The sequence below is a fragment of the Gluconacetobacter johannae genome (assembly GCF_014174305.1).
Taxonomy (GTDB): Bacteria; Pseudomonadota; Alphaproteobacteria; order Acetobacterales; family Acetobacteraceae; genus Gluconacetobacter; species Gluconacetobacter johannae.
The window spans coordinates 1-42,984 of record NZ_JABEQH010000027.1; the positions used below are offsets into that span (position 1 = coordinate 1).

Genomic DNA, 42,984 nt, shown 5'->3' on the forward strand with positions numbered 1-42,984 from the left:
CGGGCGGCGGCGGCGGCGGCGGAGGCGGCGCTTCCTCGGGCGGGGCCTTTTCCGGCGGCGTCGGGGCCGGCGGGGCCTCCTGCGGCACGGGCGCCGGCGCCGGCGCGGGCCTGGACGCCGGCTTGTCCGCCTTGTGGGGCATGCCGCCGCTGTCGGAGGTGAATTCCATCTCCACCGTCGGCGGCGGGGGCGGTTCGGGCGGGACGGGCGACGGCAGGCCCAGCAGCACCGCCAGCAGCAGCGCGACATGGGCGCAGCCGGACAGCACGACCGACCGCCGCATCAGGACAATTTCGGAACGACGCGGCTGAACCACGACGAGGATGCTCCTACCCGGCGAACGGGAGATCAGGGCGCCGCACCGGCGGGCGGCTGCTGGGCCAGCAGGGCGACATGGGTGAAGCCGCCGGCGGTGATCCGTCCCATCACCTCCATGACCCGCCCGTAATCAATGTGGGAATCCCCGCGCACGAAGATCCGGTGCGCCGAGTCGTTTTCCGCCGCCGCGCGCAACTGGTCCACCAGCTGGTCCGATGACACGGGGTTGTCGCCCAGGTACAGCGCCCCGTCCGACCGGATGGACACGGTGATGGGCTTGCTCTCCGCGTTGACGGGCGCCGCGTCGGTCTTCGGCAGGTCGACATTGACGCCGCTGGTCATCATCGGCGCGGTCACCATGAAGATGATGAGCAGCACCAGCATGACGTCCACCAGCGGGGTGACGTTGATGTCCGACATGGGACGCCGGCGGCCGCGACGGCCCCCGCCTCCACCGAGCGAAACGCCCATGGCTCAGCCCCTTTCCTCGGACTGGCGGGACAGGATGGCGGCGAATTCGGTGCCGAACCCGCCCAGCCGGTCCTCGAACAGCGCCAGGCTGTTGTTGATGACGTTATAGGCGATCACGGCCGGAATCGCGGTCACAAGGCCGATGGCGGTGGCGAACAGCGCCTCGGAAATGCCGGGGGCGACGACGGCCAGGTTGGTGTTGTGCATCGCCGCGATGGCCCCGAAGGCGTGCATGATGCCCCACACCGTGCCGAACAGGCCGATGAACGGCGCCACCGGGCCGATGGTGGCCAGGAAGATCATCCAGCGGCCCAGCCGTTCCATCTCGCGCGTGATGGTGATGGTCATGGCGCGGTCCACGCGCTCCTGCACGCCGCCGCGCGCCAGGTCGACGCCGGCGATCCGCGCCGAGCGCCGCCATTCGCCCATCGCGGCCCCGAACACCGCCGCCAGCGGATGCAGCGGCTTGGCGCCGTCCGATTCGTACAGGTCGTCCAGGCTGCCGCCCGACCAGAACCGGTCCTCGAATTCCGATGCCAGGCGGTTGACGCGCCGCAAGGTCACGATCTTGTCGAAGATGATGCCCCACACGACGATGCTGCTGAGCACCAGCCCGATCATCACCAGTTTGACGACGATCGCCGCATGAAGGAACAGACTCCAGAGCGACAAACCGCCGGCCGCAGCCGCGCCCAGATTCGCCGCGTTAACCGCTTGGTCCAAAAACGCCTCCTGCACCTTCTGCCCGCAACCGCGCGATCGCACGGGGGGCAGTCTGACACTGCACTCCAGTGCGTTCCTTATAGGCTTCCGCGGAAAAGCAGAAGCACCCCCCACCGCTGTACCACCATGACAGGACGAAGAATTTTCGTCCGTATCCCCTCAGTCCACCAGCCCGCTCAGAAGATCACGCCATAAGGGCGGAAATCGGGCAGGCCGCCCGTCGGATACGCGCACGCAGGCCAGCCGAACCTCCAGTTCGGCGCACAGGGTCCCGCCCAGCAGGAAAAGCTGCTCCAGCCGGCAACTGGCCGACCCCAGTTCGATCAGGCGCGTGGTGACCCTCACCAGGTCGTCCAGGCGCAGCGGCTGGCGGTAGCCGATGCTCGCCTGGCGCACGACGAAGGCCAGCCCATAGTCCTCCAGCAGCGCCGAGACCGGCTTGCCCAGGCCACGGATCGCCTCGGTCCGCGCGCGTTCGGCGAAGGCGAGGTAGCGGGCGTGATAGACGACGCCGCCGGTATCGGTGTCCTCGTAATAGACCCGGAAGTCGATGCCATGCCTCATGCGTCGTCCTCGCGCAGCAGGTCGCCCTGGCCGGGAAGCGCGGCCGGCGGGACCAGCCCCAGATGCCGCCATCCCCGCTCGCCCAGCATGCGGCCGCGACTGGTGCGGAGCACCAGCCCTTCCTGGATCAGATAGGGCTCGATCACGTCCTCGATGGTGTCGCGGGCCTCGGCCAGGGCGGCGGCCAGCGTCTCCACCCCCACCGGGCCGCCGTGATGATGCTCGGCGATGCGGCGCAGATAGCGCCGGTCCATCCCGTCCAGCCCCAGCGAATCGACCTCCAGCCGCGACAGGGCGGCATCGGCCATGGCCCGGTCCACCGGCCCTGCCGCCGCCCGCCCGACCGAGGCGAAGTCGCGCACCCGGCGCAGCAGGCGGCCGGCGATGCGCGGCGTGCCGCGCGACCGGCGGGCGATTTCCTCGGCCCCGTCGGCCGTCAGGTCGAATTGCAGCTTCTGCGCCCCGCGCGAGACGATCAGGCGCAGTTCCTCAGCCGTGTAGAACACCAGGCGCAGCGGAATGCCGAACCGGTCGCGCAGCGGGGTCGCCAGCAGCCCCGCCCGCGTCGTCGCCGCCACCAGGGTGAAGGGCGACAGGTCGATACGCACCGAGCGCGCGGCCGGGCCCTCGCCGATGATGAGGTCGAGCTGGAAATCCTCCATCGCCGGATACAGCACTTCCTCGATGGCGGGCTGCAGGCGATGGATCTCGTCGATGAACAGCACGTCGCGCGGCTGCAGGTTGGTCAGGATCGCCGCCAGGTCCCCCGCCCGCTGGATCACCGGGCCGGAGGTGGCGCGAAACCCCACGCCCAGTTCCCGCGCCACGATCTGCGCCAGGGTGGTCTTGCCCAGGCCCGGCGGGCCGTGCAGCAGCACATGGTCCATCGCCTCGCCGCGCTTGCGGGCGGCGGCGATGAAGATCGCCAGATTCTCGCGGCTGGCCTTCTGGCCGGTGAAATCGTCCAGCGTCTGGGGGCGCAGCGTAGCCTCGGCCGCGTCCTCGGCCCCCCGCGCGGCGTCGATCGTGCGCTGCATCTCGGTCATCGCGCCAGCTCCCGCAGGCTTTCGCGGATCACGACGTCCAGATCCGCCTTATCGTCCAGCCGGGCCACGATCCGCGCCACCACCGGATGGGCCTCGGCCCGCCGGAAGCCCAGGCCCGCCAGCGCCAGCAGCGCGTCGGCCTCGACCCCGCCGCCGGCCGCCTGCACCGGCATCGCGATCCCCGGCCCGGTGGGCATCCGCCCCGTCTTGTCACGCAGTTCGGTCAGGATGCGCTCGGCCAGCCGCGCGCCGACGCCGGGCGCGCGGGTCAGGCTGGCCTTGTCGGCCGAGGCGATCACCGCGCCCAGCTCGCCCGACGACAGGGACGACAGAATGGCCAGCGCCACCTTCGCCCCCACCCCCTGCACCGTCGTCAGCAGGCGGAACCATTCGCGTTCGGCGCTTTCGGCAAACCCGTACAGCAGGAACGCATCCTCGCGCACCACGGTCTCGATCAACACGCGCACCGTCTCGGGCGGGCGGGGCAGGACGGACAGCGTGCGCGTCGAGGCCTGGACCAGATAGCCGACGCCATTGACGTCCACGACGCAGCGATCGGCCTCCACCTGGCTGACCTGGCCCGTCAGATGCGCGATCATGCCATGCGCGTCCCGGCCATCACGCGCAGCGCACTGGCGCGGTGATGTGCGTGGCAGATCGCGACCGCCAGCGCGTCCGAGGCATCGGCGCGGCGGATCGTGGCCCCGGGCAGCAGGCGGCGCACCATCATTCCCACCTGGTCCTTGCTGGCGGCGCCGGTGCCCACCACCGCCCGCTTCACCGCCATGGCACCGTATTCGGAAACCGCGATTCCGGCCAGCGCCGGCACCAGCAGGGCGACCCCGCGCGCATAGCCCAGCTTCAACGTCGAGGACCCGTTGCGGTTGACGTAGGTTTCCTCGACCGCCGCCTCGTGCGGGCGGTGGGCCTGCACCAGCGCCAGCAGGGCGTCATGCAGCAGGCGCAGCCGCTCGGGGACCGGGCTGTCCCCGTCGGTCGCGATCACCCCATCGGCGACATGGCACAGCCGGTTGCCATCGACATCGACGATGCCCCAGCCCGTGAAGCGCAGGCCCGGATCGATGCCCAGCAACCGGACCATGCGCGCGGTCAGGCCGAAAGCCTCTCGGCCACGTCGTCGGGCAGGTCGAAATTCGCGTACACCGCCTGCACGTCGTCATTCTCCTCCAGCACGTCGACCAGCTTCAGCAGGCTGCGTCCCTTGTCCTCGTCCAGGGTGACGACGGTGCCCGGACGCCAGTCCAGCCGGGCGCTGGCGGGCTCGCCGAAGCGGGCCTCCAGCGCGTCGCGCACGGCGAAGAACGATTCGATGGGGCAGGTGACCTCGTGCGTCTCGGCCGACGATTCGACGTTCTCGGCCCCGGCCTCGATCGCGGCCTCCAGCATCTCGTCCTCGCTGGCGACGGAAGCCGGATAGGTGACGACGCCCAGCCGGGTGAACATGAAGGACACCGAATTGGTCTCGCCCAGCGACCCGCCATGCTTGGAGAACGCGGCCCGCACGTCCGACGCGGTGCGGTTGCGGTTGTCGGTCAGGGCCTCGACGATCACCGCGACGCCGGCCGGGCCGTAGCCCTCGTACCGGACTTCGACATAATCGTCGCCCCCGCCGGCGCCGGTCGCCTTCTTGATCGCGCGCTCGACCGTGTCCTTGGGCATGTTGACCTCGCGCGCCGCCGAAATCGCGGCGCGCAGGCGCGGGTTGGACGCCGGGTCCGGCAGGCCCGACCGCGCGGCGACCGTGATTTCGCGGATCACCTTGGCGAATTGCCTGGCCCGCCGGGCGTCCTGCGCGCCCTTGCGATGCATGATGTTCTTGAACTGGGAATGACCCGCCATCGTTCGTCTCTAACCTTCGTCTTCAGTCCAGCCGGGCCGTCAGACCAGCCGGCCGTGGCAATGCTTGTATTTCCTGCCCGACCCGCAGGGGCACAGGGCGTTGCGAGGCGTCTCGCCCCAGCTCGACGGATCGTCGGGCATGATCGCCGCCGCCCCGATCGGCGTCGCCATCGTCACGTCCGGCGCGGCGCCCAGGGCGGGCAGCAGGCCGGGCGCGGGTTCCGACGCCAGCCCCGGCACCCCGGGGTCGGCATGGATCTCGGCCATGCCCGCCTGCGCGGCCCCGGCAAACGGGGCGTTGGTGGGGAACGGAGAGGCAGGGAACGGATTGTCCATGACCGGCGGCGCCACCTCGACCCGCGCCATGGTCGAGGTCACGCGCAGGCGCAGGTCGTCCAGCATGGCGGTGAAAAGCTGGAAGGCCTCATGCTTGAACTCGTTCAGCGGGTCCTTCTGGCCATAGGCGCGCAGGCCGATGCCCTGGCGCAGCTGGTCCAGCGCCAGCAGATGTTCCTTCCACACCGAATCGAACGTGGTCAGCAGCACCTGCTTCTCGATATAGCGCATGATGGCGGGGCCGAAATTGGCGGCCTTGGTCGCCTGGCCCTGGGTGGCGGCCTGCTCCAGCCGGTCGGTCACGGTCTGGCCGTCCACCCCGTCTTCCTTCGCCCACTCGGCCACCGGCAGGTCCAGCCCCAGGACGGCGCGCGCCTCCTCGGCCAGTTCGGCGCTCAGCCACTGTTCGGCGAAGGCGCGTTCGGGGATCGTGCGGGCCACCATCGCGTGAATCACGTCGGCGCGCATGTCCTGCACCGTCGCCGCCACCTCCTCGGCCGCCATGTATTCCCGGCGCTGGGAATAGACCTCCTTGCGCTGGTCGTTCATGACGTCGTCATATTTCAGCGTGTTCTTGCGCATGTCGAAGTTGCGGGCCTCGACCTTCTTCTGCGCGCGCTCCAGCGCCTTGTTGATCCACGGGTGGACGATCGCCTCGCCCTCCTTCAGGCCCAGGCGCTGCAGCATGCCGCCCATCCGCTCGGTCCCGAAGATCCGCATCAGGTCGTCTTCGAGCGAGATGAAGAAGCGCGAATTGCCCGGATCGCCCTGCCGCCCCGCGCGGCCGCGCAACTGGTTGTCGATGCGCCGGCTTTCATGCCGCTCGGTGCCGATGACGTACAGCCCGCCCGCCGCCTTGACGATGTCATGATATTCGGCGACCTGGGCGCGGATCTCGGCCTCGCGGCGGGTCCGTTCCTCGGGGTCCTCGACCTCCGCCAGTTCCTGGCGGACGCGCATCTCCACATTGCCGCCCAGCTTGATGTCGGTGCCGCGCCCGGCCATGTTGGTGGCGATCGTGATCGCTCCCGGCGCGCCGGCCTGGGCCACGATCGTGGCCTCCATCTCGTGGAAGCGGGCGTTCAGGACGCTGTGCTTCACGCCGCGCTTGGTCAGCAGTTCGGACAGGTACTCGCTCTTCTCGATCGAGGTCGTGCCGACCAGCACCGGCTGCGACGTCTTGGCGATCTCCTCGATCAGCGCGCTGACGGCGTCGTATTTCTCGCGCGCGGTCAGGTAGACCTCGTCATCGGCATCCTGGCGGGACACCGGCAGGTTGGTCGGGATCTCGACCACGTCCAGCTTGTAGATCTCGGCGAACTCGTCGGCCTCGGTCATCGCGGTGCCGGTCATGCCCGACAGCTTGGGATAGAGGCGGAAATAATTCTGGAAGGTGATCGAGGCCAGCGTCTGGTTTTCCTGCTGGATCTCGACATGCTCCTTGGCTTCCAGCGCCTGGTGCAGCCCGTCGGAATAGCGCCGGCCATCCATCATGCGGCCGGTGAATTCGTCGATGATGATGACCTTGCCGCCCCGGACGATGTAATCCACGTCGCGCGCGAACAGCGTGTGCGCCCGCAGCGACTGCTGGACGTGGTGGATCACCGCGACGTTGTGGATGTCGTATAGCCCGCCCTCGACCAGCACCCCGGCCTCGCGCAGCATGGCCTCGACCTGCTCCGACCCCGCGTCCGTCAGGATGACCGAGCGGAATTTCTCGTCCTTCTCGAACGCCTCGGGCGTCTTCACCAGCTCGCTCACCACCGCGTCGACCGAGCGGTAGAGGTCGGAACTGTCCTCGGCCGGGCCCGAGATAATCAGCGGCGTGCGCGCCTCGTCGATCAGGATCGAATCGACCTCGTCCACGATCGCGTGGTGGAAGGGCCGCTGGACCATGTCCTCGATGCGGTACTTCATGTTGTCGCGCAGGTAGTCGAACCCGAACTCGTTGTTCGTGCCGTAGGTGATGTCGGCCTGGTAGGCGGCGCGCCGTTCCTCGTCGGGCATGTTCGGCACGATGACGCCGGTGGTCAGGCCCAGGAAGGCATACAGCTTGCCCATTTCCTCGGCGTCGCGGCGGGCGAGGTAGTCGTTGACCGTCACCACATGCACGCCCCGGCCGGACAGCGCGCTGAGATAGACCGCAAGGGTGGCGACCAGCGTCTTGCCCTCGCCGGTCCGCATCTCGGCGATCCGCCCGGCATGCAGGACCATGCCGCCGATCAGCTGCACGTCGAAATGGCGCATGCCCAGCACGCGGCGCGCGGCCTCGCGCGCCACGGCGAAGGCTTCGGGCATCAGCGAATCCAGCGACGCGCCCCCGGCGATCCGGTCGCGGAATTCGCCCGTCTTCGCCGCCAGCGCCCCGTCGTCCAGCGCACGGACCTGTGCCTCCAGCGCATTGACCTCCGGCACGCGGCGCTGAAACGCCTTGAGCGAGCGATCGTTGGCAGTTCCAAACAAGGCACGGGCAAGACTGGCGAACATGTAGACCTTCCGGAATGGCGCGGCTCCGCGCCCGTCCGGACACCCGGGCAGGCTGGAACTGTAGGAATGGCATTCTCGCGCGGCATCTCAGATAAGACCCGCGCCGCCACCGGTCAACCGAAGCCGCCGCCTGCCGGCCGTGGCCCGGCGTGCGAAGGCGCGCACCGGGGCAGCCTTGCAGGACCGGGCAGCCTCGGCCATGATGCCCCGAGACGCTTTATATCTTAGGGTTTTCAACACATGCGGCTTTCCAGCCCGGCAGCTTCCTTCGTGGCGGCGGCCCTGCTCGCTCCTGCGCTTTTCGTCCCTCATGCCCACGCCGCCGCCCCCGCGGCGACGCCGGCCGCCCCCGCCGCCCCCGCGGCCCCGGCCAATCCCAACCCGGTCGTCGCCACCGTGAATGGCGAGGAGATCCATCTGGACGACGTGCGCCAGGCCGCCGGCTCGATGCCCGCGCAGCTGCGCCAGCTCCCGCCCAACATGATCTTCCCGATGCTGCTGAACCAGCTCATCGACCAGAAGGCCATCCAGGCGGCGGCGCTGCGTACGGGCCTGCAGAACCAGCCGGACGTCCAGGCGCAGATGCATGCCGCCGCCACCAGCGCGCTGCAGAACGCCTACCTGTCGCAGCAGGTCGCCCCGACGCTGACGGATGCGGCGATCCAGGATTATTACAACCAGAACTACGCCAACAAGAAGCCCGAGACCGAGGTCCACGCCCGCCACATCCTGGTGGCGACCGAGGCCGAGGCGACCGGCATCATCAAGCAGTTGAAGGCCGGGGCCGATTTCGGGGCGCTGGCCACCAAGCTGTCCACCGACAAGGCGTCGGCCAAGCAGAACGGCGGCGACCTGGGCTGGTTCAAGAAGGGCGACATGCTGCCGGCGTTCTCGGACGCGGCCTTCGCCATGAAGCCCCACAGCTTCAGCCAGACCCCGGTTCATTCGCAGTACGGCTGGCACGTGATCGAAGTGCTGGACACCCGTACCGCGGCCGTGCCCAAGCTGGACGCGGTGCGTGACGAGATCCGCCAGAAGCTGATCCAGCAGGGCGTCCGCCAGGCGGTGGACAAGGCGGTGGCGGGCGTGACGATCGTGCGTTACGATCCCAGCGGCAAGCCGATCCCGGCCACCCCGCCGGCCCCGGCGACCCCGCCGAAGAAGTAAGGCGGGCGGCCCAGGCCGTCCCCGCCGCCCGGCCCCCTCACCGGGGCCGGGTCACGACCGCCCCGCAGCCGCGCAGGACAGAAGACCGGACCGATGGCAGCCCCCCTTCCCGTATCCCCTCTCGCCCGGCCGATGCCGGCATTGGCGCCGGTGGCCGGCGTCCGGTTCGGCGCGACCGCCGCCGGCATCCGCTATACGGGGCGGACCGACCTGGTCATGGCCGAATTCGCGCCCGGCACCACGGTCGCGGGGGTCTTCACCCGCAGCAAATGCCCCGGCGCCCCGGTCGACTGGTGCCGCGCCGCCCTGCCGCAGGGCGTCGCCCGCGCGCTGGTGGTCAATGCGGGCAACGCCAACGTCTTCACCGGCCGCGCCGGGTTCGAGGCCACGCAGGCCAACGCCGCCGACGCCGCCCGCCTGGTCGGCTGCGCCGCCAGCCAGGTCTTCCTGGCCTCGACCGGCGTGATCGGCGAGGTCCTGCCCTACCAGAAGATCACCGCCGCCCTGCCCGGCCTGTACGCCACCCTGTCCGACGACGGCTGGGCGGATGCCGCGCGCGGCATCATGACCACCGACACCTTCCCCAAGGGCGCGGTGCGCGAGACCACCATCGGCGGCGCCCCCGTGCGGATCCAGGGCATCGCCAAGGGCAGCGGCATGGTGGCCCCCGACATGGCGACCATGCTGTGCTTCGTCGCGACCGACGCCGCCTTGCCCGCCCCGGTCCTGCAGGCGCTGCTGTCGGCCGGCGCCAGCAGGAGCTTCAACCGCACGACGGTCGATTCCGATACCTCGACCTCGGACATGGTGCTGCTGTTCGCCACCGGGCAGGCCGGCAATCCGCCCATCGCCGCCGAAACCGACCCCGCCCTGGCCGATTTCGCCGAGGCCCTCGATTCCCTGCTGCTGGAACTGGCGCTGCTGGTAGTCCGCGACGGCGAGGGCGCCACCAAGCTGATCCGCATCCAGGTCACCGGCGCCACGTCCGACGAGTCCGCCCACCGGGTGGCGCTGGCCGTCGCGAACTCGCCGCTGGTCAAGACCGCGATCGCCGGCGAGGACGCCAACTGGGGCCGCGTCGTCATGGCCGTGGGCAAGAGCGGCGAGCCCGCCAACCGCGACACGCTGTCCATCGCGATGGGCGGCGTCTGGATCGCGCGCAACGGCACCGTGGTGGCCGGGTATGACGAAACGCCGGTCGTCGCCCACATGAAGGGGCAGGAAATCGACATCGACATCGACCTGGGCCTGGGCAACGGCGCCAGCACCGCCTGGAGCTGCGACCTGACCCACGGCTATATCGACATCAACGGATCCTACCGGAGCTGACCGCCGCCCCCGGCCCAGTTCCCCACGATCCCTGCCAAGGACGCCCACCATGTCCGTCAAGCCTTTTGGGTCCGATACGCCTTTTGGCACCAGCCCGTTCGGCCGCGTCCCGCCCCGCCATGTCTGGGTCTATGCCGGTTTCTGGTTCCGCGTCCTGGCCTGGTGGGTCGATACGATGGTCGTCTGCGTCCTCGGCTGGGCCGTCAGCCTCGCGGTCGCGCCCAGCCTGTCCATCACCATCCTCGACAGCGGAACAGGCGGCGGGCTGGGCGGCGGCAAGTACCAGATCGCCGACATCGTGCCCGCCGACTATTCCTATTCGTACAACATGCTCCAGCCGACATGGCATGGCAGCGGCCTGTACGAAGCCCTGCAATTCGTGTTGCCGGCGCTATATTTCATCCTGTTCGAATCCTCGCGCCTGCAGGCCACGCCGGGCAAGCTGCTGTGCCGCATGCGCGTCACCGACGTGCAGGGCGCGCGCATCGGCGTCCGCCGCGCCGCCGGCCGGTATTTCGGCAAGTTCCTGTCCCTGCTGCTGTGCGGCTTCGGCTTCCTGATGGTCATGTGGACGTCGCGCAAGCAGGGGCTGCATGACCTGCTGGCCGGCACCTGCGTGATCCGCCGGCAGGAGGAGGCCCTGCTCACCTTTACCCCGCCGGGCTGACCCGGCGCGGAGGGAGGTTCCATGTCCCCGCCCGCCCCGTTCACCTCCGCTGCCGTCGCCGACACGCTGGAACGCATCCGCGCGCGCACGCCGCTGGTCCACAACATCACCAACATCGTCGTGGCCAACAGCACCGCCAACGCCCTGCTGGCGATCGGCGCCTCGCCCGCGATGGTCGAGGCCGAGGACGAAGTCGCGCAACTGGTGCCCCTGGCCGCCGCCCTGGTGGTCAATGTCGGCACGCTGACCGTGCCGCAGGCCGCCGCCATCGCGCGGGCCACCCACGCGGCGCGCCTGTCGGGCACGCCCTGGATCCTCGACCCGGTCGCGGTCGGGGTGCTGGATTTCCGCTCGCGCGTCGCGCTGGACTGCCTGGCCGACGCCCCCCGGGCCATTCGCGGCAATGCGTCCGAAATCATGGCGCTGGCGCATCTGCGCGGGGCCGGCGGCGACGCCCCGCCGCCGGGGCGCGGCGTCGATTCGCTGTCCGGCGCGGCCGAGGCCCTGCCGGCCGCCCGCAGCCTGGCCCGCGCCACCGGGGCCTGCGTCGCCGTCAGCGGGGCCACCGACCACATCACCGACGGTCCACGGGTCGCCACGGTGGCCAACGGCCATCCGATGATGACCCGCGTCACCGGGCTGGGCTGCACGGCCACCGCCATCGCCGGCGCCTGCCTGGCGGTGGGGGACGACGCCATGGCCGCCTGCGCCCATGCCATGGTCCTGATCGGCCTGGCCGGCGAACTGGCCGCCCGCATCGCGCCGGGGCCGGGCAGCCTCCAGGTGGCGATCCTGGACATGCTGTACCGGCTGGACAGGCAGGCGGTGATGGAACACGCCCGGATCGCCCCCCTCGAACCCTGATCCGGTTTTCCCTATACAGGATATCCCTGCCCGGTCCGCGACGGACCGTTCCCTCGGCAACAGGAGGCACTCAACAGGCATGCCGGTTTCCCCCGTTTCCAGATCCCCGTCCCCCCGCCCCCTGGGGAAGACCATCCATCGGAGAGCGTGGTCCGGCCTGGTTGCCGCCCTGTTTCTGCTGCTGTCGGCGGGCGCCGGCCCGGCCCTGGCCGCCGACACCGCCCCCACCATGACCGCCCAGCAGGCGCAGCAGGTGCTGGGCGTGCTGAACGATCCGCAGAAGCGGGCCGAATTCACCCGCACCCTGTCGGCTATCGCCGGCAGCCTGCCCGCGTCCCCGGCCGCCGCCAAGCCCGCCGCCACGCCCGCCCCGGCGGACACGTCCGATGACGGGACGCTGGAACCCGACAGCCTGGGCAGCGACATCGTCGGCGAACTGTCGGGCGTGCGCGACGCCACGGTGCGGCAGGCCCGGCAGTTCGCCGGCCTGTTCTCCGACCTGGCCTTCGTCGGCCGCTGGCTGCACAGCGAACTGGCCAGCCCGCAATCGCGCCAGACGCTGTTCGACGCGTTCGGCCGGGCCGGGGCGATCGTGCTGGTAGCCCTGGCCGCCGAACGCGGGCTGTCCATCGCCCTGCGCCGGCCGCTGGCCGCCGTGACCTCGCGCGCGGTCGAGGCCGAGCGGCGCCTGAACCGCCGCGCGACCGAGGCCCCCCACCCCACCGAGGCCGCTCCCGAGACGGCGGCCGAACAGAAGACGCAGGAAACCCGCCAGCAGGACGACCGCAAGCAGCACGAAACCCTGCGTATCATCGGGCGCATCCCCTTCTCGCTGCTGCACCTGCTGATAAAGCTGATCCCGGTCGCGCTGTTCGTGGGCATCGGCTACGCGGGGGCGGCGTTCCTGACGGTCAGCGACCAGGCGGAACTGGTGACGCTGACCCTGACCAACGCCTATGTCATCGCGCGGGGCGCCTATCTGCTGGTCGAGACGGTCTTCGTCCCGAAATCGCCGACCATCCGCCTGTGCAAGGCCTCGGATTCCACCGCCCGCATCGTCATCCGCTGGTGGACCCTTCTGGTCGCGGTGCCGTCCATCATCGTCTGCCTGTCGTCGCTGGGCGCGCTGTTCCACCTGGCCCCGCGCGGAACCCAGGCGATGATCCGCGCCATCGTCCTGGGCGAACATATCCTCATCGCCCTGTTCATCTGGCGGATCCGCCGGCCGGTCGCCGGCGCCCTGCAACCGCCCGAACGGTTCCGGGGGCGGTCGTTCTGGGTTTTCGTCGGGCGGCTGGTGCAGTTCTGGTGGCTGCCGGCGATGGTCTTCGACCTGGCGCTGTGGCTGGTGTGGGCCACGCAGATCCGTGGCGGCTACGCCTGGATCTGGCGCACCATGGCGCTGACCGTCATCGTGATCCTGCTGTCGCGGGTCCTGGCGGTGCTGGCCTTCGGCATGCAGAACCGCCTGTTCCATGTCAGCGACGATGTCGAGGCCCGCTATCCCGGCCTGCAGGCGCGGGCGGATTACTATTATCCCCTGGCGCGGCGCAGCCTGTCGGCGCTGCTGGTCTTCGCCACCGTCGTCATCCTGCTGCAATCCTGGGGGATTCCCACCTTCGCCTTCTTCCTGCACGGCGCGCTGGGCACCCGCATCGTGGCCGCCGTGCTGTCGATCCTGATCGCCTTCACCATCGCCGCGGTGGTGTGGGAAATCGCCAATGCCGCCCTGCAAACCCAGATCACCCGCTTCGAGACGACCGAGCAGGCCTCCCGCGCGATCCGCCTGCGTACCGTCCTGCCGATCATCCGCACCGTGCTGCTGACCTTCATCGTCGTCATCGTCGCGGTGACGACCCTGTCGCAGATCGGCATCAACGTCGCGCCGCTGCTGACCGGCGCCGGCATCCTGGGCGCCGCCATCGCCTTCGGATCGCAGAGCCTGGTCAAGGATTTCATCACCGGCTTCTTCATGCTGGTGGAAAACGCCATGCAGGTCGGCGACTGGGTGACGGCGGGCAGCGTCTCGGGCACGGTCGAACATCTGTCGATCCGCACGCTGCGCCTGCGTACGACGTCGGGCGATGTCCATATCATCCCCTTCTCGTCGGTCACGTCGATCGCCAACACCTCGCGCGACTACAACGTCATCGTCGTGTCCTTCATGCTGGACCTCAGCGAGGACCCCGACCGCGTCGCCGCCATCCTGGCCGACGTCGTGGCGGGCATGCGCGCCGACGACGCCTTCGCCCCGATGATCCTGTCGGACTTCACCTTCCTGGGCGTCGACGCCGCGGACGGCAACGGGGCGAAGTTCCTGGGGTCGATCCGCACGACACCCGGCACCAAATGGAAGGTGTCGCGCGAATATTACCGCCGGCTGGGGCTACGCATGGTCAAGGAGGGCGTGAAATTCCCGGTCCCGACCGCCATTTCCATGATGGCCAATGCCGGGCCCGATCCGCTGCGCGTCCGCCAGGACACGCCCGAACCGCTCCATCCGGACCCCGCCCATGACTGACGTCGCCCCCCTGCCCACCCTCGAACAGGTCGAGGCCCCGTTGCGCGCCGGCGGGTTCGCCTTCCTGCGCGCGCCGGTGATGCGGGCCTTGCTGGAGCCCTGCGGGCTGGCCGACTGGGCCGGCTTCGCCGATAGCTGGAACCGCCTGGGGCTGGACCGCTACATGGCCGATGGTGGACGCTATCGCCGGCGGCGGCATGCGACCTTCACCGTCACCGCCGACGCGACCGAGCGCAAGAAGCACCAGCCCCATTATCAAAGCCGCGACTACAACGAGCTGAATGGCGGGATCGAACGCTGGTTCCGCCCGGTCGAAACCGCCATCGGCGCCCACCCCGCCCTGCTGGCCATCCTGCGCCTGATGCACCGGCTGGTGACCGACCTGACGCCGCCCGCCGGGCGGCCCGACGCCTGGCATGCCGAAATCCATCAGTTCCGCATCGAGGCCCGGCCCGACGAACCGGGCGAGCCGACGCCCGAGGGGCTGCATCGCGACGGTGTCGACTGGGTGCTGGTCCTGATGGTCCGGCGCGAGAACGTGGCCAGCGGCGAGACCTCGATCCACGACCTGCACCGGCGCCAGCTCGGCCATTTCACCCTGGCCGACCCGCTGGACGCGGCGCTGGTCGATGACAACCGGGTCTATCACGGCGTCACCGCCGTCCGGCCGATCGACCCCGCGCGCCCGGCCTATCGCGACGTGCTGGTCGTGACCTTCCGGCACCAGTAGGCCGACGCCACGCCGGCATGCTGTTCAGTACCCAAGGCTTCCTGCTGGGCTTCCTGCCGGCGACGCTGATCCTGTTCCATCTCTGCGCCCGTCGCCGCACGGCCCGGCAGGTGGTGCTGGTGGGCGCCTCGCTGGTCTTCTACGGCATGTGGGACTGGCGCTTCGTCCCGGCGCTGGTCGGGCTGACGCTGGCCAACTGGGGGCTGGGCCGCGCGTGGGGGGCGACGGGACAAAGGGCCTGGCCCGTCGCGGGGCTGGTGCTGAACCTGCTGGTCCTCGGCGCCTTCAAATATGCGAACTTCCTCACCGACAGCATCGCCACCGCCCTGGGGCGGCATCACACGGCCTGGGCCATCGCCCTGCCGCTGGGCGTGTCGTTCTTCGTGTTCCAGAAGATCGCCTATCACGCCGACCTGCTGCGCGGGGCCCGACCGGTACGCAGCGTGCTGGATTTCCTGGAATTCGTCACCTTCTTCCCGCAGCTCATCGCCGGCCCGATCGTCCGGCATTCCGAGATCGTCCCGCAATTCGAAACCGACCCGCACGGCCCCGCCCTGTGGGAAAACCTGTCGCGCGGGTCGATGCTGCTGCTGCTGGGCCTGGCGAAGAAGGTCGCCCTGGCCGACAGCCTGGCGCGGGTCTGCACCCCCCTGTTCGATCAGGCCGCGCAGGGCGCTTCGCTCAACATGGCCCAGGCATGGCTGGCCGCGATATCCTACAGCCTGGAAATCTTCTTCGATTTTTCCGGCTATTCGGACATGGCCATCGGCATGGCGCTGCTGTTCGGCCTGCGCCTGCCGTTCAATTTCGACGCGCCCTATCGCGCGACCAGCATCCGGGCCTTCTGGCAGCGGTGGCACATGACGCTGTCGCGCTTCCTGCGCGACTATCTCTACATCCCGCTGGGCGGCAACCGAAAGGGCATGCCGCGCCAGATCGCCAACCTGGTCGCGACGATGGCCCTGGGCGGGCTGTGGCACGGCGCGGGATGGACGTTCGTGGCCTGGGGCACGCTGCACGGCGCGGCCCTGTCGGTCAACCATGTCTGGCGCCGGACCGGCATCCGGCTGGCCGCGCCGCTGGCCTGGGCCGCGACCATGCTGTTCGTCATCCTGGGCTGGGTCCTGTTCCGCGCCCCCGACATCCCCACCGCGACGCGGATGCTGCGCGCCATGACGGGTCTTCAGGGCGTGGGGCGCGCACCCGTCCACGATGCCGCGGTGTTCTGGATCGCGCTGGCCGTGGCCCTGGTCGGGCCGTCGTCGCAAAATGCGGTATGGCGGATGCGCCCCACCCCGCTGCTGGCCGTGCCGGCGGGCATCGCCTTCGTGCTTCTGCTGCTGCTGATCGGGGGGCGGATTCCGGATGTGTTCATCTATTTCCAGTTCTGACCGGCCCCGTGCCGGCCAGGCAGGGGCCTGGCGGCGCTTCGCCCTGACCTTCGCCGCCGCACTGGCGGGGGCGGGGCTGTTCGTCTTCCTGTTCGTCGCGACGGTCGATCCGTGGGACATGCTGCCCCTGTCGCCACCGCTGCATCGCATCCCGATTTCGACCAACGCGCGCTATACCATGCCGGCGCTGGCCCGCAGCGACCGGTTCGATTCCACCATGATCGGCACCTCGACCGGGCGCCTGCTGCAACCGGCGGTCATGGACGCCCCCTTCGGCGCGCACCTGTCGAACATGGCGATGAACAGCGCCACCCCGTGGGAGCAGGACCGGCTGCTGCGGCTGTTCCTGCGCCACCATGCCGCCCCGCGCGTCGTGCTGATCGGCATCGACGCATCCTGGTGCTTCGCCTCGCCCTATACCATCGCCAGCCCCAACCGGCCGATGCCCGGCTGGATGTACGAGGGCTCGCCCTGGCGCGGCTATGCGGACATGATGAACATGTATGCCGTGCAGGAAGCCGCCAACCAGTTCATGTGGCTGATCGGACACAAGCGCCAGCGCTTCGGCTCGGACGGCTATACCCGCTTCGTGCCGCCCGACGACCAGTACGATCCCCGCCGGGTCGATGCCCAGTTCCGGCGCTGGGACATCGACCGCCGCATGGCGACGGGGCCGGCCGCCCCCCCGCTGTCGATGCCGATGCTGCGCCGGCTGGTCGCCGCCATTCCCGCCGACACCACCAAGATCCTGTGGTTTCCCCCGACGGCGCCCGAAATTCAGGGCGCGCCGGGCAGCGTCGTCGCCGCGATGCGGGATGCCTGCCGCCAGGCCGTGGCCGCCATCGGCCGCGACAGCGCAAATACGCTGGTGATCGATTTCGACATCGCCGGGCCGCTGACGGCCGCGCGCGACAATTTCTGGGACCCCCTCCATTACCGCATGGCCGTGGCGCGGACCATCATGGACGACCTGGCCGCCGCCCGCGCCGGCCACCCCGTCCCCCCGGCCGAGGCGCGAATCCTCGTGCCGCTGACGCACTGACGCCCCGCTTTCGGGCATCGGGCGCCATGCGCCGGGTGGCCTTGCCGATGACCGACCATCTGTTATGGAAGATGATCGTCCCGACGGAGGCCCCGAACCGATTGGAGAGCCTGGTGAACACGACCGATCACGGCCAGCCGGAATGGCGCCTGGATAGCGATGCGTCCGGGACCGTGATCGTCCTGTCCGGGGAATGGATCGCCCAGGATGGCCGCATCCCGCCCTTTCCCGCCGACGGGTTGCGCCAGGTGAAAAAGGGGCAGGGCATCGCCTTCCGGACCGACTCCCTGGGGCGATGGGACACCGCACTCATCAGCTTCCTGTGGGACGTGAAACAGCAGGCGACCCGCGCGGGGCTGGACCTGCGCGCCGACACGCTGCCGGACTCGGCGCGCAAGCTGCTGGACCTGCTGCCGGAACAGGCCGCGCCGCCACCACCCCCGCCGCATCGTCGCTTCGCGCCCGTCACGGCCATCGGCGCCCACACCCTCGACAGCCTGACCGAGATCGGGACCGTCACCGAACTGGGGGCCGAGACCGCGCGCGGCGCCCTGGCGGCGGCCACCGGTCGCGGCCGGATGCGGATGACGGACCTGATGTCCAACGTCCGCGACGCCGGGCCGTCGGCGCTGCTGATCGTCGGCATCGTCAATTTCCTGGTCGGCGCCATCCTGGCCTTCGTCGGCGCGGTGCAGCTCCATAAATTCGCCGCCGATATCTATGTCGCCAGCCTGGTCGGCATCGCCGTGGTGCGCGAGATGTCGGCCGTCATGACCGCGATCATCATGGCGGGGCGCACCGGCGGCGCCTATGCCGCGCGCATCGCCACCATGCAGGGCAACGAGGAAATCGACGCCCTGACCGTCTTCGGCATTCCGGTGTCCACCTACCTGATCCTGCCGTCGATCCTGTCGCTGATCCTGACCATGCCCTTCCTGTACCTGTATGGCTGCCTGATCGGCATACTGGGCGGGTTCTGCGTCGCGATCGGCATGCTGACGGTAACCGGCGCGGGCTATTTCCACCAGACGATCAATGCCATCGCGCTGAACCAGTTCGAATTGGGCTTCATCAAGAGCATCTTCTTCGCCGCCCTGATCGGCCTGACCAGTTGCCGCATCGGCCTGCGGGCCGGACGCAGCGCGGCCGATGTCGGCATAGCGGCGACACGTGCGGTGGTGGTCGGCATCGTCGGCGTCATCGCGCTGGATGCGATCTTCGCCGTCATCGCCAACACGCTGGGGATCTGAGGCATGAGCGACATGCCCCCTGGCGGCGCGAACCGCGAAACCCTGATGTCGCTGCAGGATATCACGCTGGCGTTCGGGTCGAAGATCATCCAGCAGAACGTGTCCTTCGACGTCCGGCGCGGCAGCATCTTCGCCGTCATGGGCGGGTCGGGCTGCGGCAAGAGCACCATCCTGAAAAGCATGATCGGCCTGCTGCGCCCGCGCCAGGGCCGGTACCTGGTCGGCGGCGACGAATACTGGCAGGGCGACGACGCCCACCGCGTGGCGGTCAACCGCCGCTTCGGCGTGCTGTTCCAGAGCGCCGCGCTGTGGAGTTCGCTGACGGTGGGCGAGAACGTGGCCCTGCCGATGCAGATGTTCACGAAGCTCGACCCCGCCGCCATCCGCCGCCTGGTGGAGCTGAAGCTGGGCCTGGTGGACATGCTGCATGCCATCGACCAGTACCCCTCCGAACTCAGCGGCGGGATGAAGAAGCGCGCGGGGCTGGCGCGGGCCATGGCGCTGGACCCCGACATCCTGTTCTTCGACGAGCCCTCGGCCGGGCTGGACCCGATCACCTCGGCCCGGCTGGACGACCTGATCGTGAACCTGCGCGACGGGCTGGGGGCGACGATCGTCATCGTCAGCCACGAACTGCCCAGCCTGTTCGCCATTGCCGACGACGGCATCTTCCTCGACGCGCAGACCAGAACGCCGATCGCCCGGGGCGCGCCCTCCTGGCTGCGCGATCATTGCGACGATCCGCAGGTCCACGCCTTCATGCACCGCGAACGCCCCGAAACCCCGTCCGGGAGGACCGACTGACCCATGGCAAACAGACAGACAGCCGTCGGCGCGTTCGTCGTCGGAGGCGTGGCGCTGGGGATGGCGGCCCTGCTGTTCTTCGGTAATTTCCACTTTTTCGCCGGCACCCGACAGGCCGTGGTGATCTTCCAGGGATCGACCTCCGGCCTGACGGTGGGCGCGCCGGTTACGTTCCGGGGCGTGCGCGTCGGCGCGGTGGACGAGATTTCGATCACCTTCGACCCCAAGGCCCATGCCGCCTTCATCCCGGTCACGATCGAATTGCAGCCCGGCAAGGTGATGCTGAGCGGCGCGGACCACGGCCATCGCCCCCTGCTCCTGCAGGACCTGATCGACCATGGGCTGCGGGCGTCGCTGAACCTGCAGAGCTTCGTGACCGGACAATCGGAAATCGACCTGGATTTCGATCCGGCGTCCCCCGCGATGCTGCATCCCGACATCGCGACGATGACCGAAATTCCCACCCGGCAATCCGCCATCCAGAAGGTCCAGGAAACCCTGACCCAGTTGCCGCTGAAGGAACTGGCCGACAACGCCAATATCGCGTTGCAGAGCATCCGCCAGTTGTCCGAGCGGCTGGACCGCGACCTGCCGCCGCTGGTCGACAGCGTGAAGCAGACGTCGGACCATTCGCGGACCGCCGTCGACGCCGCCGCCCGCGCCATCGACGACCTGCAACGGCGCCTGGATACGACCCTGACCGGCATCGACACCCTGGCCTCCACCGGCACGCGCCAGCTTGACGCCCGGGGCGCCGACCTGCACGCGCTGCTGGTCAGTTCGGACCAGACGGTGATCCAGGCGCGCGAGGCGCTGGCCGGCGTGCGCGACATGATTTCGCCGCGTTCGGCCGACCGCGCCAACATCGACTCCACCCTGCGCGACCTGTCGGCCGCCGCCGCCGCCCTGCGCGGCTTCGCCAGCGACGTCGAGCGCAATCCGCAACTTCTGCTGATGGGACGTCGCCCATGATGACCCGCCCCCCTTCCCGCCCGTCGCGTCCCACCCATGCGGCCCGCATGGCGCTGTCCGCGCTGCTGCCGATGCTGGTGCTGGCGGGCTGCGCGTCGCCGCCGGTGCGCTTCTACACGCTGGGGGCGCCGGCGATCGCGACCGGCGCGGTGCCCGTCACCGCGTCCCCGCTCGCCACCGCCACCCCGGTCGTCGAGGTCGGGCGGATCGTCCTGCCGGATTACCTGGACGGGCAGGACATCGTGGTCCGCGCCGGCAACCAGATCGAACGCAGCGCCGGCGGCCGATGGGCCAGCCGCTTGTCGGTGGGGGCCACCGACCTGATTACCGCGCGCCTGGCGCAGGCCCGGACGGACCTGTTCGTCACCGACCAGCCCCAGCCCCTGCCGGCGACATGGCGCCTGACGGTGAATATCAGCCGGCTGGACGTGACGCGCGACGGCGCGGCGGCGCTGGACGCCGACTGGTCGATCATCCCGCACGACCCGCACCTGCCCATCCTGCGTAGCCGCGCCAGCCTCACGCAGTCGGGCTCCGCCGCCACCGACGGCGCGGTGGCGACCCTGACGCAGGCGCTGCTGGACAAGCTGGCCGACCGGATCGTGGCCGGCTGGCCCAAAGGATAAGCTTTCGGGGCATCAGGCCGATCGACAAAGGCAAGGGCCGAGGCCCTTGCCGGGTTCGGGCAGCGCCCGACCTTCCTACGGCGCAGCAGGCGCCGCTTCGGGCACGTGCGTGGCATAGCGGTCCCAGTTGCGGGACAGTTCGCGCACCACCACGCTGCCGACCTGATAGGCCGCGACGACCGATGGCAGGTAGCCGGAATAGCCGCCCTCGCTCGCCTCGGACTTCAGCAGGTCGGCCGCCGTCTGGCCCGGCGGCGGCATGTCGAAATTGCTGGCGGTCCGCAGCAGCAGCACGCGGTTCAGATCCACGCGCCCGGCCTGCGCCTGCAAGGACAGCGCCTGCATGAAGCCGACATCCTCCTCGGCCGTGGTGGCGAAAACGCCCTTGCCCTCGGTCCAGTAGCGCACCCAGCGCTCGGCCCAGTCATTCATCCGGGCGCCGACCCAGAAGGTCTCGCCCGACAGCGTATCGCCCAGCAGGACCGACGGGGGCGCCTGCGCGGGGACGAAGCCCTTGTACCGCGCGCGGATCGCCTTCAGCGCCGTGGTGTCCTCCAGCGGCAGCGAGCGCGTCAGGGCATAGGCCCAGCCGACCAGCCCCGGATTGAGCGTATAGGCCATGTCGCCCGACAGGGAATGCAGCGGCGGCACCGGCCGTTCGTCCGGGCGGCTGCCCTGCACGGGCGTATAGCCGTCGGGCCAGTCCGCCGGGATTTCACGCGCGTCGATCGCATGAGCCAGCCCCCCGTTGATGACGCGCGGCGCCCAGACCGCCGAGCCGACCGACCCGAATTTCGGGTCGATCCCGGCAATGCCCGCCAGCACGAAATAGGCCTGGCGCAGGTCGAAGCGCGGGTCGAGGACCAGGGCGGTGATGGCCGAGGCCATATGTTCCGGCCCTTCGCCGCTGGCGATGCCCAGCACCTGCAGGTCGGGGTTGTAGCGCATCACGCCATGCCAGGTGCCGGGGGCCGGCAGTTCCTGCTTCAGCGGCAGCTTCTCGACCCACGTCTGGAATTCGCCCGGCATGTCGCCGGTGTCCTTGCCGATCTCGAACGTGGTCACGACGACCACCCGCACCGGGATCGGCGCGGTGGCGGCGGCGGTGGCGGCCGCGCGCGCCGGGGCCGGGGCCATCAGGCCGGCCGCGATCCCGGCCCCCATCACGCAGGCCCCCATCATGCCTGTCAGGCGCACTGTCAGTTTCATCCGTTCCCCTCTTGCCGACCGGTCGCGGCCCCCCGGCCGCCCTCGCCGATCAGTCCGATCTCGAAATCATGAAGCCGCCGCTCCAGCTCCCATTGCAGGCGCGCCTTGTCGCTGCGGGCCAGCAGGTCGTGGCAGGCGCCCCGCGCCGGAGCCGGCCCGGCGGGCACGGCGGCGCAGGCCGCGACCATGCGGTAGGGCGCGGTGCTGCGCCACAGGCTGTCGCCCGGCACGAACGCATATTCCAGCCCGGCGCGCGACAGGTCGCGCAGCGCCCCGTACTCCAGCGCATAGGTCGTCGCCGCGCGTTCGTATTCCCGCGTCAGGTCGATGCGCGACACGCCCTCGTCATCCGTCGACAGGGCCACCGGAACGCCGGCGGCGCGATAGGCGGTGAAGGGATGGGCCGCGCCGGCGACGCCCAGGATGACGTCGTTGCTGGTCAGGTTGATTTCCACCATCACCCGGCGGCGCGCCATCTCGGCCATCAGCCCGTCCGGGTCGTCCTCATGCTCGATATCGACGCCATGGCCGATCCGCCGCGCCCCCGCGACCTCGACCGCCTCGCGGATATGGCCGCGCAGCCCCTCGGGCGGGACCAGCCCCGGCGCCAGCTCCCCGGCATGCAGCGACAGCTTCACCTGCGGGTCGCGACGGGCCAGCCAGCCGAACATACGCATGTGCAGGCTGTAGTCGCGCATGGCCACGGCATCGTCCTCGGGCGCCACGATGTTCACGCCCACGAAACGCGGATCGGCCTTGACCAGCGCATAGCCGAAATCGAGCTGCGGGAAGACCATGGCCGGCGGCATGGTGCGGACCGTCTGGTACAGGTAGCGCACCGCAACGCCGCACCCCGGCCGCGCCTGGGCGGTGCCGCAGCGCAGCACGTCGCGCATGCGCCCCTCCATCGCGTCCACCTCCTGCCGGGCCGCGGCCACCAGCGCGGGCAGCGCCGGCGCCATCGCCTGGTCGGCGGCGGCGAACCCCTCGTCGTGCAGCGGGTACTTCAGGCCCAGCCGCGCCACCGGCAGCAGTTGCGGCGAGACCATCAGTTCCAGATACAGGACATGGTCGCCCGCCGCATGGGTCACGGCCTCGGCCAGCATGTCGCCGCCATGCGTGGCCTCGACCGGCATGAAGCGCGCGAAGGTCGCGAAGAAATGGTCATGCCCCGACCGGTCATCCGCCGTGGGCACGAAATCGCGCATCGACAGCGCGTCGATCATCCGCGCCCGGTCGTCGGGGCGGGCGGCAAGGTCGCCGGCCGGCACCTGTCCGGGCGCGGGCGCCGGCGCGCAGGGGCCGGACAGGACGCGCCCCTGGCCGGGGGCCACGCACAGGCCGTCCCGCGCCGCCCAGTCCAGCAGGCTTTCGGCATAGATCGCCCCGGCCAGATGGTTGTGCAGGTCCGCCCCCTTGGGCATGGCGCGCAGCACGACCGCCAGGCGGTCGGGGTCGTGGCGGATGTGCTCGAAGGCCATATCCGCCGGGTCCGGCGCTGCAGCGGCGGGCATGACGGCCCAGGGCAGGAAGGCGAGGCCCCCGGCCAGGGCGCAGGCGACGGCGATTCGTGACATGCGGCCATGGTGGAGCGATCGATTCCAAAACGCAACAGGGCCCCGGGGGATCAGCAGTCGGGGGCCGCGTCCGGCCCGATGGGCCGGAAACGGGGCACACCCTCCACGTCCTCGACCCACATCGACAGGGGACGGACCCAGTAATCGCCCCCGGCCTCGCTGCGATAGGTGACCAGCCATTCCTCGGTCTCGGAATGGCGGCCGACGCACAGCAGGGTGTAAAGCCCGCCCTTGTAGTGCCGGTACAGCCCCGGCCGCGTCCTGTCGTCGGTTGCGGTCATGCGTCGTTTCCCCCCGTGATGCGTTGCCTGTTGCGTCTCGCCCCCCGCGCCGGCCGGGGCTATCATCGCGACGGCCGTGCCACGGCGGCCGGCACGAACCGACGGAACTTCATCGCATGAACCGCCTGCCCCGTCATATGCTTGCCCTTCTCCTCGTGACGGCGGCGTCGGCCCTGGACCGGCCCGCCGGGGCGGCGCCCGCCCAACACCCATCCCACACCGCCCTTCCCGATGGTCCGGTCGTGCTGACGCAGCAGCCGGGCACGGCCCTGGACCAGACGGCGCGCCGGCTCAATGCCGGCGACCTCGCGGCGGCGGCCAAGCGCGGCGACACGCCGGTGGTGCTGGTGGGCTCCGCGCCGCTTTCGACCCGGCCGGGGGAAACGGCGCTGTTCGTGCAGTTGCAATCCGCCGCCCTGTGCGGGTCCGCCGGATGCGCCACGTCGGTCTACCTGCAAAAGGGCCATGGCGAGTGGAGCAAGGTGCTGGATTCGGTCAGCGGCCCGGTCTCGCTGTCGCGCCGGACCCACGGCGGCATGCACGACCTGGTCATCAACGGGACCGATCGCTGGGTCTGGAACGGCCACGCCTATCGCGACACCATGCCGGCCCCGCCGATGGACGATCTGCGCCGCTCGATCGAACGCTACCAGGCGCAGCATCCGAAACCGCACTGACGGGATGGGCGTGGAGCGGGTGAAGGGAATCGAACCCTCGTATGCAGCTTGGGAAGCTGCCGTTCTACCATTGAACTACACCCGCGGCGCTGACGCCCTATAGCCCAGCGTCGCGGGCGATGCAATCCGTCCAGGCGGGCCGCAGGCAGGCAGGCCGCGCCGGACGCGATGGTTGACGACGCCCGCCCAGATCCGCAATAACCCTGTCGTCCGGCGTACCTTGCGGTTTGTCCGGGCCCTCGTGATTTGATCGGCCGGCTTGCGACGAGGTTAAACAGACGCGCTAAAGAGGCCTGACTCCGCCACAATCCCGGGGGCGTCACGGTTTCCACGGTCGGATAGCCGCGTCGGGGTGGGCCGGAAGGCCACAGCCTCGGCACTTCTGACGATTCTGTTCCGGGAGCTCCTGATGAGCAACGACCCCACCGACACCGCCTACCGTCCCGCGACGCGCCTTCTGCACGCCGGCATCGAGCGCACCCCCTTCGGCGAGACCAGCGAGGCGATGTTCCTGACGTCGGGTTTCGTCTACGACAATGCGGAGCAGGCCGAGGCGACCTTTACCGGCGATGTCGTCCATTACCAGTACAGCCGTTTCGGCAACCCCACGGTCGCGGCGCTGGAACGGCGCCTGGCGGACCTGGAGGGGGCCGAGGCCTGCATCGCGACCTCGACCGGCATGGGCGCGGTGTCGTCCGCCCTGCTGTCGCACGTCAAGGCCGGCGACCGGGTGGTGGCGTCGCGCGCCCTGTTCGGGTCCTGTCACTGGATCGTCGCCAACCTGCTGCCGCGCTACGGGGTCGAGACGGTGTTCGTCGATGGTGGCGACCTGGCCGGGTGGGCGGCCGCGCTGTCCCGGCCCACGGCCGCCGTGCTGCTGGAAAGCCCGTCGAACCCGATGCTGGAAATCCTGGACATCCGCGCCATCGCCGACCTGGCGCACAAGGCCGGGGCCATTGTCGTGGTCGACAACGTCTTCGCCACCCCGCTGCTGCAGAAGCCGCTGGAACTGGGGGCCGACGTCGTCGTCTATTCCTGCACCAAGCATATCGACGGCCAGGGCCGCGTGCTGGGCGGCGCGGTGCTGGGCCGCCAGGACTGGATCGCCAACACCCTGCAGCCGTTCACGCGCAACACCGGCAACGCGCTGTCGCCCTTCAACGCCTGGGTCATGCTCAAGGGGCTGGAGACACTGACCCTGCGCGTCCGCGCGATGACCGAAAACGCCGCCGCCGTCGCCGATTACCTGGCCGGGGCCGAGGGGGTCACGCGGGTGTTCTATCCCGGCCGGCCGGACCATCCGCAATACGAACTGGCGCAACGCCAGATGACGGGCGGATCGACCCTGGTCGCCTTCGAGGTCGCGGGCGGCAAGGCCGGGGCGTTCGCCTTCATGAACGCCCTGCGGCTGATCGCGATTTCCAACAACCTGGGCGACGCGCGGTCGATGGTCACCCATCCCGCCACCACCACCCACATGAAGATCAGCCCCGAGGACCGCGCCCAGCTTGGCATCACCGACGGCGTCATCCGCTTTTCGGTCGGGCTGGAAGACGCCGAGGACCTGAAGAACGACCTGGCCCGCGGCGTCGTCGCCCTCGGGCTTCGCTGACGCCCGCAGGCAGGAACCCGCCATGGCCAACGACAGACCGCCTCCCCCCCGGATGGATCCCGACCCGGACGCCGTGCTGTCCGAGGCCATGGAAAACGCGCCGTGCTACGACGCGACGACCGACGCGATCCGCGTGACCGTCCGCACGTTCTGGCTGGACGACCAGTCCCAGCCGGACGCGCACCGCTTCACCTGGGCCTATCGCATCCGGATCGAGAATCACGGCGCCGAGACGGTCCAGCTTCTGCGCCGCACCTGGGACATCACCGACGGCTCGGGCCGGATCGAGCATGTCCATGGCGACGGCGTGGTCGGCGAACAGCCGGTCCTGGAACCCAGCCAGGCGTTCGAATATACCTCGGGGGTGGCGTTGCAGACGCCCACCGGCTTCATGCGCGGGCTGTACCACATGATCCGCCCGCACACGCACCAGCAGTTCGACGTCCAGATCCCGCCCTTCAGCCTGGACTGTCCGTATCACCCAGCGATCATCCACTGACGCCCCTTCTCGCCCCTTCCATCTGACCCGCGCGCCTGTTCCCGGATGTTTTCGGGCGGCCGCCTTCCCGGCAAGACACAGTAATGACCTCCTCCGATACGTCCCCCCTGCCCCGTCCCTCGCGCGAGGAGGCGGAAGACGCGATCCGCACCCTGTTGCGCTGGGCCGGCGAGGACCCGTCGCGCGAGGGGCTGCTGGACACGCCCGGCCGCGTCGTGCGGTCGTACGAGGAATTCTTCCAGGGCTACGGCGACGACCCGGCCGCCATGCTGTCGCGCACCTTCGCGGAAGTGGAGGATTATGACGAGATCGTCCTGCTGCGCGACATCCGCTTCGAAAGCCATTGCGAACACCACATGGTGCCGATCATCGGCGTGGCCCATGTCGCCTACCTGCCCCGCACCCGCGTCGTGGGCATCTCCAAGCTGGCGCGGGTGGTCGAGACCTATTCCCGCCGGCTCCAGATCCAGGAACGGCTGACGGCGCAGATCGCCAACACGATCAACGACGTCCTGCAACCGCACGGCGTCGCGGTCATCGTCGAGGCCGGACATCAATGCATGACGACGCGCGGCGTGCATCGCCCGGGCGTGTCGATGGTGACCAGCCGCATGCTGGGCGTGTTCCGCAGCAATTCGGACACCCGGCGCGAACTGATGGCGATGCTCAACCGCCCGTCGGTCGCCAACGCCCACATCTAGGCCGTCACGACGCCGGGCAAAGCCGGGATCGTCGCGTTTCACGCCATCGGCCACTGCGGGCAGGCGAGCAAATCCTGCCAAGGGGCCTGTCCCGAATTCCGGATGTAGGGGGCAATAATGATTGCCTGATTTCAGGGATAAATTTGCCGCGAATCGGTTAAAGACAATTTGGTATGGTAAATATTATTTATTCTATTGACGTTAGACGAATATTGGCCTCATCGAGTTCACCCTTGCAGATCATATCCTTCACTATTGCAACGGATAAAGAAGGCGCTTTCGTCTTGGTGCGTTGATACTTCTCGTTGTCGATCTCGATAAAGGTCCTGGTTGACGCATCGAGATAGCCGTAGGCGCACAGATGCTGGTTACGCACATCGGCCATGACGGCAACGACATGATAACGCCTCCTCCCGACCCAGTACTCGGCGACCGAGTCCTGATCGACTCCGGGGTAGTTGAAGGTCACCCCCCGAGAATGGAGATAATCGAAAACACCCCCCATCAGGGCGCTCATCAGCTTTTGTTTCTTTGGATTGAATTCGAATCCATAATAGAAATAATCCAGATAGATTTTTTCTTCCTTCGGGAGGGAATTCGGATTGACCCATCCCAGGATGCTCTGAATCGCAGAGGGCTTGGGCTTTGTCTTGACTGGCCGATCGCGGAAAATGACAGCCCCACGATGGTTGTAGAAGATCGGAATAATAACGTGTTTCGGACTATCATCCATGGGAAGGCCTCCTAAGTCTTGCAATATCAGACCTTTCCCATTCCCGGCAATGGTCTGACATCAAGTTCATCCATCAATACCAGTACATATTGAGGATGACTGCCAAGGAGGATGTCCTCCATTTTGAAATAGAGCCCGGCCTATTGAGAGGACAGGCCGATGAGGCGCAACCGTTTCGGCGGCACCGGGTCGCCCTGCCCAACGCGACCGCGGCGGGGCCCGCCGCAGGCCGCCCACGCTGGGCCAGGGCACCGAGGCGGTCAGGCATGACAGAACGAAAAATAAGTCTTGAATTATGTCTTACGATATACATATCATAAGACATGTTTAAAGATCACTTCTCCCCCCACCGCTTCCATCATATCCTCCACGCGATCGGGCAGGGCCGCGGTCGTCGCGGCTTCGGCCGGGGCTTCGGCCACGGGTTCGGACGAGGTTATGGCGGCGGCGATTTTCCGGCCGGCCGCAAGCTCAGTTCGGAGGAACTCCAACTGATCCTGCTCGCCCTTCTGGCCGGGCGTCCCGCCCACGGCTACGAACTGATCCGGCAGATCGAGGAACATTCCGGCGGCTTTTATGCCCCCAGCCCCGGTATGGTCTACCCGGCCCTGACCTACCTGGACGAGATCGGCCATGCCGCCGTGACGCAGGAAGGCAACCGCAAGCTTTATACCCTGACCGACGAGGGACGGGCTGACCTGGAAAGCCGCCGCGAGCAAGCCGATGCCATCCTCGAGACCCTGGCCCGTATCGGCAGCCGCATGGCCGAGGTCCGCGATGCGTTCGCAGGCGTAGACGCGCCGGACGGACCTGGCGGCGACGCGCTGCACCAGGCCCGGCACGCCCTCAAACATGCGCTGAGGCGCAAACGCGGCTGCGCCCCCGACGAAGCGCAACGCATCGCCGCGATTCTCGACCGCGCAACCGCCGAAATCCTCGGCAAGGCATGACGGCGCAAAGACGCGCATATTCCGCCGGTAGAACCGCATTGCATGAAAACAGCCGACGGACGGGCACGGCATCCCTAGGCGTCTGGCAAACCCGCCTTGCCGGGTAATTCGGCATCTATGCCCATCTCCCACGCCTGTTCCGGCAGATCTGGCGGTGCAGGCTGATGCTGTCGGTGTGGGAGAGACTTGGTCGAGTTCCCTATAACGCTGCCCATTCCCCATATGAAGCGGGCCGATCCGCCGCATGCGCTGGTGATTTCGAGCGCCGCCATTCTGGCGACCATGATCGTCCGGATTAATGGACAAAAGGCAGGCAAGCGTATCGCCGTCCTCTTGTCACGGGCTGGACAGCGTGAAGACGGGCGCAGGAGAACACGACCGCCCCCCCTTTCGGGGCGCTGAATGCCCGCTGACCGAATTCCGGAAAAGCCAGACCGCCCCTTCATAATCATCATTGAGATTGATCGACACGGCGAACCGTCGATGGAGATTCTGCAGGACGTCCCCGATTGCCGGGTCCGTGGAGCATAGGAAGAAAAACAGAAGGATATTGCGGCCGGGCTCAGTCGTGATCCAGGGCATGCTTCTCCCCAGAGCGGATATGGACAGCGAACCATAACAAGGGTTTCGACAGCATCAAGGCCATAGTTGTATATACAACTACGGCCATAAATTTGAGATCCGCCCATCAGAAGCACTCGGAACATTGCCGCCCAACGGATGATTTGACAGGGAAATTCAATTCAATACACTGATATAACTATATTTTTACGACTTTCGGTGGCCATGCAGATCCCTTCTCAGGACAAAGACGTCAAAAATGTGCAAGGACACTCAAAGGGGCGCTGAACGAATTTTCCAAAAAAAATATATTATTAATGCGTTGATTTAAAACGATAAATTATTACGTTTCAGCGCGCATAGACATATGATTCGTCATGTAAGGTAAAAAAATGAGTTGCATATGCAACATGTGGTGCCATTGTAACTTCGATATAAATTGATTCCGAGCAGGTGCCATGCCAACCGTCAAACGCCGTCATGCTTGTGTAGCTCTTTCCACCATGACGTTCCTGGCTTCGACGTCTCTCGCCGGGGCCACCTCGCCGACGCCGTCACACCATCGACTGCCCGCACACACGTCCAAAGTGCCGAAAGCGGGAGAGTCCCACACTGTCACGCCCGTTCATGCCGAGGTCATTTCGATCAATGCGGATGGTGCGAACGGAGCATACGGCAAGGTTCGCCATATCGCGGGCGGGGGCTTGATGGCCCTTCAGACAGGCGGCGACATGCGTAGCACCGTGACGTCCGAATATATCAACAAGCAGGCATCCACCACCACCGCCTACCAGGCCGTCTCCCTTACCCCCGGTGCCAATCTGGCCCAGAGCGATCCATACGGCTTTGCCGCGAATTCCATGCTGAGCGTGCGTGGACTGGGCGGAAATGAAATCGGCCAGGTGTGGGAGGGTATGCCGGTCAACGACATCGAAACCTATAACGGATATCCCACCTATTGGGCTGATGGGGAGGACATCGATTCCGTCAGTCTGACTCAAGGGTCTTCGTCCATTACGGCCCCTGTGGTCAACGCGTCCGGCGGCCAGGTCACGACCACGATGCGCGATCCTGCCCACAAGATGGGGGGCCTGATCGACTACAGCTATGGAACGCTGAATCTGCAGCGTTTCTTCGGCCGCTTCGACACGGGCGATATCGGGCACACCGGCCTGTCGGCCTATGTCTCGTTTTCCAACGGGACCGCGAAAAACTCTCTCGGTCCGGGCCGACAGATGCGGCGGCATATCGATTTCGGGTTCAAGAAGGAATTCGAGAACGGAGACCAGATGAAGCTGGTCGGCTCTTATGTCGACATGGATTACATGTATAATCCGAACCCGACGCTCGCCGACTGGCAGACTTCCGGCCGAAGCTATGCCTGGGCTGGCACATTCGCGCCGGGAAGCTCGGATTACTGGCTCCAGAACCGCTGGAAATGGGAGCAGATCATGATGAGCCTGCCTTCCGATTTCACGTTGCCGGGAAAGGTGAAGCTGAATGTCACGCCGTATTTCCTGTATGCGATGCAGAACTCGCCGGCATCTTCGACGCTGTCCCCCGACGGGAACTATTACGGAACACAGCCCGTCTCGGTGAACATTCCCAATTACGATGCATCGGGCGGCAGCGTGCGAAGCGATTACGTAGGGCTGCAATCCGTTGGCGGCTTCAACGCATCGCTTTCACGGACTTTCGGAATTCAGAAGGTCACACTGGGATATTGGTACCAGTATAGTGTCGATGACCTTTCGATGCCATTTTCTTCAGTGAATTCCGGCGGAAGTCCCAGTTCGGCATGGAGCTCCCAGGACATCACCATGGGCAACGGAAAGCCATATCTTGCCGAGAAGGAGCATACCGTCACCCAGACGAATGCCCTCTACCTGCAAGACGAGATTTCCCTGCTGCATGATCGGCTGAAGATCGTCGGCGGGATCAAGACATTGATGATAAGCAAGGCGGGGACCAACAGCCTTCCTGGCACGCAGTATCATGTGGGTGCGAACAATTTCCAGCCCCTGCCCCGCGTATCGCTGACATACAGGATCGACCCGCATAACCAGATCTTTATCAATGGCAGCACCAACACGTTGATGCCGATCGACGATACCCTGTACAATTTCTATTGGGGCGGAACGACATCGACACAGGGGAACCCGGCGATCCGCCCTGAATATTCGATCTCGGAAGAAATCGGATACCGGTATCAGGACAGCCTGTTGCATGCCAGCCTGGCGCTCTTCAATTACAACTTCACGAACCGTCAGGTGTCCAGCCTGACTTACGTCAACAATGTTCCGGTCTACTCAACGATTAATGGTGGCGGCCAGACCTCCCGCGGGGTGGATTTTGAAGCCGGCCTGATGCCGTTCCATGGCTTCTCGCCGTATATATCGGCGGAGTACCTGCATGCGAGTGTCGACAACAACATTCGTGTCGGAAACGACTATCTGCCGACGGCCGGGAAGACTGCCGTCCGCAGCCCGTCCTTTCAGGGATCGTTCGGTCTTGTCTACGATTACGGAAATTTCTTCGGAACCTTTTCGTTCAAATATACGGGGTCTCAATACTCCACGTTCATGAACGACGAAAAGATGCCCGCCTACAAGACCTTCAACCTGTCCCTGGGCTATCGCCTTCCGAATGTCTGGTTTGTCAAACATCCGGAAATCCGCGTGGCATTCATCAACCTGACGGATGAGAAAGTCCTGTCCGGCATTGCATCGCCCCAGCTCAATGCCCTGTCGACACGCGGAATTCACGGAACCACGATCGATGGCAGCTCGCCCGGATATTATATCGCGCCCCGCTTTACCACCGCGCTGACAGTGGCCGCCGGTTTCTGATCCTTCCGACATTTCGCCATTTTGAACAACGGAGACCTTACCGATGGTCAATGCATCTTCCCCGACTTCCCGCCTTGCCAACGATCGCGTTATCCGATCCGCCCATGGAGCCGAAATCACCGCCAGATCCTGGCAGACGGAAGCTGCCATGCGGATGCTGATGAACAATCTCGATCCTGAAGTCGCGGAGAAGCCGTCGGAACTCGTCGTCTATGGTGGCATTGGACGGGCGGCGCGGAACTGGGCCTGTTACGACCAGATCGTGGAGTGCCTGCGCGTGCTCGGCGATGAGGAAACGCTCGTCGTACAGTCGGGCAAGCCGGTGGGCGTCTTTCGGACGCATGCCAATGCCCCGCGTGTTCTGATCGCCAATTCCAATCTGGTTCCGCACTGGGCCAACTGGGACAAGTTCAACGAACTCGACCGGGCGGGCCTTATGATGTACGGCCAGATGACGGCGGGTTCCTGGATCTATATCGGCAGTCAAGGCATCGTCCAGGGCACGTACGAGACGTTTGTGGAAATGGGGCGTCAGTATTACGGCGGCGACCTGAAGGGCCGCTGGATCCTGACTGGCGGTCTTGGCGGCATGAGCGGCGCGCAGCCACTGGCGGCCGTGATGGCGGGCGCGTCCATGCTGGCGGTGGAGTGCGAACCCTCCCGCATTCAGAAGCGCCTCGAGACGGGCTATCTGGACCGGCAGGTCCAGGATCTCGATGAAGCCCTGCAGATCATTCACGAGGCTTGCGCCAAGGGCGAGGCCGTATCGGTCGGGCTGCTTGGAAACGCGGCCGAAGTGTTCCCCGAACTCGTTCGGCGCGGCATCCGCCCCGATGGCGTGACGGACCAGACGTCGGCGCATGATCCCCTGAACGGCTACCTGCCTGCCGGGTGGTCGCTGGACAAGGCTGCGGCGCTGCGTATTACGGATCCGGCGTCTGTGGAAAAGGCCGCGAAAGCCTCCATGAAGGCGCAGGTGGCCGCCATGGTGGCGTTCCATCGCATGGGGGTGCCGACCTTCGATTATGGAAACAATATCCGGCAGATGGCGCTGGAAGAAGGACTGGAGGACGCATTCGCCTTTCCGGGATTCGTCCCTGCCTATATCCGGCCCCTGTTCTGCCGGGGGATCGGCCCGTTCCGATGGGCCGCCCTTTCGGGCGATCCGGAGGACATCTACAAGACCGATGCCAAGGTCAAGGAACTGCTGCCGGACGACAGGCACCTGCATAACTGGCTGGACATGGCGCGCGAGAAAATCCAGTTCCAGGGCCTTCCCTCCCGCATCTGCTGGGTCGGCCTGGGGGACCGCCATCGGCTGGGCATGGCCTTCAACGAGATGGTCGCGAAGGGCGAACTGAAGGCGCCGATCGTGATCGGACGGGACCATCTGGACAGCGGCTCGGTGGCCAGCCCCAATCGCGAAACCGAGGCGATGCGCGATGGGTCGGACGCGGTTTCCGACTGGCCGCTGCTGAATGCGCTGCTCAATACGGCGTCGGGCGCGACATGGGTCTCTCTGCATCATGGTGGCGGCGTCGGAATGGGGTTTTCGCAGCATTCGGGAATGGTGATCGTCGCGGATGGAACCGAGGATGCCGCAGCCCGGCTGGAGCGCGTTCTATGGAACGATCCTGCCACAGGCGTGATGCGCCATGCCGACGCGGGCTACGACATCGCAATCGCCTGTGCACACGAAAAAGGCCTGAACCTGCCCATGGTCACCAACAGCAAATAAGACGCGCGCGGCACGCCCCCCCCTTCCTCCCAAGGGCGGGCGTGCCTTCTTTGGCATGACAGGAAAATTGCGATCATCATGACAGGCATGCGGGCCCTCGGTCATTTTCCCGGACGGACGTTACTTCTTCTTTCGCTCGGGCTGAGCATCTGCTCGGGATGCGCGTATCTCGGATCGTCCGTCATGCCGTTCCAGATCGATGCCCTGATGTCGGGGCTGCACCAGTCGGCCAGCCGCGCCGGCATGTTCGGCTTCTTCGAGATCATGTCGTTCGCGATTTTCATGATGCTGCTGTCGCGGCTGAAACCGCGCTTCTCCGTCGTCGCGACCGCCTTTCTCGGCGCGGGCCTGGCCATCATCTCGTCCTTGCTGACCGCCAGCGGTCCCACATCCTCCGTCTGGACATGGGGCTGTGCGGTGATCTTCGGACTGGCCGAGGCCCTGCTCGGGCGATCCTATGTCTGTGCTGCGTCCGCAAGCGACAATCCCGAGCGGATGTACGCGATTTCGAATGGTGGCGGGCTGCTGGTGCTGGTGGCCGTGATCGATGCGATCCCTTACGCCACGCGGACCTTCGGGGATCTGGGGGTGTTCGTCGGCATCGCGGCAATCGTCGCGTGCATCGCACCCTTCATGATGACGCTGCGTCATGCGCCCGCAGCACCAATCGTTCAGAATACGGAAAAGCTGCGCCTGACACGAGGGGCCGTCGCCCTGTTGTTCATCTGGGTCGGGTCTTCCCTCGGTTCCAGCATGGCATGGTCGTTTGCCGAGCGCGTGGGCCGGTCCATTCAGCTGTCGGCGGACTATATCGTCCTTCTCTCGACCGTGGGCATCGTCTCCAGCGTCGTGGTGAGTCTCGTGGCCGGCGCCCTGACGCGCCGTCTGCCGCGCGAGATCATTCTGCCACTGACACTCGTGGGAACCGGGATAGGAGGGCTCCTTGCCTGCTCGGCCTGGAATTCCTGGAGCTATACGATCGGCGTGATCGTCTACTGGAACTGTTCGATGCTTTCCTACGCATGGCTTCTGGGCAGTGCGGCAGCCCTGGACCATACGGGGCGGCTCGGCACGTTCTGCGGCGGCATGGACCGCATGGGATACGCACTGGGGGCCCCGCTTGGAGGGCTGATCGTCGACCACACGTCCTTCATGATGCTGGGGATCGCGGGATGCGCGGCCTGTATTGTCAGCATCCCCTTCGGGTTACCGGTTCTGCTGAAGGAAATCCGTCACCCCGGCATCGTGGAGCAACCTGCCCCCCCCATCGCAACGCCCGGCGCTTCCCTCGCCTGTCGGGGGGGAGAGGCTCAGGGCGGAGACTGAACCGCCATCCATGCCTCCAGCCCCGCGATATCGGCCGCCAGGGGACGATCCTCTTCATAGAAGGGAACAATCGCCCTGACCGCGCGGTACAGGGCTGCCGTGCGGGGCGAGATCTCATCGGCAAGATCGGCGAGGTCGATGGCCTGGCAGAGAGCCAGAAGCTCGATAGCGAGAATGGACCGGGTATTGGCGAGCACATCGTACGCCTTGAGGGCGGCCGGTGTCGCGTGAACGAGAATATCCTCCTGAAGGCCGGAGGTAATGCCCCCATCCAGACTGGCGGGAAGCGCCAGACGCCGGTTCGCTCCCACCAGGGATGCCGCGCTATATTGCGCGATCATGAAACCGCTTCCTGTTCCGGAATCGCTCGACAGGAAAGCCGGGAACGGGCTGGTCAGAGGATTGACCATACGATCGAGGCGCCGTTCGGACACCGCCCCCAGGGATGCGAGCGCGATGGCGGCCTCATCCATGACACGCGCGATGCTGGCCCCGACCGCATGCGCCTCCGAGAACGCGCCAATGCCGGTGTCGTCTTCGATGATGGCGGGGTTGTCCGAAAGGCTGCGCAACTCCTGCCCGACAGTCTGATGGATGCTTTCGAGCGCATCATGAACGGACCCGTGAATCTGCGGAATGGCACGAAGGCTGAGGGCGTCCTGTACGCGTTGCCCCTTGGCCTTCGCAATCCTCACCGAACCCGCGAGGTCGTGGTTGAGCGCCCGCGCGACCTGCCTGTGTCCCGACATGATGCGTAATCCGGCGGATCGGGGGTCAAACGCGTTCTGCTGCCCGCCGAGAACGTCAAACGTGGCTGCCGCGATGCGGTCTGCCCACTGGAGACAGGACCGGCCCTCCTGGGTGACAAGACTGGCGACCCCCGTGGCACAGGACAGCCCGTTGACCAGGCAAAGCCCTTCCTTCGCTTCCATTACCAACGGTTCAAAGCCCAGGCGTTCGAGAACCGCAGCGGCGGGCTGAAGCGCGTTGCCGACGTCAAGCTCTCCATGGCCGATCAGCGTCAGGGAAATATGCGCCATATGGGTCAGATATCCCACCGAGCCGTCTCGGGGCACGACCGGCAGGCAGTCATGGTTCAGAAGCGCGACCAGGCGTTCGACGATGCCTTCCCGCAACCCGGAATAACCCAGACAATATTCATTGACAGCACACGCGATGATGGCGCGGGTGGCTTCACGACCGAGAGGGCGCCCTATGCCCGTGGCATGACTGAAAAGGATCTTGCGCGAAAGGATGGATTGTTTTTCAGGCGTGATCCGCGTGTCCGACAATCCGCCGACGCCCGTATTGAGGCCATAGGCAGAAGCCGCGCCGTCCACCAGGACGCGCAGGCGCCCGTGTGCATCCCGCAGTCTTTGCCGCGCCGCGTCAGAAAGACGGATCTTCTTCCTTTTCCAGGCGATGTCGTACACATCTCGCGGGGCAAGAGGCTGATCGAGCAGGATTTCGGACATGAGACGCCTGGATTTATTGTATAGACAACCATAATCGGCATGCATACCGAACGTCAATCCGTACGCTTCACTTCTCTTGCCATTGTCCGGAGGCTTTCCCGTCAGGGGCGATAGCGCCCCCCGAAGCTGTAGCGGTTTCCGGAATAGGTAAAGATACCCTTCATGACAACGCGTCCATCGACCCATGTCCGACGGATCAGCTGCAAACAGGCTGCGGGTTTATCAAGTTGCAGAAGTGTGCAGATGTCCAGTGGCGGCGTCACGGCGAATACGACGTGTTCGATTTCTTCCGGCCCCGCGATTCCGTAAAGGTGACGATGCGGGTTTGTCTGGGCAAAATCCTGCTCCAGATAATCCGGTGCAAAGTGCGGAGAGACATAGCGCTCTTCCATCTGAATCGGAAGATCGTCTTCGTAATGGACGATCAGCGAGCGAAACAGGCGTGCTCCGGGCCGCTGTTCGAAGGCCGTCGCCAGATCGCTGTCGGCGCGGACAGTCTCGACGGCGATCACTTCGGCGCGATGCTGATGCCCGCTTGCAACGATGTCGTCGACAATATCGCGGATTTCCAGCAGTTCGACGCGATTCGCCGGCTGCGCCACGAATGTCCCGACCCCCTGGGCGCGACGGACGATGCCGTCCGCCGTCAGTTCACGCATGGCGCGGTGAATGGTCATCCGCGATACGCCCAACTGTTCGACAAGCTCGTGTTCGGATGGCAGGCGATGACCGACCTCCCACTCTCCGCGATCGATTCGCTCGATGATGAAAGCCTTCACCTGCTCGTAACGCGCGACCATCTTCGCCTTGTCCAGGGTCTGCGACACGTCTCCCCTACCTTTTCATCTCTCGAGGACTGATCCGCCACCTGTTGGCGAAAGACCATTTTTTGTCGTGCCAGGTTATTGTACTTACATACGAGGCACACCCATAAACAGGCACATGGATATATGAAGCCAGATCCGGAAAATGACAATCTTTTCCCATCGGCCCCATACGCGGAAGCAATTTCCAGCCAGCCCTCCCGGCTCTGGAAAAATGGCGGCGGCCTGACGAAGGTCATTGCGGATCATGCGGACTGGCGGCTGAGCGTTGCCGATATCAGCCGGGATGGCGCCTTTTCCCACTTTCCAGGAATCGTACGGCACATCGCCCTGCTGGAAGGGGCGGGAGCCCGCCTCTCGCTGTCGGATGGGACGAAGCGCGATATTGCCGGAACTGGCGATGCCCACACGTTTTCGGGCGATCTTTCGGCGGATGTGGCGCTGGTCTCCGGGCCGGTCAGGGTCGTGAACCTGATGCACCCGCCATCCCGTCCCTATCGTCTGGAGGCTGTACAGGCCCCCTGCCAGTGCGTGGGGGAAGCATCGCTTGCCGGCGCGCTGGTCGTCGTGCGCGGACGCTGGGTTCTCGAGACCGCATCGGGCCGCAAGCAGAGCTGTCAAGCAGGCGAATTCCTCCTTCTTCCCGAAGGGACGGGTGGCATCCTGAGCGTCGAGGATGGGGACGACCCGCTGCTGTACCGGGTGGCCCCCATCCGGGCTCAGGCCTGAGGGGCCGGTCGCCAGGCCACTGCGGTATCGATCAGTCTTTCAATCGCCCCGGAGAGGGTGGCCGCGGCCTGAAGATCGATGGGCCAGGGATCGTTCTCAGACGCGAGATATGTCGATTGTGCGATTTCCAGTTGCACGGCATGGATACCCGTCTCGGGCCGGCCGTAATGACGGGTTGTATGGCCGCCTTTGAAGCGTCCATCCCGCACATGCGAATAGGACGCGAGCCCCTCCGCGCAGGCCAGGACGTCCCGTGCCAGGGAAGGCGCGCAGGATTGGCCGCTATTGGTTCCAAAATTCAGATCCGGCAACCGGCCTTCGAACAGCCGCGGAATTTCGGAGCCGATCGAATGGACATCCCACAGAATGGCCCATCCGCACGCTTCGCGCAGGCGGTCCAGTTCGTTCCGGATCGCGTCGTGATATGGTTGCCAGTAGCGTTTCGTGCGTTCGGCGACCTCGGCCGGCCCCGGTTCCCGACCTTCGGAATAGATGGGCTGCCCGTCGAAACCCAGTAGCGGTACCAGGCCGGTACTCGGGCGCCCCGGGTATAATGCCGCGTCGTCATGTCCACGGTTGAGATCAACGACATAACGCGAGAAATTCGCACGCAGGACACCGATCCCCCTGGACAGGGCGAACGCGTATAGGTGCTCCATGTACCAGTCGGTATCGGGTAGCCTTTTTCCCCTTGGGGTCATCCGATCTTCCATTCCCGGCGCCAGTCGGTCGCCCGCATGGGGAATGGTGATGAGGATGGGGAGATGACCGGGCGTCAGGGAGAAGATGTTCGTCATGGGTTCGATCCGAAAACTTCTGTCAGGCGGACATCAGGTCGCGAAGTGACGCACGAAAGGCGTTTGTAATGCGCTTTTCGTCAGGGTGATGTCCATCAATGATGCGCCAGCGCCCGTCCGACATGACATGCCGGACAGGCGGTCTGGAGGTTGCGAAAATGGCTGAGTCGAGAAGATCGTCGCCCTCGAGGTCCGGGAGGGAAAGGGCGTCCTCGTCGATCACGCATAAATCCGCGCGGGCGCCGGGTACGAGCCCGGCGACCGGCAGCCCACAGGCTTGCGCGCCGCCCTTGAGGCTTTGCTGGAAAAGCCAGCCTCCGATCGAGCCTTTCCGGCCGGCCGGAAGAGCGACGCATCGTTTCTGCCAGTTGAGGCGCAGGCCATATTCCAGCAGACGCAGTTCTTCCCAGGGGCTGATGAGGACGTTGCTGTCACTTCCGATCCCGAAGTGGCCACCCTGATCGACATAGGACTCGAATGGAAAGATGCCGTCTCCCAGATTGGCTTCCGTAATGGGGCAGAGCCCGGCCACGGCCCGCGAACTCGCGATGGACGTCACCTCGGCTTCTGAAAGGTGGGTGGCGTGCACCAGGCACCAGCGCTCGTCCACAGCCAGATGGCTCATCAGGTAATCGACGGGGCGCTGCCCCGTCACGGCAAGGCACGCATCCACTTCGCGCTGCTGTTCCGCAACATGGATATGGATCGGCGCGCCGGGGCCGGCGACATTCAGAAAGTCGCCGATGGACTGGATATCGACGGCTCGCAGGGAGTGCAGCCCTATGCCGACATGCACCAGGTTCGACCCGCGCCAGTGGGACCGGATGTCGGACACGATGCGCGCAATCCTGTCGGGGTGGCCCGCAAAACGTTTCTGGGCATCGGCCAGAGGACTGCCATCCAACCCGCCACGCGCATAGAGCGTGGGGAGAAGCGTGATCCCGAGACCCGCGTCGGTAGCGGCTGCGACCAGGCGGCTGGACATTTCGGCAGGGGATGCGTAGGCGCGGCCATCGACCTCATTGTGGAGGTAGTGGAACTCGGCTACCTGTGAATACCCGGCCTTGAGCATCTGCATATACAGGAAGGCCGCGACGTTCTGCATCTGCTCCGGCGAGATCCGGTGGGCCAGTTGATACATGAGCGTGCGCCAGGTCCAGAATGTATCGTCCGGATTCTGTCTCTTCTCGGCCAGTCCTCCCATCGCACGCTGAAAGGCGTGGGAGTGAAGGCTGATCTGCGGAGGCACCACCACGTCGAACCGCTCTGCCCCGGCTTGAGGGGCGCTGTCCGGAAAGATTGCTGAGAAGGTTCCATCCTTCCCGACGGCGATCGTGACGTTCCGACGCCACCCGTCGGGCAGCAGGGCCTGTTTTGCAAACAATTCGGTCATCACGAAATTCCAGGTTGCACGGCATGAAGGCACATGGCGGCATGCCCTCTGTTCACTCTGTTCCGGGCGGGATCATAATGGGATTGACTGATATGTATATACATATATTAACAAGTTCGGACAATACGGAGCGGAACCATGTGGGACACCCTGTGGCTCGATGTTCATCTGGCAACGGGCGATGACAGGCTCATCACGTCCGGGGATGGATATGGATGCATCCATGACGGTGCCGTGGGCATCCACGACGGTGCGATCTGCTGGGTAGGATCGCGCGCGGACCTACCCGGAATACCCGACGGCCTGGCCCGCAAGGTGGAACATGGTCATGGTGGATGGCTCACTCCGGGCCTGATCGACGCGCATACCCATGTGGTGTTCGCCGGAGATCGCAGCCAGGAATTCGCCGAACGCCTGAATGGCGCATCCTATGAGGACATCGCCCGCAAAGGCGGCGGCATCCTCTCCACGGTAAAGGCAACCCGCGCGGCATCCGAGCAGCAACTCCTTCAGGTTTCACTGAAACGGGTGGAGCGGATGATTCAGGAGGGGACGACCTCGCTGGAGATAAAATCCGGATATGGCCTGACGCTGGCCGATGAATTCAAGCAGTTGCGGGTTGCCCGCGCGATCGGCAAGACATTGCCCGTACGCGTCCATACGACCTTTCTGGGGGCGCACGCGGTTCCCCCCGAATATTCGGGACGTGCGGACGATTACGTGACGTTCCTGGCCGATGAGCTTCTGCCCAGGCTTCACGAGGAAAATCTGGTCGATAGCGTCGACGCATTCTGCGAGACTATCGCCTTTTCACCCACGCAGACCGAATTCCTGTTCGAAACGGCACGGAAGCTGGGCCTGCCGGTCAGAATCCATTCGGAACAACTCTCGCTCAGTGGTGGAACCGCCCTGGCCGCGCGCTATGGCGGCCTGTCGGCGGATCATCTGGAATATGCGGATGAAAATGCCGTCATGAGCATGGCGCACCATGGAACCGTGGCGATGCTCCTGCCGGGGGCGTTCTACTTCATCCGGGAGAAGCAGCTCCCTCCCGTTGATCTGCTTCGCAAACATAATGTCAGCATTGGTCTGGCAACGGACTGCAATCCCGGAACGTCCCCTGTTCTGGGCCTGACATCCGTCATGAACATGGGTTGCACGCTGTTCCGGCTGACTCCCGAAGAAAGCTTCCGGGCGGTCACCTCTGTCGCGGCCCGCGCTCTCGGAATCGAGCACGAAACCGGGATGCTCCGCGAAGGTCTGCGGGCGGACATGACTTTGTGGGATGTTACCGGGCCACATGAGCTGTCTTACTGGGTCGGCGGTATCCGGCCTGTCCGACGCATCTATGGCGGCTTGGGATAAATATCTTTCCATCCAGCTCGGGCTGGAACGTCCAGTCGGCGGCGTTTCAGTTGATCTGCTCCCGGTAAACTGGATCGTTTTTGGTTAGATGTTTAGTCCCGGGATTTGATGATGCGGATTTTGTATGAACCGTGATGGTTCTCTTTCCCACTGCTGCGATCTACGCCCGCAAGGTCGGCCGCCTGACCGACGCCCTCAACCGGCCTGAGGAACGGCTGGAAGCCGCCGAGGCGCTGCGGGCACTGATCGAGAAGGTGGTACTTACTCCCGGCCCGAACCGGGACGAAATCGACGCCATGCTGTATGGGGAACAGGGGGACGATCCTGACCTGGATCGAGCGGCAAGCCATTGGAAATGGTTCAAAACACGAACACTCCCGGAGCGTTGCTCACGGGAGTGTCGGTATCAGTGGTTGCGGGGATAGGATTTGAACCTATGACCTTCAGGTTATGAGCCTGACGAGCTACCGGGCTGCTCCACCCCGCGGTGGTAAAGGTGGACTGGAAGACCTGGCGGCGA

At 66.2% G+C, this 42,984-nt stretch carries 39 protein-coding genes, 2 tRNA genes, 1 pseudogene and 1 riboswitch; of the genes and pseudogenes, 23 read left to right on the forward strand and 19 right to left on the reverse strand.

From position 1 onward, the window contains the following. The 9 genes and pseudogenes from HLH21_RS15640 to secA form a co-directional block, all read right to left on the reverse strand. A pseudogene (locus tag HLH21_RS15640) lies at positions 1–316 on the reverse strand (energy transducer TonB); the annotation flags it as partial. 32 nt (positions 317–348) lie between these two features. Continuing rightward, a complete protein-coding gene (tolR, locus tag HLH21_RS15645) occupies positions 349–789 on the reverse strand; it encodes a protein TolR (protein WP_182944689.1) in 441 nt (146 codons plus the stop codon). Positions 790–792: 3 nt separating this feature from the next. Further along, on the reverse strand, positions 793–1,512 hold the full coding sequence (gene tolQ, locus HLH21_RS15650; protein WP_182944690.1) for a protein TolQ: 720 nt from the start codon (positions 1,510–1,512) through the stop codon (positions 793–795). Between the two features lie 159 nt (positions 1,513–1,671). Next, positions 1,672–2,076 (reverse strand): YbgC/FadM family acyl-CoA thioesterase, encoded by a 405-nt coding sequence (locus tag HLH21_RS15655; protein ID WP_182944691.1) that lies wholly within the window; start codon positions 2,074–2,076, stop codon positions 1,672–1,674. After that, positions 2,073–3,122 carry a Holliday junction branch migration DNA helicase RuvB gene (gene ruvB / locus HLH21_RS15660; protein WP_182944692.1) on the reverse strand — a complete coding sequence of 350 codons (1,050 nt, stop codon included), beginning with the start codon at positions 3,120–3,122 and terminating at the stop codon, positions 2,073–2,075. The genes HLH21_RS15655 and ruvB overlap by 4 nt, the downstream gene beginning before the upstream one ends. Then, the gene (gene ruvA, locus HLH21_RS15665) at positions 3,119–3,721 is read right to left on the reverse strand and encodes a Holliday junction branch migration protein RuvA (protein ID WP_182944693.1); all 603 of its coding nucleotides are present in this window, start codon (positions 3,719–3,721) and stop codon (positions 3,119–3,121) included. Before ruvA ends, ruvB begins: the two co-directional genes overlap by 4 nt. After that, on the reverse strand, positions 3,718–4,224 hold the full coding sequence (gene ruvC / locus HLH21_RS15670) for a crossover junction endodeoxyribonuclease RuvC (protein ID WP_182944694.1): 507 nt from the start codon (positions 4,222–4,224) through the stop codon (positions 3,718–3,720). The genes ruvA and ruvC overlap by 4 nt, the downstream gene beginning before the upstream one ends. Before the next feature lie 8 nt (positions 4,225–4,232). Continuing rightward, positions 4,233–4,982, reverse strand: coding sequence for a YebC/PmpR family DNA-binding transcriptional regulator (locus HLH21_RS15675; RefSeq protein ID WP_182944695.1), 750 nt, complete (start codon positions 4,980–4,982; stop codon positions 4,233–4,235). 39 nt (positions 4,983–5,021) lie between these two features. Then, positions 5,022–7,805 carry a preprotein translocase subunit SecA gene (secA, locus tag HLH21_RS15680; RefSeq protein ID WP_182944696.1) on the reverse strand — a complete coding sequence of 928 codons (2,784 nt, stop codon included), beginning with the start codon at positions 7,803–7,805 and terminating at the stop codon, positions 5,022–5,024. A 240-nt stretch (positions 7,806–8,045) separates the two neighbouring features. On the opposite strand from secA, the gene HLH21_RS15685 reads away from it, so the two are divergent. The 12 genes from HLH21_RS15685 (at position 8,046) to HLH21_RS15740 (ending at position 21,168) form a co-directional block, all read left to right on the forward strand. Continuing rightward, positions 8,046–8,972, forward strand: a complete 927-nt coding sequence (locus tag HLH21_RS15685) for a peptidylprolyl isomerase (RefSeq protein ID WP_182944697.1) — start codon at positions 8,046–8,048, stop codon at positions 8,970–8,972. Positions 8,973–9,065: 93 nt separating this feature from the next. Continuing rightward, a complete protein-coding gene (gene argJ, locus HLH21_RS15690; protein WP_182944698.1) occupies positions 9,066–10,301 on the forward strand; it encodes a bifunctional glutamate N-acetyltransferase/amino-acid acetyltransferase ArgJ in 1,236 nt (411 codons plus the stop codon). A 49-nt stretch (positions 10,302–10,350) separates the two neighbouring features. After that, the gene (locus HLH21_RS15695) at positions 10,351–10,968 is read left to right on the forward strand and encodes an RDD family protein (RefSeq protein WP_182944699.1); all 618 of its coding nucleotides are present in this window, start codon (positions 10,351–10,353) and stop codon (positions 10,966–10,968) included. A 21-nt stretch (positions 10,969–10,989) separates the two neighbouring features. Next, positions 10,990–11,832, forward strand: a complete 843-nt coding sequence (thiM, locus tag HLH21_RS15700) for a hydroxyethylthiazole kinase (protein WP_182944700.1) — start codon at positions 10,990–10,992, stop codon at positions 11,830–11,832. Positions 11,833–11,911: 79 nt separating this feature from the next. Continuing rightward, on the forward strand, positions 11,912–14,353 hold the full coding sequence (locus HLH21_RS15705) for a mechanosensitive ion channel domain-containing protein (RefSeq protein WP_182944701.1): 2,442 nt from the start codon (positions 11,912–11,914) through the stop codon (positions 14,351–14,353). Continuing rightward, the gene (locus HLH21_RS15710; RefSeq protein ID WP_182944702.1) at positions 14,346–15,083 is read left to right on the forward strand and encodes a 2OG-Fe dioxygenase family protein; all 738 of its coding nucleotides are present in this window, start codon (positions 14,346–14,348) and stop codon (positions 15,081–15,083) included. Before HLH21_RS15705 ends, HLH21_RS15710 begins: the two co-directional genes overlap by 8 nt. 17 nt (positions 15,084–15,100) lie before the next feature. Further along, positions 15,101–16,474, forward strand: a complete 1,374-nt coding sequence (locus HLH21_RS15715) for an MBOAT family O-acyltransferase (protein WP_182944703.1) — start codon at positions 15,101–15,103, stop codon at positions 16,472–16,474. Further along, positions 16,449–17,516 (forward strand): hypothetical protein, encoded by a 1,068-nt coding sequence (locus tag HLH21_RS15720; RefSeq protein ID WP_182944704.1) that lies wholly within the window; start codon positions 16,449–16,451, stop codon positions 17,514–17,516. Before HLH21_RS15715 ends, HLH21_RS15720 begins: the two co-directional genes overlap by 26 nt. Positions 17,517–17,629: 113 nt before the next feature. After that, complete coding sequence (locus HLH21_RS15725; protein ID WP_264811595.1) at positions 17,630–18,766, forward strand: ABC transporter permease; 1,137 nt, start codon at positions 17,630–17,632, stop codon at positions 18,764–18,766. A 3-nt stretch (positions 18,767–18,769) separates the two neighbouring features. Continuing rightward, on the forward strand, positions 18,770–19,570 hold the full coding sequence (locus tag HLH21_RS15730; RefSeq protein ID WP_246379873.1) for an ABC transporter ATP-binding protein: 801 nt from the start codon (positions 18,770–18,772) through the stop codon (positions 19,568–19,570). A 3-nt stretch (positions 19,571–19,573) separates the two neighbouring features. Beyond that, positions 19,574–20,542 (forward strand): MlaD family protein, encoded by a 969-nt coding sequence (locus tag HLH21_RS15735; protein ID WP_182944705.1) that lies wholly within the window; start codon positions 19,574–19,576, stop codon positions 20,540–20,542. Continuing rightward, positions 20,539–21,168 (forward strand): PqiC family protein, encoded by a 630-nt coding sequence (locus tag HLH21_RS15740; RefSeq protein ID WP_182944706.1) that lies wholly within the window; start codon positions 20,539–20,541, stop codon positions 21,166–21,168. Before HLH21_RS15735 ends, HLH21_RS15740 begins: the two co-directional genes overlap by 4 nt. Positions 21,169–21,243: 75 nt before the next feature. Here the strand turns inward: HLH21_RS15740 and HLH21_RS15745 are convergent, their stop codons facing one another. The 3 genes from HLH21_RS15745 to HLH21_RS15755 form a co-directional block, all read right to left on the reverse strand. Further along, positions 21,244–22,305 (reverse strand): purine nucleoside permease, encoded by a 1,062-nt coding sequence (locus HLH21_RS15745; protein ID WP_246379881.1) that lies wholly within the window; start codon positions 22,303–22,305, stop codon positions 21,244–21,246. Positions 22,306–22,373: 68 nt separating this feature from the next. Then, on the reverse strand, positions 22,374–23,954 hold the full coding sequence (locus tag HLH21_RS15750) for an adenosine deaminase family protein (protein WP_182944707.1): 1,581 nt from the start codon (positions 23,952–23,954) through the stop codon (positions 22,374–22,376). A gap of 50 nt (positions 23,955–24,004) precedes the next feature. Next, positions 24,005–24,235 carry a DUF1653 domain-containing protein gene (locus tag HLH21_RS15755; protein ID WP_246379875.1) on the reverse strand — a complete coding sequence of 77 codons (231 nt, stop codon included), beginning with the start codon at positions 24,233–24,235 and terminating at the stop codon, positions 24,005–24,007. 116 nt (positions 24,236–24,351) lie between these two features. Between HLH21_RS15755 and HLH21_RS15760 the strand changes: the two genes are divergently transcribed. After that, on the forward strand, positions 24,352–24,912 hold the full coding sequence (locus tag HLH21_RS15760; protein ID WP_182944709.1) for a hypothetical protein: 561 nt from the start codon (positions 24,352–24,354) through the stop codon (positions 24,910–24,912). Between the two features lie 11 nt (positions 24,913–24,923). On the opposite strand, the gene HLH21_RS15765 is transcribed toward HLH21_RS15760, so the two are convergent. After that, positions 24,924–24,997 (reverse strand) — tRNA-Gly (locus HLH21_RS15765). A 143-nt stretch (positions 24,998–25,140) separates the two neighbouring features. Next, positions 25,141–25,220: riboswitch (SAM riboswitch) on the forward strand. Positions 25,221–25,321: 101 nt separating this feature from the next. Between HLH21_RS15765 and metZ the strand changes: the two genes are divergently transcribed. The 3 genes from metZ (at position 25,322) to folE (ending at position 27,724) form a co-directional block, all read left to right on the forward strand. Further along, on the forward strand, positions 25,322–26,524 hold the full coding sequence (metZ, locus tag HLH21_RS15770) for an O-succinylhomoserine sulfhydrylase (RefSeq protein WP_182944710.1): 1,203 nt from the start codon (positions 25,322–25,324) through the stop codon (positions 26,522–26,524). An 88-nt stretch (positions 26,525–26,612) separates the two neighbouring features. Then, positions 26,613–27,023 carry a Co2+/Mg2+ efflux protein ApaG gene (gene apaG / locus HLH21_RS15775; RefSeq protein ID WP_373319560.1) on the forward strand — a complete coding sequence of 137 codons (411 nt, stop codon included), beginning with the start codon at positions 26,613–26,615 and terminating at the stop codon, positions 27,021–27,023. Between the two features lie 83 nt (positions 27,024–27,106). Continuing rightward, complete coding sequence (gene folE, locus HLH21_RS15780) at positions 27,107–27,724, forward strand: GTP cyclohydrolase I FolE (protein WP_182944712.1); 618 nt, start codon at positions 27,107–27,109, stop codon at positions 27,722–27,724. Between the two features lie 187 nt (positions 27,725–27,911). Here the strand turns inward: folE and HLH21_RS15785 are convergent, their stop codons facing one another. After that, a complete protein-coding gene (locus tag HLH21_RS15785) occupies positions 27,912–28,457 on the reverse strand; it encodes a hypothetical protein (RefSeq protein WP_182944713.1) in 546 nt (181 codons plus the stop codon). A 323-nt stretch (positions 28,458–28,780) separates the two neighbouring features. Between HLH21_RS15785 and HLH21_RS15790 the strand changes: the two genes are divergently transcribed. From HLH21_RS15790 to HLH21_RS15805, 4 genes are all read left to right on the forward strand, one after another. Then, positions 28,781–29,407, forward strand: a complete 627-nt coding sequence (locus HLH21_RS15790) for a PadR family transcriptional regulator (RefSeq protein WP_182944714.1) — start codon at positions 28,781–28,783, stop codon at positions 29,405–29,407. Between the two features lie 1,019 nt (positions 29,408–30,426). Continuing rightward, positions 30,427–32,817: a TonB-dependent receptor gene (locus HLH21_RS15795; protein WP_182944715.1), complete on the forward strand. Its 2,391-nt coding sequence runs from the start codon at positions 30,427–30,429 to the stop codon at positions 32,815–32,817. A 43-nt stretch (positions 32,818–32,860) separates the two neighbouring features. Further along, a complete protein-coding gene (gene hutU / locus HLH21_RS15800; RefSeq protein ID WP_182944716.1) occupies positions 32,861–34,555 on the forward strand; it encodes a urocanate hydratase in 1,695 nt (564 codons plus the stop codon). A 78-nt stretch (positions 34,556–34,633) separates the two neighbouring features. Continuing rightward, positions 34,634–35,881, forward strand: coding sequence for an MFS transporter (locus tag HLH21_RS15805; RefSeq protein WP_182944717.1), 1,248 nt, complete (start codon positions 34,634–34,636; stop codon positions 35,879–35,881). On the opposite strand, the gene HLH21_RS15810 is transcribed toward HLH21_RS15805, so the two are convergent. Continuing rightward, on the reverse strand, positions 35,866–37,356 hold the full coding sequence (locus HLH21_RS15810; protein WP_182944718.1) for an HAL/PAL/TAL family ammonia-lyase: 1,491 nt from the start codon (positions 37,354–37,356) through the stop codon (positions 35,866–35,868). The genes HLH21_RS15805 and HLH21_RS15810 overlap by 16 nt on opposite strands. A 101-nt stretch (positions 37,357–37,457) precedes the next feature. Next, positions 37,458–38,183 (reverse strand): histidine utilization repressor, encoded by a 726-nt coding sequence (hutC, locus tag HLH21_RS15815; RefSeq protein ID WP_182944719.1) that lies wholly within the window; start codon positions 38,181–38,183, stop codon positions 37,458–37,460. A gap of 123 nt (positions 38,184–38,306) precedes the next feature. Here hutC and HLH21_RS15820 point away from each other — a divergent pair, with 123 nt between their 5' ends. Continuing rightward, complete coding sequence (locus tag HLH21_RS15820) at positions 38,307–38,909, forward strand: HutD/Ves family protein (RefSeq protein WP_182944720.1); 603 nt, start codon at positions 38,307–38,309, stop codon at positions 38,907–38,909. Here the strand turns inward: HLH21_RS15820 and hutG are convergent. Both hutG and HLH21_RS15830 read right to left on the reverse strand, forming a co-directional pair. Next, positions 38,900–39,706 (reverse strand): N-formylglutamate deformylase, encoded by an 807-nt coding sequence (hutG, locus tag HLH21_RS15825; RefSeq protein ID WP_182944721.1) that lies wholly within the window; start codon positions 39,704–39,706, stop codon positions 38,900–38,902. The genes HLH21_RS15820 and hutG overlap by 10 nt on opposite strands. A gap of 22 nt (positions 39,707–39,728) precedes the next feature. Next, a complete protein-coding gene (locus HLH21_RS15830; protein ID WP_182944722.1) occupies positions 39,729–41,099 on the reverse strand; it encodes a formimidoylglutamate deiminase in 1,371 nt (456 codons plus the stop codon). Positions 41,100–41,237: 138 nt separating this feature from the next. On the opposite strand from HLH21_RS15830, the gene hutI reads away from it, so the two are divergent. Then, the gene (hutI, locus tag HLH21_RS15835; protein ID WP_182944723.1) at positions 41,238–42,464 is read left to right on the forward strand and encodes an imidazolonepropionase; all 1,227 of its coding nucleotides are present in this window, start codon (positions 41,238–41,240) and stop codon (positions 42,462–42,464) included. Positions 42,465–42,598: 134 nt separating this feature from the next. Beyond that, positions 42,599–42,889, forward strand: coding sequence for a hypothetical protein (locus HLH21_RS15840; RefSeq protein WP_246379877.1), 291 nt, complete (start codon positions 42,599–42,601; stop codon positions 42,887–42,889). On the opposite strand, the gene HLH21_RS15845 is transcribed toward HLH21_RS15840, so the two are convergent. Next, positions 42,875–42,951 (reverse strand) — tRNA-Met (locus HLH21_RS15845). The two genes, HLH21_RS15840 and HLH21_RS15845, sit on opposite strands and share 15 nt — an antisense overlap. Positions 42,952–42,984 lie beyond the last annotated feature (33 nt).

Excerpts from the sequence above, each read along its gene's own strand:
- HLH21_RS15705 (WP_182944701.1), top strand. The coding sequence starts at position 11,912 with ATGCCGGTTTCCCCCGTTTCCAGATCCCCGTCCCCCCGCCCCCTGGGG.
- hutI (WP_182944723.1), top strand. The coding sequence starts at position 41,238 with ATGTGGGACACCCTGTGGCTCGATGTTCATCTGGCAACGGGCGATGAC.
- folE (WP_182944712.1), top strand. The coding sequence starts at position 27,107 with ATGACCTCCTCCGATACGTCCCCCCTGCCCCGTCCCTCGCGCGAGGAG.
- secA (WP_182944696.1), bottom strand. The coding sequence starts at position 7,805 with ATGTTCGCCAGTCTTGCCCGTGCCTTGTTTGGAACTGCCAACGATCGC.
- hutG (WP_182944721.1), bottom strand. The coding sequence starts at position 39,706 with ATGACGAACATCTTCTCCCTGACGCCCGGTCATCTCCCCATCCTCATC.
- HLH21_RS15830 (WP_182944722.1), bottom strand. The coding sequence starts at position 41,099 with ATGACCGAATTGTTTGCAAAACAGGCCCTGCTGCCCGACGGGTGGCGT.
- ruvB (WP_182944692.1), bottom strand. The coding sequence starts at position 3,122 with ATGACCGAGATGCAGCGCACGATCGACGCCGCGCGGGGGGCCGAGGAC.
- HLH21_RS15840 (WP_246379877.1), top strand. The coding sequence starts at position 42,599 with ATGGTTCTCTTTCCCACTGCTGCGATCTACGCCCGCAAGGTCGGCCGC.
- metZ (WP_182944710.1), top strand. The coding sequence starts at position 25,322 with ATGAGCAACGACCCCACCGACACCGCCTACCGTCCCGCGACGCGCCTT.
- HLH21_RS15760 (WP_182944709.1), top strand. The coding sequence starts at position 24,352 with ATGAACCGCCTGCCCCGTCATATGCTTGCCCTTCTCCTCGTGACGGCG.
- HLH21_RS15785 (WP_182944713.1), bottom strand. The coding sequence starts at position 28,457 with ATGGATGATAGTCCGAAACACGTTATTATTCCGATCTTCTACAACCAT.
- HLH21_RS15695 (WP_182944699.1), top strand. The coding sequence starts at position 10,351 with ATGTCCGTCAAGCCTTTTGGGTCCGATACGCCTTTTGGCACCAGCCCG.
- thiM (WP_182944700.1), top strand. The coding sequence starts at position 10,990 with ATGTCCCCGCCCGCCCCGTTCACCTCCGCTGCCGTCGCCGACACGCTG.
- HLH21_RS15805 (WP_182944717.1), top strand. The coding sequence starts at position 34,634 with ATGACAGGCATGCGGGCCCTCGGTCATTTTCCCGGACGGACGTTACTT.
- tolR (WP_182944689.1), bottom strand. The coding sequence starts at position 789 with ATGGGCGTTTCGCTCGGTGGAGGCGGGGGCCGTCGCGGCCGCCGGCGT.
- HLH21_RS15715 (WP_182944703.1), top strand. The coding sequence starts at position 15,101 with ATGCTGTTCAGTACCCAAGGCTTCCTGCTGGGCTTCCTGCCGGCGACG.
- HLH21_RS15745 (WP_246379881.1), bottom strand. The coding sequence starts at position 22,305 with ATGGCCCCGGCCCCGGCGCGCGCGGCCGCCACCGCCGCCGCCACCGCG.
- ruvA (WP_182944693.1), bottom strand. The coding sequence starts at position 3,721 with ATGATCGCGCATCTGACGGGCCAGGTCAGCCAGGTGGAGGCCGATCGC.
- HLH21_RS15675 (WP_182944695.1), bottom strand. The coding sequence starts at position 4,982 with ATGGCGGGTCATTCCCAGTTCAAGAACATCATGCATCGCAAGGGCGCG.
- HLH21_RS15750 (WP_182944707.1), bottom strand. The coding sequence starts at position 23,954 with ATGTCACGAATCGCCGTCGCCTGCGCCCTGGCCGGGGGCCTCGCCTTC.
- HLH21_RS15820 (WP_182944720.1), top strand. The coding sequence starts at position 38,307 with ATGAAGCCAGATCCGGAAAATGACAATCTTTTCCCATCGGCCCCATAC.
- HLH21_RS15740 (WP_182944706.1), top strand. The coding sequence starts at position 20,539 with ATGATGACCCGCCCCCCTTCCCGCCCGTCGCGTCCCACCCATGCGGCC.
- HLH21_RS15790 (WP_182944714.1), top strand. The coding sequence starts at position 28,781 with ATGTTTAAAGATCACTTCTCCCCCCACCGCTTCCATCATATCCTCCAC.
- HLH21_RS15655 (WP_182944691.1), bottom strand. The coding sequence starts at position 2,076 with ATGAGGCATGGCATCGACTTCCGGGTCTATTACGAGGACACCGATACC.
- HLH21_RS15685 (WP_182944697.1), top strand. The coding sequence starts at position 8,046 with ATGCGGCTTTCCAGCCCGGCAGCTTCCTTCGTGGCGGCGGCCCTGCTC.
- HLH21_RS15735 (WP_182944705.1), top strand. The coding sequence starts at position 19,574 with ATGGCAAACAGACAGACAGCCGTCGGCGCGTTCGTCGTCGGAGGCGTG.
- HLH21_RS15730 (WP_246379873.1), top strand. The coding sequence starts at position 18,770 with ATGAGCGACATGCCCCCTGGCGGCGCGAACCGCGAAACCCTGATGTCG.
- HLH21_RS15710 (WP_182944702.1), top strand. The coding sequence starts at position 14,346 with ATGACTGACGTCGCCCCCCTGCCCACCCTCGAACAGGTCGAGGCCCCG.
- argJ (WP_182944698.1), top strand. The coding sequence starts at position 9,066 with ATGGCAGCCCCCCTTCCCGTATCCCCTCTCGCCCGGCCGATGCCGGCA.
- apaG (WP_373319560.1), top strand. The coding sequence starts at position 26,613 with ATGGAAAACGCGCCGTGCTACGACGCGACGACCGACGCGATCCGCGTG.
- HLH21_RS15810 (WP_182944718.1), bottom strand. The coding sequence starts at position 37,356 with ATGTCCGAAATCCTGCTCGATCAGCCTCTTGCCCCGCGAGATGTGTAC.
- ruvC (WP_182944694.1), bottom strand. The coding sequence starts at position 4,224 with ATGGTCCGGTTGCTGGGCATCGATCCGGGCCTGCGCTTCACGGGCTGG.
- HLH21_RS15795 (WP_182944715.1), top strand. The coding sequence starts at position 30,427 with ATGCCAACCGTCAAACGCCGTCATGCTTGTGTAGCTCTTTCCACCATG.
- HLH21_RS15755 (WP_246379875.1), bottom strand. The coding sequence starts at position 24,235 with ATGACCGCAACCGACGACAGGACGCGGCCGGGGCTGTACCGGCACTAC.
- hutU (WP_182944716.1), top strand. The coding sequence starts at position 32,861 with ATGGTCAATGCATCTTCCCCGACTTCCCGCCTTGCCAACGATCGCGTT.
- HLH21_RS15720 (WP_182944704.1), top strand. The coding sequence starts at position 16,449 with ATGTGTTCATCTATTTCCAGTTCTGACCGGCCCCGTGCCGGCCAGGCA.